The organism is Methanomassiliicoccales archaeon (assembly GCA_035527755.1).
Classification (GTDB): Archaea; Thermoplasmatota; Thermoplasmata; order Methanomassiliicoccales; family UBA472; genus UBA472.
In genome coordinates this window covers 1-56,321 of record DATKZX010000007.1, presented here as the reverse complement: position 1 = coordinate 56,321, position 56,321 = coordinate 1, and the positions used below count along the sequence as shown (strand labels likewise).

General features: G+C 55.1%; 62 protein-coding genes and 1 tRNA gene (1 of these 63 running past the window's edge). 30 read left to right on the top strand and 33 right to left on the bottom strand.

Annotated features, from left to right (window positions below; all coding sequences use genetic code 11):
- Positions 1 to 711, top strand: partial view of a DNA/RNA nuclease SfsA gene (locus VMW85_02890; GenBank protein ID HUT26979.1) — the 3' portion only. The gene continues 48 nt to the left of window position 1, outside the view; the window shows 711 of its 759 coding nt (coding positions 49-759); its start codon lies off the left edge, out of view; it ends in the stop codon at positions 709 to 711.
- A 467-nt stretch (positions 712 to 1,178) separates the two neighbouring features.
- Here the strand turns inward: VMW85_02890 and VMW85_02885 are convergent, their stop codons facing one another.
- From VMW85_02885 to VMW85_02875, 3 genes are read right to left on the bottom strand one after another with little or no spacing between them, the layout of a single operon-like run.
- Positions 1,179 to 2,183 carry an NAD(P)-dependent alcohol dehydrogenase gene (locus VMW85_02885; GenBank protein ID HUT26978.1) on the bottom strand — a complete coding sequence of 335 codons (1,005 nt, stop codon included), beginning with the start codon at positions 2,181 to 2,183 and terminating at the stop codon, positions 1,179 to 1,181.
- A gap of 9 nt (positions 2,184 to 2,192) precedes the next feature.
- A complete protein-coding gene (locus VMW85_02880; protein HUT26977.1) occupies positions 2,193 to 2,576 on the bottom strand; it encodes a hypothetical protein in 384 nt (127 codons plus the stop codon).
- A gap of 13 nt (positions 2,577 to 2,589) precedes the next feature.
- Positions 2,590 to 2,934 carry a hypothetical protein gene (locus tag VMW85_02875; GenBank protein HUT26976.1) on the bottom strand — a complete coding sequence of 115 codons (345 nt, stop codon included), beginning with the start codon at positions 2,932 to 2,934 and terminating at the stop codon, positions 2,590 to 2,592.
- Between the two features lie 81 nt (positions 2,935 to 3,015).
- On the opposite strand from VMW85_02875, the gene VMW85_02870 reads away from it, so the two are divergent.
- Positions 3,016 to 3,195, top strand: a complete 180-nt coding sequence (locus VMW85_02870; protein HUT26975.1) for a hypothetical protein — start codon at positions 3,016 to 3,018, stop codon at positions 3,193 to 3,195.
- Between the two features lie 36 nt (positions 3,196 to 3,231).
- Here the strand turns inward: VMW85_02870 and VMW85_02865 are convergent.
- The 6 genes from VMW85_02865 to VMW85_02840 all read right to left on the bottom strand — a co-directional run bounded on the left by VMW85_02865 (position 3,232) and on the right by VMW85_02840 (position 7,203).
- A tRNA-Val gene (locus tag VMW85_02865) sits at positions 3,232 to 3,307 on the bottom strand.
- A gap of 61 nt (positions 3,308 to 3,368) precedes the next feature.
- Positions 3,369 to 4,088, bottom strand: a complete 720-nt coding sequence (locus VMW85_02860) for an RAD55 family ATPase (protein ID HUT26974.1) — start codon at positions 4,086 to 4,088, stop codon at positions 3,369 to 3,371.
- A 49-nt stretch (positions 4,089 to 4,137) separates the two neighbouring features.
- A complete protein-coding gene (locus VMW85_02855; GenBank protein ID HUT26973.1) occupies positions 4,138 to 5,472 on the bottom strand; it encodes an ATPase domain-containing protein in 1,335 nt (444 codons plus the stop codon).
- A gap of 4 nt (positions 5,473 to 5,476) precedes the next feature.
- Positions 5,477 to 6,193: an ATPase domain-containing protein gene (locus VMW85_02850; protein HUT26972.1), complete on the bottom strand. Its 717-nt coding sequence runs from the start codon at positions 6,191 to 6,193 to the stop codon at positions 5,477 to 5,479.
- Positions 6,194 to 6,268: 75 nt separating this feature from the next.
- The gene (locus VMW85_02845; GenBank protein HUT26971.1) at positions 6,269 to 6,973 is read right to left on the bottom strand and encodes an anaerobic ribonucleoside-triphosphate reductase activating protein; all 705 of its coding nucleotides are present in this window, start codon (positions 6,971 to 6,973) and stop codon (positions 6,269 to 6,271) included.
- Between the two features lie 50 nt (positions 6,974 to 7,023).
- Positions 7,024 to 7,203, bottom strand: a complete 180-nt coding sequence (locus tag VMW85_02840; protein ID HUT26970.1) for a hypothetical protein — start codon at positions 7,201 to 7,203, stop codon at positions 7,024 to 7,026.
- A gap of 82 nt (positions 7,204 to 7,285) precedes the next feature.
- Here VMW85_02840 and VMW85_02835 point away from each other — a divergent pair, with 82 nt between their 5' ends.
- Positions 7,286 to 7,729 carry a hypothetical protein gene (locus tag VMW85_02835; GenBank protein HUT26969.1) on the top strand — a complete coding sequence of 148 codons (444 nt, stop codon included), beginning with the start codon at positions 7,286 to 7,288 and terminating at the stop codon, positions 7,727 to 7,729.
- On the opposite strand, the gene nadC is transcribed toward VMW85_02835, so the two are convergent.
- Genes nadC through VMW85_02820 form a run of 3 tightly spaced genes read right to left on the bottom strand, consistent with a single transcriptional unit; the run spans position 7,730 to position 10,266 of the window.
- Positions 7,730 to 8,545, bottom strand: coding sequence for a carboxylating nicotinate-nucleotide diphosphorylase (gene nadC, locus VMW85_02830; GenBank protein HUT26968.1), 816 nt, complete (start codon positions 8,543 to 8,545; stop codon positions 7,730 to 7,732).
- A 37-nt stretch (positions 8,546 to 8,582) separates the two neighbouring features.
- Positions 8,583 to 9,821: an MBL fold metallo-hydrolase gene (locus VMW85_02825; protein HUT26967.1), complete on the bottom strand. Its 1,239-nt coding sequence runs from the start codon at positions 9,819 to 9,821 to the stop codon at positions 8,583 to 8,585.
- A gap of 25 nt (positions 9,822 to 9,846) precedes the next feature.
- Positions 9,847 to 10,266, bottom strand: a complete 420-nt coding sequence (locus VMW85_02820; GenBank protein ID HUT26966.1) for a secondary thiamine-phosphate synthase enzyme YjbQ — start codon at positions 10,264 to 10,266, stop codon at positions 9,847 to 9,849.
- 194 nt (positions 10,267 to 10,460) lie between these two features.
- Between VMW85_02820 and VMW85_02815 the strand changes: the two genes are divergently transcribed.
- From VMW85_02815 to VMW85_02805, 3 genes are all read left to right on the top strand, one after another.
- Positions 10,461 to 10,739 (top strand): hypothetical protein, encoded by a 279-nt coding sequence (locus tag VMW85_02815; GenBank protein ID HUT26965.1) that lies wholly within the window; start codon positions 10,461 to 10,463, stop codon positions 10,737 to 10,739.
- A gap of 90 nt (positions 10,740 to 10,829) precedes the next feature.
- Entirely contained in the window at positions 10,830 to 11,732 is a 903-nt protein-coding gene (locus VMW85_02810) for a hypothetical protein (protein ID HUT26964.1), read from the top strand.
- 56 nt (positions 11,733 to 11,788) lie between these two features.
- Positions 11,789 to 12,094: a transcription factor S gene (locus VMW85_02805; protein ID HUT26963.1), complete on the top strand. Its 306-nt coding sequence runs from the start codon at positions 11,789 to 11,791 to the stop codon at positions 12,092 to 12,094.
- Positions 12,095 to 12,170: 76 nt separating this feature from the next.
- Here the strand turns inward: VMW85_02805 and VMW85_02800 are convergent, their stop codons facing one another.
- Entirely contained in the window at positions 12,171 to 12,296 is a 126-nt protein-coding gene (locus VMW85_02800) for a hypothetical protein (protein ID HUT26962.1), read from the bottom strand.
- 387 nt (positions 12,297 to 12,683) lie between these two features.
- On the opposite strand from VMW85_02800, the gene VMW85_02795 reads away from it, so the two are divergent.
- Complete coding sequence (locus VMW85_02795; GenBank protein ID HUT26961.1) at positions 12,684 to 12,896, top strand: hypothetical protein; 213 nt, start codon at positions 12,684 to 12,686, stop codon at positions 12,894 to 12,896.
- Between the two features lie 453 nt (positions 12,897 to 13,349).
- Positions 13,350 to 14,087 (top strand): proliferating cell nuclear antigen (pcna), encoded by a 738-nt coding sequence (pcn, locus tag VMW85_02790; protein HUT26960.1) that lies wholly within the window; start codon positions 13,350 to 13,352, stop codon positions 14,085 to 14,087.
- Here pcn and VMW85_02785 read toward each other — a convergent pair.
- Entirely contained in the window at positions 14,084 to 14,854 is a 771-nt protein-coding gene (locus tag VMW85_02785) for an HD domain-containing protein (protein ID HUT26959.1), read from the bottom strand. The two genes, pcn and VMW85_02785, sit on opposite strands and share 4 nt — an antisense overlap.
- Before the next feature lie 144 nt (positions 14,855 to 14,998).
- Here VMW85_02785 and VMW85_02780 point away from each other — a divergent pair, with 144 nt between their 5' ends.
- The 5 genes from VMW85_02780 to VMW85_02760 all read left to right on the top strand — a co-directional run bounded on the left by VMW85_02780 (position 14,999) and on the right by VMW85_02760 (position 19,687).
- Positions 14,999 to 15,835 carry a transketolase gene (locus tag VMW85_02780; GenBank protein ID HUT26958.1) on the top strand — a complete coding sequence of 279 codons (837 nt, stop codon included), beginning with the start codon at positions 14,999 to 15,001 and terminating at the stop codon, positions 15,833 to 15,835.
- Positions 15,832 to 16,776, top strand: coding sequence for a transketolase family protein (locus VMW85_02775; GenBank protein HUT26957.1), 945 nt, complete (start codon positions 15,832 to 15,834; stop codon positions 16,774 to 16,776). Before VMW85_02780 ends, VMW85_02775 begins: the two co-directional genes overlap by 4 nt.
- Positions 16,773 to 17,426, top strand: a complete 654-nt coding sequence (gene fsa / locus VMW85_02770) for a fructose-6-phosphate aldolase (GenBank protein HUT26956.1) — start codon at positions 16,773 to 16,775, stop codon at positions 17,424 to 17,426. Before VMW85_02775 ends, fsa begins: the two co-directional genes overlap by 4 nt.
- Positions 17,427 to 17,520: 94 nt before the next feature.
- Positions 17,521 to 18,678 carry an NAD(P)/FAD-dependent oxidoreductase gene (locus tag VMW85_02765; protein HUT26955.1) on the top strand — a complete coding sequence of 386 codons (1,158 nt, stop codon included), beginning with the start codon at positions 17,521 to 17,523 and terminating at the stop codon, positions 18,676 to 18,678.
- Between the two features lie 4 nt (positions 18,679 to 18,682).
- Positions 18,683 to 19,687, top strand: coding sequence for a class I SAM-dependent methyltransferase family protein (locus VMW85_02760; protein HUT26954.1), 1,005 nt, complete (start codon positions 18,683 to 18,685; stop codon positions 19,685 to 19,687).
- On the opposite strand, the gene VMW85_02755 is transcribed toward VMW85_02760, so the two are convergent.
- A complete protein-coding gene (locus VMW85_02755; GenBank protein HUT26953.1) occupies positions 19,674 to 21,176 on the bottom strand; it encodes a hypothetical protein in 1,503 nt (500 codons plus the stop codon). The genes VMW85_02760 and VMW85_02755 overlap by 14 nt on opposite strands.
- A gap of 93 nt (positions 21,177 to 21,269) precedes the next feature.
- Between VMW85_02755 and VMW85_02750 the strand changes: the two genes are divergently transcribed.
- Entirely contained in the window at positions 21,270 to 21,974 is a 705-nt protein-coding gene (locus VMW85_02750; GenBank protein ID HUT26952.1) for a DUF835 domain-containing protein, read from the top strand.
- Here VMW85_02750 and albA read toward each other — a convergent pair.
- The gene (albA, locus tag VMW85_02745) at positions 21,971 to 22,246 is read right to left on the bottom strand and encodes a DNA-binding protein Alba (GenBank protein HUT26951.1); all 276 of its coding nucleotides are present in this window, start codon (positions 22,244 to 22,246) and stop codon (positions 21,971 to 21,973) included. The two genes, VMW85_02750 and albA, sit on opposite strands and share 4 nt — an antisense overlap.
- A gap of 63 nt (positions 22,247 to 22,309) precedes the next feature.
- The gene (locus VMW85_02740; GenBank protein HUT26950.1) at positions 22,310 to 23,560 is read right to left on the bottom strand and encodes a Glu/Leu/Phe/Val dehydrogenase; all 1,251 of its coding nucleotides are present in this window, start codon (positions 23,558 to 23,560) and stop codon (positions 22,310 to 22,312) included.
- Between the two features lie 125 nt (positions 23,561 to 23,685).
- On the opposite strand from VMW85_02740, the gene VMW85_02735 reads away from it, so the two are divergent.
- The 5 genes from VMW85_02735 to VMW85_02715 are packed head-to-tail and all read left to right on the top strand — an operon-like array spanning position 23,686 to position 29,695.
- Positions 23,686 to 24,231 carry a hypothetical protein gene (locus VMW85_02735; protein HUT26949.1) on the top strand — a complete coding sequence of 182 codons (546 nt, stop codon included), beginning with the start codon at positions 23,686 to 23,688 and terminating at the stop codon, positions 24,229 to 24,231.
- Positions 24,232 to 24,239: 8 nt separating this feature from the next.
- A complete protein-coding gene (gene polX, locus VMW85_02730; protein HUT26948.1) occupies positions 24,240 to 25,955 on the top strand; it encodes a DNA polymerase/3'-5' exonuclease PolX in 1,716 nt (571 codons plus the stop codon).
- A 47-nt stretch (positions 25,956 to 26,002) separates the two neighbouring features.
- Positions 26,003 to 26,929, top strand: coding sequence for a ribose 1,5-bisphosphate isomerase (locus VMW85_02725; GenBank protein HUT26947.1), 927 nt, complete (start codon positions 26,003 to 26,005; stop codon positions 26,927 to 26,929).
- 4 nt (positions 26,930 to 26,933) lie between these two features.
- Entirely contained in the window at positions 26,934 to 28,178 is a 1,245-nt protein-coding gene (locus VMW85_02720; protein HUT26946.1) for a RuBisCO large subunit C-terminal-like domain-containing protein, read from the top strand.
- Positions 28,175 to 29,695 (top strand): AMP phosphorylase, encoded by a 1,521-nt coding sequence (locus tag VMW85_02715; GenBank protein ID HUT26945.1) that lies wholly within the window; start codon positions 28,175 to 28,177, stop codon positions 29,693 to 29,695. Before VMW85_02720 ends, VMW85_02715 begins: the two co-directional genes overlap by 4 nt.
- On the opposite strand, the gene VMW85_02710 is transcribed toward VMW85_02715, so the two are convergent.
- Positions 29,672 to 30,433, bottom strand: a complete 762-nt coding sequence (locus tag VMW85_02710; protein ID HUT26944.1) for a hypothetical protein — start codon at positions 30,431 to 30,433, stop codon at positions 29,672 to 29,674. The genes VMW85_02715 and VMW85_02710 overlap by 24 nt on opposite strands.
- A 154-nt stretch (positions 30,434 to 30,587) precedes the next feature.
- On the opposite strand from VMW85_02710, the gene VMW85_02705 reads away from it, so the two are divergent.
- The gene (locus VMW85_02705; GenBank protein HUT26943.1) at positions 30,588 to 31,112 is read left to right on the top strand and encodes a hypothetical protein; all 525 of its coding nucleotides are present in this window, start codon (positions 30,588 to 30,590) and stop codon (positions 31,110 to 31,112) included.
- A 4-nt stretch (positions 31,113 to 31,116) separates the two neighbouring features.
- On the opposite strand, the gene VMW85_02700 is transcribed toward VMW85_02705, so the two are convergent.
- On the bottom strand, positions 31,117 to 32,355 hold the full coding sequence (locus VMW85_02700; GenBank protein HUT26942.1) for an MFS transporter: 1,239 nt from the start codon (positions 32,353 to 32,355) through the stop codon (positions 31,117 to 31,119).
- Between the two features lie 210 nt (positions 32,356 to 32,565).
- Between VMW85_02700 and VMW85_02695 the strand changes: the two genes are divergently transcribed.
- Positions 32,566 to 32,841 (top strand): DUF1294 domain-containing protein, encoded by a 276-nt coding sequence (locus VMW85_02695; protein HUT26941.1) that lies wholly within the window; start codon positions 32,566 to 32,568, stop codon positions 32,839 to 32,841.
- Positions 32,842 to 32,859: 18 nt separating this feature from the next.
- Here the strand turns inward: VMW85_02695 and dnaJ are convergent, their stop codons facing one another.
- From dnaJ to thsB, 4 genes are all read right to left on the bottom strand, one after another.
- Positions 32,860 to 33,981, bottom strand: a complete 1,122-nt coding sequence (gene dnaJ, locus VMW85_02690) for a molecular chaperone DnaJ (protein HUT26940.1) — start codon at positions 33,979 to 33,981, stop codon at positions 32,860 to 32,862.
- Positions 33,982 to 33,989: 8 nt separating this feature from the next.
- The gene (gene dnaK, locus VMW85_02685) at positions 33,990 to 35,840 is read right to left on the bottom strand and encodes a molecular chaperone DnaK (protein ID HUT26939.1); all 1,851 of its coding nucleotides are present in this window, start codon (positions 35,838 to 35,840) and stop codon (positions 33,990 to 33,992) included.
- The gene (locus VMW85_02680) at positions 35,833 to 36,375 is read right to left on the bottom strand and encodes a nucleotide exchange factor GrpE (GenBank protein HUT26938.1); all 543 of its coding nucleotides are present in this window, start codon (positions 36,373 to 36,375) and stop codon (positions 35,833 to 35,835) included. Before VMW85_02680 ends, dnaK begins: the two co-directional genes overlap by 8 nt.
- A 75-nt stretch (positions 36,376 to 36,450) precedes the next feature.
- Positions 36,451 to 38,085, bottom strand: a complete 1,635-nt coding sequence (gene thsB, locus VMW85_02675; GenBank protein HUT26937.1) for a thermosome subunit beta — start codon at positions 38,083 to 38,085, stop codon at positions 36,451 to 36,453.
- Between the two features lie 230 nt (positions 38,086 to 38,315).
- Between thsB and VMW85_02670 the strand changes: the two genes are divergently transcribed.
- Entirely contained in the window at positions 38,316 to 38,873 is a 558-nt protein-coding gene (locus tag VMW85_02670; protein ID HUT26936.1) for a DUF2240 family protein, read from the top strand.
- A 62-nt stretch (positions 38,874 to 38,935) separates the two neighbouring features.
- On the opposite strand, the gene VMW85_02665 is transcribed toward VMW85_02670, so the two are convergent.
- Together VMW85_02665 and VMW85_02660 are read right to left on the bottom strand one after the other, a co-directional pair.
- The gene (locus VMW85_02665; GenBank protein HUT26935.1) at positions 38,936 to 39,427 is read right to left on the bottom strand and encodes a multiprotein bridging factor aMBF1; all 492 of its coding nucleotides are present in this window, start codon (positions 39,425 to 39,427) and stop codon (positions 38,936 to 38,938) included.
- Positions 39,428 to 39,539: 112 nt separating this feature from the next.
- Positions 39,540 to 40,646 (bottom strand): GTP-binding protein, encoded by a 1,107-nt coding sequence (locus VMW85_02660; protein ID HUT26934.1) that lies wholly within the window; start codon positions 40,644 to 40,646, stop codon positions 39,540 to 39,542.
- An 84-nt stretch (positions 40,647 to 40,730) separates the two neighbouring features.
- Here VMW85_02660 and VMW85_02655 point away from each other — a divergent pair, with 84 nt between their 5' ends.
- Both VMW85_02655 and VMW85_02650 read left to right on the top strand, forming a co-directional pair.
- Positions 40,731 to 41,459 (top strand): MIP/aquaporin family protein, encoded by a 729-nt coding sequence (locus tag VMW85_02655; GenBank protein HUT26933.1) that lies wholly within the window; start codon positions 40,731 to 40,733, stop codon positions 41,457 to 41,459.
- A gap of 120 nt (positions 41,460 to 41,579) precedes the next feature.
- The gene (locus VMW85_02650; protein ID HUT26932.1) at positions 41,580 to 42,788 is read left to right on the top strand and encodes a proteasome-activating nucleotidase; all 1,209 of its coding nucleotides are present in this window, start codon (positions 41,580 to 41,582) and stop codon (positions 42,786 to 42,788) included.
- Here the strand turns inward: VMW85_02650 and VMW85_02645 are convergent.
- From VMW85_02645 to VMW85_02610, 8 genes are all read right to left on the bottom strand, one after another.
- Positions 42,768 to 42,944 (bottom strand): hypothetical protein, encoded by a 177-nt coding sequence (locus tag VMW85_02645; protein ID HUT26931.1) that lies wholly within the window; start codon positions 42,942 to 42,944, stop codon positions 42,768 to 42,770. The genes VMW85_02650 and VMW85_02645 overlap by 21 nt on opposite strands.
- A gap of 30 nt (positions 42,945 to 42,974) precedes the next feature.
- Positions 42,975 to 43,736, bottom strand: coding sequence for an ATP/GTP-binding protein (locus VMW85_02640; GenBank protein HUT26930.1), 762 nt, complete (start codon positions 43,734 to 43,736; stop codon positions 42,975 to 42,977).
- 41 nt (positions 43,737 to 43,777) lie between these two features.
- Positions 43,778 to 44,218 (bottom strand): hypothetical protein, encoded by a 441-nt coding sequence (locus VMW85_02635; GenBank protein ID HUT26929.1) that lies wholly within the window; start codon positions 44,216 to 44,218, stop codon positions 43,778 to 43,780.
- A gap of 138 nt (positions 44,219 to 44,356) precedes the next feature.
- Positions 44,357 to 44,503 (bottom strand): hypothetical protein, encoded by a 147-nt coding sequence (locus VMW85_02630; protein ID HUT26928.1) that lies wholly within the window; start codon positions 44,501 to 44,503, stop codon positions 44,357 to 44,359.
- An 88-nt stretch (positions 44,504 to 44,591) separates the two neighbouring features.
- The gene (locus tag VMW85_02625; protein HUT26927.1) at positions 44,592 to 45,569 is read right to left on the bottom strand and encodes a transglutaminase family protein; all 978 of its coding nucleotides are present in this window, start codon (positions 45,567 to 45,569) and stop codon (positions 44,592 to 44,594) included.
- 4 nt (positions 45,570 to 45,573) lie between these two features.
- The gene (locus VMW85_02620; GenBank protein HUT26926.1) at positions 45,574 to 46,938 is read right to left on the bottom strand and encodes a hypothetical protein; all 1,365 of its coding nucleotides are present in this window, start codon (positions 46,936 to 46,938) and stop codon (positions 45,574 to 45,576) included.
- 132 nt (positions 46,939 to 47,070) lie between these two features.
- Positions 47,071 to 48,042: a transglutaminase family protein gene (locus VMW85_02615; protein ID HUT26925.1), complete on the bottom strand. Its 972-nt coding sequence runs from the start codon at positions 48,040 to 48,042 to the stop codon at positions 47,071 to 47,073.
- Position 48,043: 1 nt separating this feature from the next.
- Positions 48,044 to 49,411, bottom strand: coding sequence for a hypothetical protein (locus VMW85_02610; protein HUT26924.1), 1,368 nt, complete (start codon positions 49,409 to 49,411; stop codon positions 48,044 to 48,046).
- Between the two features lie 16 nt (positions 49,412 to 49,427).
- On the opposite strand from VMW85_02610, the gene VMW85_02605 reads away from it, so the two are divergent.
- The 6 genes from VMW85_02605 (at position 49,428) to VMW85_02580 (ending at position 56,204) form a co-directional block, all read left to right on the top strand.
- Positions 49,428 to 50,051 (top strand): ABC transporter permease, encoded by a 624-nt coding sequence (locus VMW85_02605; protein ID HUT26923.1) that lies wholly within the window; start codon positions 49,428 to 49,430, stop codon positions 50,049 to 50,051.
- Between the two features lie 225 nt (positions 50,052 to 50,276).
- Entirely contained in the window at positions 50,277 to 51,110 is an 834-nt protein-coding gene (locus VMW85_02600; protein ID HUT26922.1) for a hypothetical protein, read from the top strand.
- A 169-nt stretch (positions 51,111 to 51,279) separates the two neighbouring features.
- A complete protein-coding gene (locus VMW85_02595; GenBank protein HUT26921.1) occupies positions 51,280 to 52,176 on the top strand; it encodes an AsnC family transcriptional regulator in 897 nt (298 codons plus the stop codon).
- Between the two features lie 147 nt (positions 52,177 to 52,323).
- Entirely contained in the window at positions 52,324 to 53,256 is a 933-nt protein-coding gene (locus VMW85_02590) for an ABC transporter ATP-binding protein (protein ID HUT26920.1), read from the top strand.
- Positions 53,253 to 53,903: an ABC transporter permease subunit gene (locus tag VMW85_02585; GenBank protein HUT26919.1), complete on the top strand. Its 651-nt coding sequence runs from the start codon at positions 53,253 to 53,255 to the stop codon at positions 53,901 to 53,903. The genes VMW85_02590 and VMW85_02585 overlap by 4 nt, the downstream gene beginning before the upstream one ends.
- A gap of 537 nt (positions 53,904 to 54,440) precedes the next feature.
- The gene (locus tag VMW85_02580) at positions 54,441 to 56,204 is read left to right on the top strand and encodes a hypothetical protein (protein ID HUT26918.1); all 1,764 of its coding nucleotides are present in this window, start codon (positions 54,441 to 54,443) and stop codon (positions 56,202 to 56,204) included.
- The last annotated feature ends 117 nt before the right edge of the window (positions 56,205 to 56,321 follow it).

Genomic DNA, 56,321 nt, shown 5'->3' with positions numbered 1-56,321 from the left:
GTCGTCAAACGACCGAACCGCTTCATTATGGACGTCGTGGTCGATGGTGAGCACCAAAGGTGCCATTGTCCGACCACTGGGCGCATTGGTGATATCCGGTTCAAGAACGTGCCTTGCCTGGTGGAAAGGAGCAGGGACCCGTCCAGATCGACGTGGGGAACCGTAGAGGCGATCTCGCTCGACCCTCCCGACAAGAAGGAAAAGATGTGGATAGGCATCGATCAGAGCAGGGCAAACGACATTGTCGCGTTCTTCATCGGATCTGGTCTGCTGCATATGATGGTGGATGATGTTCGAACACTGAAGCGAGAGGTCAGGATGGGAGGCTCACGCATCGATTTTCTGATCAATGAGGAACTGTTGCTCGAGGTAAAGACCCCGTTGCACATGCTGATCGTCGAGGGTTATCCCGAGCACGTGTCCACGGAGGGTTTCACCTCGTTCGAAAGGACCATGCGTCACTTTACGGAGATATCGGAGCATATCCCCGAGGGAAAGCGAGGCATCGTGCTCCTCTGCCATCTGTACGACGCCCCTCGATTCCAGGTTCCGGTGACCAGAGGGGGACCGTCCGAGATGATGAGGGCGGCGGTGCGCCGGGCCACTGAGAAGGGCGTGGAGAACTGGCAGGCGAACTTCAGGTTGGACCGGACCGGTGTGGAACTTGGTGATTGCTTCGAATTGAAGCTCTTTGAAAATATGTCTCATTAAGGCGAGATCAAGGACGAAGCGATCGGCAGGTTTTGCATTCCATTCGGTGCGGTCGATCTGGAAAAGGTAAGTTCGATTCTGATCACGCTATGGTCGAACCTTTAGATCGGAGAGCTATCATTGACAAGATTGGATACGATCGAATTTAAATGATAGATTTCTAGATAAGAAGAATGGTGGGCTCAGCCGGGACCACCGATCATTTTGACTAGATAATATAAAATGATACCCTGTTCTTACAGTGCCATCTTGGCAAACCAACTGCTTCACATATACTAGTGAAACACCTTTTTTCTCATGATTGGAAGTTGCATTGAATTTCAATTGCGGATTCATCGTGATCAAAACGAGTTCAATTTCCATCCCCCTTAGTAAAGTACGGTGGTGGGTCATAAGAAGATTTGGAAAATTTCATAAATAAAACCACATCTGGTAAGTAATGATCGTGGGATGGTTAAAGCGCTCTTTTAGGTTCTATCTTCATGTTCCAAAGTTATGATCACATTTCCCTTTTTGTGCCCTTCATCGACATAGCGATGAGCCTCGGCGATCTGTTCCAACGGATAGTGCCTATCAATGACCGGTCTTATCTTGCCTGCCTCACACAGCTCTTTGAGGAAGATGAGGTCCTTGGCCTTTTCGCCCAGGGGCCTCAAACCCGTGGCCACAAACTTTGCTTTTTTCTGATTAGATATTGAAGACCATAACATGCTGAGCATAATTGTCAGGGTGGGGACGGTGGTGAGATAGACGCCTCTTTCCTTAAGTGAGCTTTTACAACATGAGAAAGAGCTCTTTCCCACTGCGTCAAAAACGATATCATAGGTCGGACCTGTTTTGGTAAAATCCTCCTTCGTGTAATCAACTACCCTATCTGCCCCTAGAGATCTCACCAATTCCAAATTTCTGGTACTGCATACCCCGGTAACCTCCGCCCCAAAGTGCTTGGCAAGCTGTACTGCGATAGAACCTACCGATCCCGAAGCGCCAATGATGAGGACCTCTTGTCCGCTCTGAATTTTTGCCTTGTCTCTAAGGAACGGCAACGCCGTCAATCCCGAATAAGAGACGGCGACGGCTTCCCCATAGTTCAAATTGGCCGGCATTATTGCCAAGGCTTCGTCTTCAGGCAGACATTTGTATTCAGAGTGCGCACCAAATTTGGAACCGCTGGATCCAAAGACGTGGTCACCTTTTTTGAATGCCTTAACATCTTTGCCTACTGATTCAATTTCCCCGGCAAGGTCGTCTCCAGGGATATATTTGGGTTTGAGGAGACCGGCGAAGAATCTTCCAATGATTGGCTTACCCTTTCGAAAGGCGCAATCCGCCGGCGATACTGTCGTCGCATATACTCTTATTTGCACCTCATTGTCCTTAGGAACCGGTTTCTCCACTTCCGCAAGCTGAAGAACTTCAGGCGGCCCGTATCTTGTGCATATTATCGCTTTCATGTCCTTCCCCCTGGCCATATCGATTGCTCAGTTTTTCGTCTTGACCTCTCCTACTGCAGAGCACTTAGTGAGGACCTGGAACTTAGTGAGGGAGGGGGGGATCAGGACCTTGCCGCTACGCTTGATGGACATAACATTCCGGTCGAAAAGCTCCCAATCGATGTCATCGGCGAATTCCAGCGTCTTGATGTCGTAGAATAGTACCGGTCCGCTGAGCGACTCCAGGTCCTTCCTTGTGACGAGGAGGGCGTTCAGGCTTCCGATGCGATAGTTTGTAGTACCGATTTCCTCCACTAGGGCGCGCATCACGATGGTCGTCAGCTCGCCTATGGAAAGGTCGCGTTTCTTGGCCTCTGCGGTAAATTTGGCATAAACATCATCCTCTATGCCCCGAATGGTAACGTCGGTCATGTTGGCAGCGCTCCTATCTCTTACGAGGTCTGCCGGTCGCAATTGCCGCGGCGATGAAGAACCCACCCACGAACATGGCGATCACCGGGAAGACAGTGGTCCAGGGAAAGGGGTACCCGAGTATGGCCAGGAACCAAAATGCTCCGAAGAGAAAGAGGCCGGCGCCGATCACTGAACCGAACCATCTCGCGGCCCTACCCTCACTCGGTTCCATTTGGACCATCGGGACATAGGTGTCCTCTGGGTCAGGCGTTCCCTTAGCTCCCTTCACCCGCAGCTGGCGGAGCACATTATCACGGAATGTGGTATCATTACCCAAGTCGTTCTGTGATGTTGTTTCGGTTGATTCTGTCACCATATCACCATTGCAACAAATGCACCATGTAATATTTATAGATTATTATCATGTTCAAAGAGGTCGACAAGGACGTTCTGGACCATGATCTGGAAAGGAGATTCGTTTAAGGTCCTGGCTCAATTCAAAACAGGACAAAAGAAAGATTTGAGTGATGCTGTGACCTACGAATGTACCTTAGCCGTACTTGGCCTTATGAGGGTCAATGAAGCATACAAAACGATGTTTCCACCCGAGCCAGCTATAAAGGCTGAAAACGTTTGAATTGAATTCAAAAAATAATTGTCTGGATAAGACAAGTGGTGGGCTCAGCCGGATTCGAACCGGCGACCTTCTGCGTGTGAAGCAGACGTCATAACCGCTAGACCATGAGCCCCTCGGTAGGCCATGCAAATGGGAAGGGGATATAAAAATGTTTATAGATTGGCGCCACCGGCTCACTCGTTGATGACCTGGGTCGCTCTGAACATACCGTCGTTGAACATCAGCGAAAAGTATCCGGTCTTGTGGTTGGTGGAGCGTAGCTTCACCGCCCTGATCCTACGCTGAACATCAGATTCCCCGATGTTCTGCAATTTGAGGGATATGACGCCATCCGCCAGATAGCCTTCCTCGAAACGGCTGCCGAACATCTGGTCCGGGGACGTCTCCGAGATCAGGAAAGAGGTGATCCCCAATTCCCTCAGCCACATGAAGAGGTAGAACAGATCGTTCCGCCGATCGCTGTTCAGCTGGGCCGCCATCTCCAGCACGTCCAGGGAGTCCAATACCAGGATGTCATAACCCATCTCCTTCCGGACGGTCTCGGCGTACATCTTGAATACCTGGAGCCAGGAACCCTTGGCCATCATCTCGGTGACGTTCTTGCGGATCATGGCCAGGTCCAGCACATAGACCTTGGATTGCACCTCTGGGTCGTTCATGCCCATGAGGTTCATCTGCTGCAATAGGTTCTCCTTGCTCTGCTCCAAGGTCATGTACACGCTTCGTGTGCCGTTGTTCTTAGCGTTGTTGTAAAGAATGCTGTAGCAGACCGAGGATTTCATTGTTCCAGGCGTCCCAGAGATAAGAATGACATGTCCCTTCGGAACTCCACCCTGGATATAATCATCGAAATTGTGAATATATGTCTTGACCCGGTCTATTTCGATGCCCATCCCCTCGCGGAAATATAACCTGTTATAGGTATATAATACCGTTTTCAGATTAAAAGGGCTGATTCGCTAGCGGCAGGGAGAGATTGAACTCATTTCCATCGTGGAATATATTGAAGAAACGAGGGTCGGTGTTCATTCCGCGCATCTTCACGCAGCGAATCCAGCGTTGCACTCGTGAATCGTTCATTTCGTGCATCGATAGCTCTATGATGCCGTCCGAAAGGTAGGCTTCACCCTGATTTGACTCGTCCCACTCATCGGAGGTGTTCTCTGAGATCACCAGCACGGTTATGCCCAGTGATTTGAACCAGTCGAACAGGTCCTTGAGGTCCTGCCTATTGAAGCTGTGTTCTGTGATGGCCTTGAACGATTCCAGGGAGTCGAGGACGAATATCTTGAACTCCATCTCCCGTTGCATCTTCTGCACGTAATGTAAAATCATATCCCGCCAGGTGCCCTGTTCCTCGCTCATGCTCTCTCGCATACCATTCAGGTCTGCCACTACCAACCGCCCTTCGGTTGCCGACAACGGCATTCCCATCTTCTCCATCTGACGCATGATCGACCGACTGCTCTGCTCCAGGGATAGGTACAGCCCTTTCGTCCTATCATCAAGGGCGGCCTTGTAAAGGATCGTGTAGGTAAGAATGCTCTTCATGGTACCGGGCGCCCCGTTGAAGAGAATGGTATGTCCATGGGGAATGCCGCCGCCCAGCACCTTGTCGAGCTTCGGGATCTTGGTCATTATCAGACCGGCATCGATCACCTTCGGTGGTGAGTCGACCTGCGATCGCAGCTCCTGAAATATCTCCTCGGTTATCCGGGCCATCTCTTCCTGGTCCACCGGCTGCTCGATCAATTCACCGGCCTCGAGCATCCTAGCCCTTAATTGAGCCTCCTCTAGCTCTGCCTCCTTGACCTCCAGTTGAGACTGCAGTGCCTCGAGTTCCGGCTGAAATTGACGTAACAGGTCCTCTCTGACCTTCTGCCTAAGCTCGTCCATATTCGAACGTTCGGACATCTGCTCGACGGCCTTTTCCTCTTCTAACGATTCGAGCCTCTGAGACCTCTCCTTCAGGCTTTCGGCCAAAGCCTCCAGTTTTCTCTCCTTTTCCACCAGGGCCTTCTCACGTCGCTCCAGACTGTCGCTCCTGAACTGTATTGTCGTGTCAGGTCTAGCCACCGGTATGGCTTCCACGGAGCGGATACGCATGGTGGAACACTCCTCGATCTTCATATTGTTCAAACGCACGGCGGAAAAGGTGACCTCTACAGGTTTGGTGACAGTGGGGTTCATGCTCTCACCGCAGCGACCACACTGCTCGTCCCTTGGACGCACTCCGAAGCCGCAGCGAGGGCATTCGTATCTGCTTCGGGGAAGCATGGGATCACTCACTTATGACCCGCGTCACTTGGAAATGACCGTTGTTGTATAGGAGAGAGTAGTAGGAAGGATCGTGGTTGGTCTCTCTCATTTTCACGCAGCGGATACGTCTTTGCATCTCCACGTCCCGGACGACCTGCATCTTCAATGTGATGATGCCGTCGGATAGGTATCCTTCATCGAACTTACCTTCGATCAGACGATCAGCAGAACTTTCCGATATGAGGAAGACCGTGACCCCTAGGTCGTGCAGCCATTCAAAGAAATAAAAGAGGTCGGTGCGGCGATTGCGTATCTCCGCCATCGTCTCCAGCACTTCCATGGAATCAATGACCAGCATGTCGAAGTCCAGGTTCTGCTTCAGATTGGAGATGTAGGTCTTGAACACATGCAACCACGACGTTCCGCCAGCGATCTCTTTGAGCTTCTTGCGGATGATGCCCAGGTCCAGCACATGCAACTGGTCCTTGACCTTTTCATTGTTCATGCCCATCTTTTCCATCTGTCGCATCAAGCTTTCCCGGCTTTGCTCCAGTGTCACGTAAACGGAGGTCCGTTCCGATTCCATGGCATGATTGTAGAGCATGTAATAGGTTATGGACGATTTCATAGTCCCGGGCGTGCCGGCAACCAGCACTATGTGCCCTTGCGGTATTCCACCTTCAAGGATGCGATCGAACCCTTCTATGTATGTCTTGAGCCTGCTGTCGCCTGCTTCCATCGTGTTTCCCCCGGACCTCGTGGCCGAACGAGGTTCCATGACCTTACCAGATATTAAAATCTCCTTGGACATTTATCAAATTCCGCGCAATACCACCTTGCGGACGTACTTGCGAGCGATCTCACCCATTCCAAGGATCACGCCTTCACCGTACGGATCGACCTTGCTCAAACGGGGGTCCAGGGTCCGTTCGTTCCTGAACTGCTGAAGCGCATACTTCTTGGCTCCGCCGATGAAAGCGGCCATGCGCTCTATGTCCTGGGCGTTCAGGTGATGCGGCACCACAGTGGTGCGGAACTCGTAATCGATGCCTGAGGTCATGATCGTATTGATGGAGCTCTTGATCGCCACCAGGTCCACGGAGGCACCGCACAGCTGGTCATATTTGAGGTCTAACGGTCCCTTGAGGTCCATGGCCACAAAATCGAGAAGGCCGGCCTTGATCAGGTCGTCCAGCATTTCCGGGTTGGTACCATTGGTGTCCAATTTGACCTTGAGACCCAATGCTCTGACCCTGGAGATCAGCTCGGGAAGGTCTTCGTTCAGAGTAGGTTCTCCACCGGTAATGACGACCCCGTCCAGGAAATCGATGTTTTCCAGAAGATATTCCTCGATCGATCCCCATGGAATCTCGTCCACCTCGGCGTTGGTGGACAATAGGTCGACATTGTGGCAGAAGGGGCAACGAAGATTGCATCCCTGAAGATATATCGTGGTGGCCACCATGCCATCCCAGTCAAGCAATGAGGTCTTAGCGAATCCAACTATCCTGGCGAGCATCCGGAAGGATGATGGGAGCAGGGGGCTATTAATCATATTCCCTGAGTATATCAATCGTCCTTGATGTCCACGATGTCGCCATGGACCTTGGCTTTCATATGGCCACCAGGACCGCCTCGTTCCTCCCGGGCCTTATCCACGCATTCCTCGCTCTCACAGACCATGGCGGCGAACACGTACTGCTTGGCCGGTCGACCGCAGAACTGGCATTCATACTTCTCGAAGTCCATGGACCGCCCAGTGATCGACGATGATAAAACACTTTCGAAATGATGATTTACGTGATTGATGTTTTCTCTATAGGGAGGAAGGATGTCTTACTGTTCCAAGTGCGGAAATCAGATCAGGGAGGGGGGATCGTTCTGCGATCGCTGCGGTGCACCGTCTGCCACGGGATACGCCGGACTGCATCAGGAGTCGGCAAACCCTTACGTTAATAACGTGACGTACACCTGGGCGGTGGACCGCAAGGACCCGATAATTGCCGTCATTCTGTCCCTATTGTTACCTGGAGTGGGACAGATATATGTCGGTAGGGTGATGAGGGGCATCGCCATCATAATACTGATGTCCCTGGTCGGCCTTTCCTTCGCTCCAGGATTGTTCTTTATCACGATGGAGAACCCTTTCGATTTCGTGTGGTGGTCCTTGATTGCTATCGTCATCTACCTGGTCTTCTTCGTCATACAGGTGGTCGACGCCTACCGATGTGCTGAAGAACATAACCGCCAGGGGAATGTGCCTAAACGCTACTGATCATTCCACTATGTGCAGCGAGAAGTGAACGGATGCGGCCGAATGGGTAAGCGCTCCTAACGAGATGATGTCGGCGTAATGCGCGTATTCCTTGGCTTTCTGCGGAGTGATACCTCCGCTGACCTCGACCTTGATCCTGCTCTCTATGGCCTTGATGGCGATGTAGCATTCCTTGGCCTGGGAGGGGGTCATGTTGTCCAACATGATGATATCGGCCGAGGCCCGAGCAGCTTCCTGGGCCTGCTCCAGCGACTCAACTTCAATTTCCACCTTCTTGCCGAAGGAATAGGCCTGCGCCTTCCGTACTGCACGGAAGACCCCGCCGACCACCGTCAGGTGGTTGTCCTTGATCAGAAAAGCATCGTCCAGTCTGAAACGGTGCGGGTCCCCTCCACCCAGACGTACCGCCTTTTTCTCATATCGACGGAATCCTGGCGTGGTCTTGCGGGTGGCGGCTATGACCACGTTGGGGTTTGCCTTGTGGCATGATTCCACCACCTGCCGCGTGAGGGTGGCGATGCCGCTCATACGCATGATGATATTGAGAGATAACCGCTCCCCAGCCAGTATCCCCTTCCAGGGACCGAGCACCTCCAGAACCTCTTGGCCTTTAACGACGCGCGCACCGTCGTCCGCCAGTGCATGGCAGGTGCAGCCTGTCCTTCGAAAGACCTCGATGGCCTCCTCGACACCGGCGATGACCCCGTCCTCACCAGAGGTGATGATCGCCCGGCCTGTACGGTCGTCTACCAAGGCCAGGGAGGTTATGTCCCCTTCCCCCAGATCCTCCTGGAGATAAAGGTCGATGAGGTCCATGCTCCTCAATCTCCTTTAACCGATATCAAAGCTCGTCTCAGACCTCGAACCAGTTACCGCTCTGGGGCATGAACACTTCATAATCCCCTTCCAGGTCCTGGGCCAGCTCTTCGCGGTTGTCGGAGTGCATCAGCACCACTTTTTCTGGCTGGCAACCTTTGATGAAGCTCAACAGCTCGTCGTGGTCGGCGTGAGCGGACAGATCGAAGGTCATGACCTCGCACTGGATCTTGGAAATTCCCTTCGGAGTCTCTATCACTCCCTTCTCCAACAGCATTCGGCCATTGGAGTTCTCGGCCTGATACCCGGTCATCATGACCGCGCTCTTGGAATTGTCCTTTTGATCGTCCAGGTAGTGCAGCACCGGACCTCCGTCAAGCATGCCGCTGGTAGTGATGATCACCTGTCCCCTTCGTGCCCTATCTCTGGCGGGGGCGGACCGCACAGGCTGGAACTTGCGCCTGGCCATCTTGAAGTCCTTGACGTTGCGCAGATAGTTCGGATAATCCAAGTACATGCCGTTGACGACCTTTCCCATTCCATCCACCCACATATCATAGTTGAGGTCCTTGAGGATCAACATGACCTCCTGCATTCGTCCGACGGCAAAGCATGGTATGATGGCCGTGCCTCCCCGCTCGACCACCTCGCGTACCTTCTGGATCAAAAGGGCTTCGCTATTCTTTCGAGGTGGATGATTTCGACCGGCGTAGGTGGCCTCGATGACCAGGTTGTCACACTTGACCGGTTTCGCTCCGTGGGTGAGCCAGGTGCTCTGAGTGTGCAGGTCGCCAGTGAACAGGGTGGTCGACTCTCCCTTTATCTCGTACATCTGCGCCCCGGGAATATGCCCTGCGGAGTGCGCCCGCACCTCCATCCCAGCGATGGAATGAGTGTCCCCTGGAGCAATGAACTTGAAGTTCTCCAAAGTACGGCGGACATCGTTTTCGGTGTAACGCAGGATATGACTATAATCCTCAGACTTGGCGATCTTGATGGAGTCCCGGAACAGCAGAGAGGCGACCTCCATGGTCAGATCGTTGCAATAGACGTCGCAATCCTGCTGTTGGACCAGTAATGGCACTGCACCGCTGTGGTCCAGATGGGAATGGGTGATGAACACCCCTTCGACCTTTGGGGCCGGCAACGGGAACTCCGGAGGTTCCTTCTTGACCAGACGGAGACCGTACTCGAACAATATATTGGCGCCCTGGTTTTCGACAAGCATACCTAGCTTGCCAACCATTTCGGCGCCGCCTAAGAATTTCAATTTCATATTATTTCAACCTCTTTGATCGTAATTATTCGCCCAGCAACTGCACTATCAACTCTCGTTGCCGTTCATGGACGTCCAGCTCCAAAAGCGCTACTTGCTGCCATCGTCCCATTTCAAGGCGCCCTTCATCGAAGGGCAGGGATACCGAGGCACCTAGGAACGTTGAGCGCACATGCGAGTGCCCGTTTCCGTCCCCCCAGCGAAGATGGTGCTGATATTCGATGTCAGATGGAAAGTTTCTCTGTAAGGCTCGAGAGAGATCCTCTCTCAGACCTGGCTCGTTCTCTATGGTCACTACAGCGGCGGTAGAATGGGGCGTGAATGCTATGGCCACGCCCTGCCGCATGCCCGATTCCGCGACCGTTTTCTCCACTAGCTCGGTTATGTCTACGACATCACCCTCGCCTTTGGTTCCTATGGTAGCTAACCTACGAAACGTTACCATCTGCTCATTCAGGCTACTCCAAATTCATATATACCATTTTTGGTGGAAGTAGAACTGTCAGGAAAGACGAATGTTCGAACATCATTGTTTAATATCGTGAAGGATGATATTTTGTTATGGGCGAGCTAGCCGTTGCCTTTGGAATGAGACGGCCGGTCCAACGTGAGAAGATTTGGCTTAACTCAGGCTTTAGAGTGCAACTTATAAAGATGGGGATCGAAAAGGCGGGTTCGGTGAACGAACTAGGACGCCGACTGGGTTATCGATCGAGGGTGCATCCCGGATGGGGAGTGGTGCAGATCATGCAGGGAAAGCAGGCCTTCCCCTTGAAACGGCTAACGCTCCTCTCGTCCTTCTTGGAATATCCCATCGAGGACATAATGAAATATGCCACCATGCCAAATCGTATAACCCCGGAGAGCACCAAGAGCGCATTGAGGATGTATGGCATGAGCGGATACATTCCTAGATGACACTGGCCCCCCGTTTTTCCAGAAGAAGTGATTTATAGTATCCCTGCCATAATGTAATTGTCGGACGACTGTCCGACCGAAGGTGATGGGATGGTATTTAGGCGGAGCGCCGATGAGGACGATGAGATCACCAATACTCTCATTGACCGCGGGGTATACCGCCTATCAGAGGTCTATGAGGACGAGGAGATCAAGAAGTTCCAAGATCTCAAGGTACCTTTCAGCTTTTGGAGCGCGGTGAAGTACTCCTTTGTGCTGACGATTTTATTATGGTGGTTGCCGGTTTTCGGGCAGATGGTCGCCGGTTTCGTCGGTGGCCGCCGAGCGGGAAAGCCCTGGAAAGGAGTCCTGGCCGCCCTGGTCCCCCTAACGGTCATCTTCGCCATCTCCAGCCTAGTGGACAGTGGGATCCTGCCCACGGTCATCTTGGGGGTGGATTGGACACCGACCGCCATCCTAAACAACCTAGGGGACCTGGTCCCGCTACTGGCACCGTACATCGTCTTCGCACAGATGTACCTGACATCGTTCATAGATACCATCCAGATCGCCACCGGAGTGCGCATGGACGTTTACATCATAACTGCCGCATTCGCTTATATCGGTGGCATCATGGCGGAGCAGTCCCGCCTGGAGCTGAACTACGTGGCAAGGCACGGCGGCAACTCCATGACGGTGGTCGTAGGCGGCGGAGAGAAAGCCTCTCCTGAGCCGGAAAAACCAGTGAAGGGCGGACGGCCTGTCGCCGCCAGAGCTCCCCGGGCCAGGGCGGAACAGAAGGTCATTCGTTTCTCGGACATGAAGGACGTGAACACTGTCTCCGACAACGGCTTCGCTGAGGAGTATGCCGGAAAGGGAGAACAGTGGTACGATGAGGGCGAGGAACCGGAAGAGGAGCAAATACACCGCAACGTCGCCGGGCTTGCAAAGCGCTCTGGGAAAAATAGCGGAAAAGGTAAAAACATCAAGCCAGGCGATTGGAAGTTCATTTAGGTCCGCAGAATACTTTTTTATAGACCTAGATTTTGTGGGACTTCGGCGAGAATTAAATGTTTTGTCCTAAGTGCAGAAGCATTATGAAGCCCGATAAAGGTGCTTTCATATGCAGAAACCCGATATGTGGTTGTGAGGTCACCAAGACCGGTGAACCGGTATGTTTCACCACCAGTGGAAAGGAAAAGGAGATGACCGTAATCGAAGGCAACGCTCCTACTTTGCCCCGTACTCGGACAGAATGTCCCAAGTGCGGACATCTTGAAGCTTTTTGGGTATTGAGACAGACCCGCGCGGCCGATGAGCCCGAAACCAAAATATTCCGATGCGTCTCCTGCAGCCACTCCTGGCGTGAATACTGAATCATGCTGATGGTGCGGAAAAGGTTTATTTTCCACATACGTTTGCTGGCTAAGACCCGGAGGGTACAAAATCGCGTCATTTTGTTCCTCCGGCGTAATCCGGCCTGAAGGTCATGCCGTGATTGATGTCGTCGTCCCCGATCCCCAGGTAACGGATCGTCATCTCCACGGACGAATGGCCCATTATCCTTTGGAGCTCCACGACTCAGCATTGTTCCGCTGCTTGACGATTACCAGGACGTGCCCGAGGTCTTTCCGGGTCGGGCAGGTGTCCTTGAATTCGCAGTCGAGATTCGCCCTCATGTGATCGTAGAACATTTCGATGAACTTCTCCAGTCTAATATCTTGTATTGTGTTCCCCCACCTCTGCTTATAACCTACAGTTTGCGGTCATCTCCGCTGTCCCACTCTTTCTTCATTATTCTCTATCATACCCGATCTTGGTCAGTATCCGGTTAAGATTTCATAATCGGACGGGGTTTTTCAAGGGGTTTAATATTAAATTTGGGGAGGGCTCCCTTATCCGATTTTCTCTGATATTACAATGGAACACAAAGTTTTATTCTGAGTCCGATTTGTAATCTTCCTCATGAAATGGAAGAAAAAATCTCAGTTCCTCCTGACAGGCGGCATAACCGTAATTATCGGTTTTCTCGTATCTTATAGCGGATTGGGCATGATTAATTATTACGCCTCGAGATATCATGAAACATACTGGCCACTATCTATGCAAATATTGGGCCTGATCCTGATGGTTTTGGGTGCGATCATAATCATCGTCGGGTACCTGAGAGAGGAATGATCGTATCGGGTTCGATCCAACGATCCAAGCTGATAAATTGATTCGTGGTTCGCGGCGATCGATGATCATACACTGCCCATCAAGTTCGTCGCGTTCCCGATCTCATGCCTGTCTTCCAGGGATAGGTGCGAGTACCACTTGATCAACGTCGCTATTGAGTCTCCGGTCTGCTGGGAAATCCAGCCCTGCCTGCCTATAGATTGTCTCGAATTTTTCCATGCTATTCTTCCCTCTTTCCGATTTTGTGTGTGCGGGAGAGGGCGCGTCATGCCCCGGTCGAGTGTCCTATCCTTTCTGAGTGAACTTAGGACCATAAATGAAGAAAACGAGGCCGGCATTACCGCACCTCAACGAAGGAATCCAGATGATCACTGTACCTTTTAATTTCAGCCAGCTTCCCTCCACGCAAAAGGTTTAATTAACACATAACTTTACTGTGTGGAAGGGGACCCAATGTTTCAGGCGAAGTTAAAAGCAGAGACCCTCAAAGGGGTTGTTGACGTCGTATCCACACTTATCGATGAAGCCAAGTTCAAGATCGGGGAGGGCGGCATTGTGTTAAAGGCCGTGGACCCCGCGCATGTGGCCATGATAGATCTTACCTTGAACAAGGACGCGTTCGAGCAATTCTCCGCCACTGAGATCGACCTGGGATTGGACCTGGACAAACTGAAGGAAGTTCTTCGACTCTCCAGATCAGGAGATCTGATCGAGATGCGCCAGGACGAAGAGCGTGGCCGTCTGATCATCATGGTGGGTAACATCACCCGCCGCATGAACCTTGTCAGTACCGAGGGTATGAGCGACCCCAAAGTTCCCAACCTGACCCTTCCGGCACGCATCACGGTCACCGTGGATGAGCTGCAGAGGGGCATCAAGGCCGCCGAGAGCATCTCAGACCACGTGGCACTGATGGCCAACACCGATGGGTTCGAGATGGTGTCAGAGGGAGATACCGATTCGGTCAGTCTAAAACTGCCCAAGGCCCTTCTGGTTGATCTGCAGTGCTCGGAGAGCATCCGCTCCCTTTTCCCAATGGACTACTTCTCCAACATGATCAAGGCCATTCCCAGTGGCACCAACGTCAATATCAACCTGGGCAACGACCTGCCGGTCAAACTGGAGTTCGACATAGCCTCGGGCAATGGTCAAGTGAAATACCTGCTGGCGCCTAGGATCGAGAACGATTAGAGGCGTAACCCCTTAACGATACTGTTCTCCGCCCCCGGCACTCGGACCTCCACGGTGATGAGGTCCCGCAATCCGGAGCGGGCGATCTTCTCTTTCAACAGTTCATCGATCTGAAAGATCCCAGCGGAGTTGTTCATGTCTATATCGATGAGAATAGGGCGCTCCTCTCCTTTGATCACCCTTACCTTATCGATGGCCAGAGCGCTTACGGAGTGGATGTTCACACTTCCACTGGCGAAGGGGATCCTCGCCCTTCCCTTCTCCATGTCCAGGGCGTCGGCCACCCGGACGACCCCCCCTTCCATCGTATAGGGGACAAAACCTTCGTGATGAGATATCATGGCATGTTCTATCTCCGCCACCATGAACGTCAGTGAAGGCTCGGTATACATTCCCTGTAACAGACGGCGCAGTATTGGCCCGGCCAGGACGATCGAGAACTCATCGTGGTTCTCCCGGTGCACCGATAGGCCGATGTCATGCGTCACCGAAGCCAAGACCACCACCAGTTCGGCGTCCTCCACCGTCAGTCCGTAGTTCTGTACCACCCCGGGGGAACGGCCGCTCCCCACCAGCAGCCTGAGCATCTTCAGGGCGTTGCGGGCTACGATGCGCACGTGGGTGGAACCGTGATCACTGAATCCCAGCCGGTCGATGGCGTTGATATTGGATGCTTTCCAAAGCGCTTTGAGCTCTTCGTCCGCGTTGATCCTTTCCAACATCGTGGCCAAGCGGACGTTCCCTTGGACCGGCACTTCGAACACCATGATCTATCCATACTGTCGCCATTAGATTATTTTATTTCTTCGTGTAACCGTAAAAAAAGGAACGTTAAAGAACGGGTGCGGTGGAAAATATTTTTAAGTCATGTTAGGATAATGGGTAACCCCCATCCCTTTAGGTGCTTTACTTTGCATGACCTTAACGAGAAAACCGTCAAAGAGCTTGAGAAGAAGGCCGAATTGTTGCGCCGTCACGTCATCCGTATGATCCACGCTGCTGGATCTGGACATCCCGGAGGTTCGCTCTCCTCTGCCGATATTGTGACCGCCCTGTTCTTCGAGATAATGGATCATTCCCCGGAAAGCGGTTCTTCCCTGGACCGAGACCATTTCATATTGTCCAAGGGGCACGCCGCCCCTATCTACTATGCCGCCCTGGCCGAGTGTGGCTACTTCCCCACGGAAGAGCTGATCACCCTGCGCAAGCTGCATTCCCGGCTGCAAGGCCACCCTTCCCGCGTCAAGACGCCTGGAGTGGAGATGTCCACCGGATCGTTGGGTCAGGGACTGAGCGTGGCCAACGGACTGGCGCTCGCCCTGAGATTGCAGGGACTGGACCGCAAGGTGTTCTGTCTCTGCGGCGACGGTGAGATGGCCGAAGGTCAGATCTGGGAGGCGGCCATGTTCGCCGCCCACAACCACCTGGACAATGTCATTTGCATCATCGATCGCAACGGCCTGCAGATCGATGGCCGGACGGAAGAGGTCATGGCCCTGGAACCTCTTGGTGACAAATGGAAGAGCTTCGGATGGAACGTGCTCTTCATGGACGGCAATGACATGTGGCAGGTGCTGGACACCATAGGGATGGCCATGGAACATAGCGGCTCTCCCACTGTCATCGTGGCCAAGACGGTGAAGGGGAAAGGAGTGTCCTTCATGGAGAACAACGTGGGCTTCCACGGGAAGGCCCCCGATGAAAAGGAGTATGAACAGGCCATGCGCGAACTGGGGGGATCGGCGTGAACTGGTCCTACGATTCTCAGCGCAAGAACTACGGCAAGGCGCTCGTCGAGCTCGGCAAGATCAGGAATGACATCGTGGTCCTGGACGCGGACCTTTCTGGATCCACCCGCACGGCGGAGTTCGGGAAGCTCTTTCCGGAGCGCTTCTTCAATTGCGGCATCGCCGAGCAGAACATGATGGGCACCGCCGCCGGTCTTGCAGTGGGAGGTATGACCGTGTTCGCCTCTTCCTTCGCCGTGTTCGCCACTGGACGGGCCTACGACCAGGTGAGGCAGTCCATTGCCTATCCTAACCTGAACGTGAAGATCGTCGCTTCGCATGCTGGTATTACCGTGGGCGGGGACGGAGCCTCCCACCAGACCATGGAGGACATCGCCTTGATGAACGCCATACCCAACATGACGGTCATAGTTCCGGCCGATGGCCCGGAGACCTACCGGGCGATCAAGGTCATAGCCGACCGCCCCGGACCGTGCTACGTGCGCATGGGGCGCAGCGACGTTCCCATCGTGACCCCCAAGGACGATAATTTCCAGGTGGGAAAGGCTTCAGTTCTTCGCGACGGCAACGATGTGGCGCTGGTCGGGACCGGGCAAATGGTGGCCGCCTGCTTGGAAGCGGCGGAAACATTGGCCGCAAAGGGCATATCGGTAAGGGTGGTCGATCTGAGCACCATTAAACCTTTGGACACTATCACATTGAGCAAGGCCGCCCGCGATTGCGGTGCGGTCGTTACCGCGGAGGAGCACAACATCGTCTCCGGCGTGGGTACACTGGTCGCCGCCGCATTGGCTGAATCATACCCCGTTCCAATGGAGAGGGTGGGCATGCAGGACGTCTTCGGTCAGTCGGGCGAGAGCGACGAACTGATGCGGGAGTACGGCATGAGCGCCAAGGAAGTGGTCGCCGCTGCCATCAAGGTCATGGAGAGAAAGAAATGAAGATATTCATCGACACTGCCAACATCGAACAGATCCGGGAGGTCAACTCCTGGGGCATCTTGGACGGCGTAACTACCAACCCCAGCCTTATCGCCAGGGAGAAAAAGGACTTCGCCACCATCGTCAACGAGATCTGCGAGGTCGTGGACGGACCGATAAGCGTGGAGGTCATCAGTCTGAAGTCCGAGGGGATGTTCTCCGAGGGAATGAAGCTGGCCGCGGTCAACGAAAACATAGTCGTCAAGGTACCTATGACCGAGGAGGGTCTGAAGGCCACCAAGTTGTTGGCCAACGAGGGCGTGAACGTCAACATGACCCTGATATTCTCGGCCAACCAGGCGCTGCTGGCGGCCAAGGCCGGTGCCAGATACGTCTCGCCCTTCGTCGGGCGATTGGACGACGTAGGTCAGGACGGCATGAGCCTCATCTCGGAGATCATGGACATACTGGACAACTACGATTACGACACCGAGGTCATCGTGGCCAGTGTCAGGGACCCCATGCACGTGACCCGATCGGCCCGCATGGGGGCGCATATCGCCACCATACCTTTCGATGTGCTCAAGAAGATGTTCAAGCACCCGCTGACGGACATCGGCATCGAACGCTTCCTGAAGGACTGGGAGAAGGTCTCTGGTGGACTTAAGTGAAGGGACGTTCTGCCCTTCACCCTTTTTCCATTTTTATTTCATCGATTCGACCAATTCGAAAAGATTGATATAGGCCGCTCCTCTTCAAATGGCAATGCGTTGCGACGTACTGGTGATAGGAGGGGGACCGGTCGGCTGCATTGCCGCCACCTCCTTGGCCCAGTCTCTGGACGTGAAGGTGCTGGAAGAGCACCCCCGTGTAGGTGAACCGGTGCAGTGCGCCGGACTGGTCACACCTCGCGTTGTAGAGCTGGCCTCGGCCAATGACACCATCATCAACCACATCAACGGTGCCTGCCTGCATTTTCCTGGGGGAAGGACATTGTCCCTGCAGGGAGAGGAGGTCAAGGCGGTGGTCGTGGACCGGGGAGAGTTCGACCGCAGGTGCTCGGAGAGGGCGATCAAGGCCGGGGCGGAAGTGCTTACCTCCCACCGCTGCCTGTCAGTGAAACGGTCGGCGGACGGCATCACCGCATCGCTATCCGATGGAAATGTGGACTGCCGGGCACTGTTGGCCGCCGACGGTTTCCGCTCCAATGCCGCCTCCCAATTAGGTTTGGGAAGGGCCAAGGAGGTCGTACGAGGCATCGAGGTGGACCTGCGCATGAAAGCTGACGATCAGCATTGCGCTCAGGTGTTCCTAGGCCGAAAGGTCGCTCCAGGGTTCTTCGCCTGGGCCATTCCCTGCGGCGATCTGACACGGGTAGGCCTCTGTATCTCTCCTGAAAATGGAACGCCGCAAAAATTTCTTAACGAACTATTACAGATGAACGAATGGAACGATGCGGAAAGGGTGCGCACCTATTCTGGCGTCATTCCCCTGGGGCATCTTAAGCACACTTATGCTGATAACGTACTGATAGCCGGAGACGCTGCCGGCATGGCCAAACCGCTGAGCGGAGGGGGACTTTTCACTGGTATGACCGCGGGGAGAATGGCCGCCGACGTTCTCAAAGAGGCCTTCCAGAGCAATGACCTCTCCGCGAAGCGTCTTTCCGATTACGAACGACAGTGGAAGTTGGTCTTCGGGAACGAGCTTCGCAGATCGTACAGGGTGCGAAGGGTTTTCGCCAGCATGACCGACCGAGACCTAGACAATGTGGGGGGTAAACTGGACCGGGAAAGTGTCACCCGCATACTTGCTACGGGGGACATCGATTATCCGACGGCGTTGGCGCCCCGGGTGCTGAAGGCATCCCCTTCACTACTGGCATTTTCCCCTTTGCTCCTGCTCCGTTTGCTGAGGCGGTGAGCCGGTGAAAGCCCTGCGGGTCCCCAAGCTGGAGGCCGACCAGGCCAAGGACCTTTTGAACCGATCGCGCCAGCTGGACCTGGAATGGAAACCGGGAAGTACGGGAGATATGGTGCTGCTCCCTCTGAAGGGAGAGAACCCCCTTCCCCGGTACCCGGTGGTCGAAGCCGAGCTGGAAAGGCAGGACCGTCATCGCCCTCCCCAGGAGCGCATCGCCGAACTCCTGGACCTGCCACCGGAGCTGTTGAGACTGCTTCCGGACAAGTATGAACGGCTGGGCCACGTTCTGGTGATCCGCTTGCCCCATGATCTGCTTCCCCACCGGATGGTGGTGGCCGAAGCCTACGCCAGGGTGCTACGGGCCAAGGCTGTGCTGCTGGAAAAGGGGATCATCACCGGAACGGAACGACGACCGGACGTGGAGCTGGTATACGGCACTGATACGGAGACCACCCACCTGGAATCCGGAATCCAATATTGCCTGGACCCGACCAAGGTCATGTTCTCTTCGGGCAACTTCGACGAGAAGCAGCGCATGGCGGCGTTGGACTGCCGTGGTGAGACCGTCGTGGACATGTTCGCGGGGATAGGCTATTTCACCTTGCCCCTGGCCGTCAAGGCGGGGGCAGAGAAGGTCGTGGCCTGCGAGATCAATCCGGTGGCCGTCGGCTTCCTGGAGCGGAACATAAGGTTGAACGGTGTCGAGGATAGGGTGCGGGTGTTTCAGGGCGACAATCGGGACCTGCCGGGGGAGCGCTTCGCCGACCGGGTGGTCATGGGCTATGTGAACGTTACTTGGAAGTTCTTGCCCAAGGCGTTCAACCTGGTGAAGGAAGGAGGCATCATCCACTATCAGGATACCTGTTCCATCGATCGTATCCCACAGGGGTTGATCGATAATCTGCGGAAAGGATCCTGCGGCCGCCCCTTTGATGTGCTACAGGTCAGAGAGGTCAAAGCCTACGCCCCTTCCATATCCCATATGGTAGTGGATATCAAGGTCTTTTGACCGGGGTCTCATCGGATCCGACGTCCCGCAGCAGTCCTACAAGGGCTTGGTGGTAATCCTCGCCGAAGGAGTTTATCATGGAGCTAGCATGAGAGCTGAGGTGCTTTCCGTATTCTCGTTCCTCGTTGGTGAACTGCCATTTGTGAGAATGCGCCTCGCCGGTCGCCTCCAGGAAGGCATAGCACAGCGTCCGACAGCGGTGTTCCTTCTCGGTCCTCTCGATGAGCCTGAGCATGGCCGCCGCCCCTTCCAGCTTGAACGCCCGGGCCAGTGAGTCTGCCAGCTGCCCAAGTGACCCTAATTGTTCGTAGTTCGGCATGGCGGACAGCGTTTCGCGCTCTTGCAGAAGGCGTCGAGCCTCGATCAGCATTTGACCAGGGGTTAGGTCGGCCGATCCTATCACTTTTAAAGCGATCTCCTCGTCCGAGACTGCTTTTAGCATCACCCGCCCTTGCTCCTCCCACACCTCGGCAATGACCTTGCCGGCCTGGTTCTGATCAGAGACCAGGGGGACGTCCTTGGCGATGACCGCCTGCAGAGCCTCTCTTTCGAGGTCGCTACCTTTCAGGGCTTGCAGGAAGGCCTTCCCGTCCCGGCCGAAGCACTCCTGACCTAGAACGTACACCTGTCCCTTGGAAAGGATCCATTTACCCTTTTCAGTGATGTGCGAGGAGATGAGCTCAGCGTCGTCAATGTCACCTTTAACATAACTTTGGATCAAGGTCTTCGGTGTGGCGAACTCCCCTTGACATTCCGGTCGTCCTCCAATATAGGTGTGTTCCACGCTTACCTGGAGGTCATCGAATGGATCAGGAGCGGCTACCCGACCCATGAGATGGTGGGCGGTGTTTACGTCGGAGGCGCATTCCGCGCAGACCCGAACCTCCTTCCCGGCGGAGACCCAGCGAATGCGGACCGCGGGTCGGTCATCGTGTCCGCAGGACCCATCGACCGACCGATAGGGAAGGCTGCCTATCATCTCCTGTACGTACTCCGCTGGGGCCTTGGGGCCCTCGTTCGAGCAGAAAAGACCTTTTTCGGTCGAGTAAATGTGGACCTTCTCCGAGCGGGCGATGTCCCAGTATGCCAATAGCCTGAGGTCCGGATCATCGAAGTGCTGCAAGCCGATGAGCTTCTCCCGATCGACCTTTCCCCGCATGGCGAAGGAGACCTGCCCCATTGGAAGCTCCGTGCTCATCAGGTATGGTAGTTTTCCGGAGGCGGCCAATGAGATGGTGGCAGCGTACGCCCTTATAAACTGATCTCCCGTGCTGGCTAACTTGACCAGCCGGTCCGGGTCGTCCTTGTATCTTAACACCTTCTGCAACTTCTTTTCGATCTTGATGAAGGGGCAGCGACGGCTTTCGTCCATACATTTGGGAATGATGAGCGAGGGGTCATCGGCCAATTTATTTGAAGTTGCCAGTAACTCCTTCTCCAGGTTCTTGGGGGTGGACTTGATCCCCCGGAAGCGAATCCCACCGCGCATGCCCCCCCATTCGGTCGGCGGGATAAAAATTGTTTGTTGATATCACTAGATAATTATTTTATCGCTGCCAATCATATAGAGGTGAGGGATGGGTTGACCAAAGAATATGCTGACGGGTACCTGAAAGGCTATGAGGAAGGCCTCAGGGAATCTCTGGAAGAGTTGCTCAGCCTCACCTGTCGCAAGAATTACAACAGTACTGAGATACAGCTCCTGGCCAAGAACCAGAAGAATGGCATATCCAAGAAGGTCGTCCATCGGCGCAAGCAGATAGAACGGGAACTGGGAGTGAGCTTTACCGAGGAACCGCAGCTCACCATCACCCGACAAGAGGCCGGACCGGGGAAGACCGTTCTGCTCAAGGGTGAGAACAATCGGGAAGGGTTAGAGGCCTTTCGAGACCTGCTTAGGGAGGGATGGCAAGGATTGTGCATCACCCGCATGAGCCCCAAGGACGTGCGACAGATCGTGGACAAGGAATGTTCCGTGCTATGGTTGACCAAGGCCGACCCCAATGCCGGGGACCAGGACCCAGATGAATACCTGCAGCCCACGGAGACGGCCAAGATGCAGACCGCCATCCGCAACTTCTTGGCCAAGAACAAGGGCAATAGCTCGGTCATTTTACTGGACGGCATGACCTTCATAGTCACCAATACCGATTTCCGCTCCTTCCTGAAGATCGCCCAGAAGCTCAAGGATGATGTTTATCAGGCCAACTCAATGCTCCTGCTCCCCTACGAACCGAAGAGCTTTTCCGGGAACGATCTGCACCTGTTCGAAAATGAGATGTCCTAGGATCTGATCAGGGGGATCTCGATGGAGGAGACCTTCGTAGGTTGCCCATCGGAGTTTTCCAGGACCTCGGTGTTGATCGTGATGCTCTGTATCTCACTGTTCTGAACGAATCGGTCCTTGACTATTAACGCCACATCGACCGCTTTGCTGATGGCCCTGCCTCGGGCCTTGACGGTCACATTGGGGATCCCGCTGTTGAGCTGGTACACCACCGCTAGCACGTAGTTCATTGTCGGTTTTTTGCCGATGTATATTATGTGCTCATCGTCCATTGTGATCACGTTCCTTTAATTTTATTTTGTTTTTGATCATATATTATGTTTCGTTATTAATTATCAAGGAAACAATCCTCTGATATCCATGGCCTTGACCACATCGTGCAAGGCTAGCAGGTTGGCCGCGGTTCGCATGTTCACCTTCTCCTTTTCTGCCATGGCGGACACCCGTTCATATGCCACGGTCATTTTTTCCTTCAATTGGGAGCGTACCTCTTCCTTTGTCCAGAACAGCCTCTGCAGGCCCTGGGTCCATTCGAAATAGCTCACGGTTACCCCGCCGGCGTTGGCCAATATATCCGGCAGTAATGGTATGTTCCGCTGGAACAATATTTCGTCCGCTTCCGGGGTGGTCGGTCCATTGGCCCCTTCCACAACCATTCTCGCCTTTACGTTCTCAGCGATCCGGGAGGTGATGGCGTCCTCCAATGCCGCGGGCACCAGCAGCTCGCAGTCCATTTCAAGCAGTTCCTCGTTGCTGATGTCCTGGGCGCCCTCGAACCCTTGGACCGAGCCAGTGCGCCGCTTGTGATCATAAACCTTCAGAGGGTCGAGCCCATCAGGGGAGGATATCCCACCACTGGAATCGCTCAGGGCAATGATCTTGCAGCCCATCTCCTGATATAACAGACGAGCCGCGTTATAACCCACGTTACCGAAGCCCTGGATCGCCACCCTAGCTCCATTGATGTCCATTCTGCGTTCCTGGAACGCGGCGGAGATCACGTCCATGATGCCTCGGGAAGTGGCCTCTTCCCGCACCAGAGAGCCTCCGATCTCCAACGGTTTCCCGGTGACGACAGCCAACGAGCAGTCCCCGGTCAAAGCCCAGTAAGTGTCCATGATCCAGGCCATGACCTGAGCGTTGGTCCCTATGTCCGGGGCCGGAATGTCCACGTCAGGGCCGATGATGGGAACGATCTCTGAGGTGAACCGTCTCGTTAGGCGCTCCAGCTCTCCCAGGCTTAATGCCTTGGGGTCGCAGATCACCCCCCCTTTGGCTCCGCCGAACGGCACCCCGACCACGGCGCATTTCCAGGTCATCCATATGGACAGAGCTTTGACCTCGTCCAGCGTGACCCCGGGATGGTAACGTATCCCCCCTTTGAAAGGACCACGGACCGAGTTGTGCTGTACGCGGTATCCTGTGAAATTGCGTACGCTGCCATCGTCCATCCTGATCGGGAAATTGCATTCCAGTGTCCTCTTGGGTACCTTCAGACGGTCGATCACCTGGGAATCCAACTCCAACATGGCACCCACCTTCTCTACGTGCCTGACAGCGTTATGATAAGGATTATCCTCGCCCATGGACATCAGGGATTATTATGCGTGACATAGCCATTTAAGAACATCGGCCAACGGGGAAAAAATTGTAAGTAGTGAGGATGATAGAGTACCCGGGGCAAGGGTGAGGCCCCGTTGAGGACTCGATCATGACGAACAAGGACGTGATGTTGACCAGGGAGGAGATGGAGAACATGGCCAAGGAAGCCATCACCATCTGGTGGTGCACCGTGATAAAGGCCGTGGTATTGAGCAACAATTCCGAACCAATGAAGAAGATCCTACATCAGTTCCTAGGTTCGGCCGTGAGCGAGATGGTTTCCAGCTATGGTTCGGAGAGGACCCTGGAACTGATGGGGCCGCTAATGCGTCTGGGGGGGAAAAAGGCGGGCGCGAGTGCCTTGGAAGAACATGAGATAGTGGAGAGGGACGGCATCGCCATCTCCTCCCTCATCGACCTTTGGGAAGGAGCCTTGGGCGTGCGCGGTGAGATCGTGGAGAAGACCCCGTCATCGGTCATCAAGGTCGCCAAGGAATGCCCCTTTTCAGACCAATCCCCTGAATTGTGCACCATCTTCGGTCAGTTCGTCGACGGCTTCTGCGAGGTCATCAATCCGGAGTTCGAGTGGTGTCAGACCCACAAGATGACCGCCGGCGACCAGGAGTGCCGCTGGGTATGTCGCCGGGAGGATTGAGGAAGTAAGTGGAGCTCAATGTCAAGGTCGCGGCCATACTGGACGAGGTGGCCGACCTTCTTGAATTGAAGGAGGACTCCTTCTTCCAGGTCCGGGCGTACAGGAGGGCTGCCCGGGAGATAGAATCCCTGACCGCGGATGTGAAAGACCTCTATATACGCGGCCATCTGGCCCAGGTCCCTGGGATAGGCAAGGCCATCCACGACAAGGTCGTGGAGATCGTTCGGACCGGGGAATTACAATATTTGAAGGACCTGAGGAACGAGTTCCCTGCCGGACTGCTGCAGGTGATGCGGGTGCCCGACGTTGGACCGAAGACCGCGGGACGCTTGTACAAGGACCTGAAGGTGACAAACCTGCAAGACCTCAGACTAGCAGCGGAGCAGCACCGGATCAGGCGGCTGAAAGGTTTTGGGGAGAGGACCGAGGAGAACATCTTGAAAGGCATCAGGTTCCTAGAGTCCGGACAAGGACGAACGCTCCTGGGCTACGCCTATCCTCGAGGAAAGGCGTTGGAGGAGCACATACGTTCCCACGGATTCCCACTGGTGAGCCTGGGCGGCAGCCTGCGTCGAATGAAGGAGACCATCGGCGACATCGACATATTGGTGGGGAGCGATGATCCGCAGCGGGCGATGGATACGTTCATCTCCTACCCTCAGACAGAGGAGGTGCTTTTGAGAGGACCCACTAAGACCTCCATACGCCTAGTGGACGGAGTGCAGGTGGACATGAGGGTCGTGGAACCGTCCAGCTATGGGGCGGCCTTACAGTATTTCACCGGTTCCAAGGAGCATAATGTGACGCTGCGCTCTTTGGCCATCGATCTCGGATACAAGATCAACGAGTACGGCGTATATCACAAGGAGAGCGGAGAGAAGGTGGCCGGAGAGACCGAAGAGGGCGTATATTCCGTCCTGGACATGCAGTGGATACCTCCGGAGATGAGGGAGGACCGGGGAGAGATCGACCTATCGCGTAAAGGACGGATACCGCACATACTGGAGCTTTCGGATATCCGGGGCGATCTGCACACTCATACCGAGGCCAGTGATGGAGTGGACAGCATGGAGGCCATGACCGAGGCCGCCCTGGGAAAAGGGTATGAGTACCTGGCGTTCACCGACCATAGTCGATCATTGAAGGTGGGGAACGGGCTCAGCGTGGAGCGGTTGCAGGAGAACATCCGTTTGGTGCGGGAAACAGGGGAAAGGTATCCTGACATTCACCTGATGGCCGGGGCGGAAGTGGAGATCGACGAAAAAGGAGGCTTGGACTATCCACCAGAGGTCCTGGAGGAACTGGACATTGTAGTGGCTGCGGTGCACAGCCGGTTCAAGATGTCCCCGGAAGAGATGACCGAGAGGCTGTTGACGGCCATCTCGAACGAGCACGTGCGCATACTGGCCCATCCAACTGGTCGGATCATAGGAGAGAGGGAAGGGTACCAGTTCGATATGGAGGCGGTGCTCCAGGCGGCCAAGGACAACGGCGTCGCGATGGAGGTCAACTCCTTCCCTGAGAGGCTGGACCTGAACGATATCTATTGCGCCATGGCCACGCAGAGAGGGGTCACCTTGAGCATCGACACCGACGCCCACAATGTGAGACAGCTTGATTACATGCTTTTCGGCGTGGCCACCGCCCGCCGGGGATGGGTACCTAAGGAACTGGTATTGAACGCTCTATCCTGGGACGGTTTGCGAAAACGTCTGGGCCTGTGATGCTGGGCACCGAACTTATATCTGGGAGAATGGTTGATACTTACGTGATGTCGGCCGAGGATATCGCGGAGCGTATCCGCACCATGGAGATTCGCGGGGCGGCGGAGATCGCCCGACGGGCGGCCCAGGCCCTGAAGGAGGATGTTGATTCATATCCAGGTCAGGACCTGCAGGGGATGCGTTCCCGATTGGAGAAGGGAAGGGATGCGCTATTGGCCTCTCGACCGACGGCCATATCCCTTTGGAACGGAGTGCAGTACGTCTTCAAGGACACCTCCAAATTGATCACGGCCGAGGAGTATCGGACCAAGGTGGGGGAGAACGCCGATCGGTTCATACGGCGCTCCAAGAACGCTCTGAAGACCATCGGCAAACTGGGGGCCAACCGCATCAGGGAAGGCGATAAGGTCCTCACACACTGTAACAGCAAAGCGGCCATCGCCGTCATGGCGGAGGCCTGGGCCCAGGGCAAGCGCTTCGAGGTCTACGCCACAGAGTCTCGACCGTGGAGACAGGGGGTGCTCACCGCCAACGACCTGGCGAAGTTAGGTATACCGGTCACCATCATCATCGATTCCGCCGTTCGCTATGTCATGAAGGACATCGACCTGGTGTTGGTCGGGGCAGACACCATCGCCTCCAACGGGGCGGTCATCAACAAGATAGGGACGTCGCAGGTGGCATTGGCGGCCCATGAGGCGCGCGTCCCGTTCACCGTATGCGCGGAGACGTTCAAGTTCTCCCCTAGGACCATTTACGGAGAATTGGTAAAGATCGAGGAGCGGGACGCCACCGAAGTGGTGAAGGAGGGAGAGGTCCCGCCTCAGGTCAGAGTGTTCAACCCGGTCTTCGACGCCACTCCGCCGGAATACATCGACTCGATCGTGACCGAGATCGGGGTCATCCCACCCTATGCTGCCTATCAGGTAATAATCAAGGAACTGGGACAGGAGTTCATCTTCTACGAGGATTGATCATATGGAATACGAAGAAAGATACTTACATTTGAACGAAGCCATCGATTTTGACTCGCACGTGATCTGCAAATACAAGGTCAAGACCGACCTTAAGATGACGACGGCGGCAGCGGCCATCGCCACCGAACAGTCCACCGGTACCTGGACCAAGCTATCGACCCTGAACGAGGATAACTTCCTGAAACGCAGCGGCAAGGTCATCGCCATAGACGGCAACGTCACTTCCATCGCCTTCCCGGTCGAGGATTTCAGCCTGGACATCGGAGGTGTACCGCAGATATTGAGCATCATTGCGGGCAACCTGTTCGGCCTGGATGCCCTGCAGGGAGTACGATTGGAGGATGTCATCTTCCCGAAATGCATGTTAAAAGAGTTCAAAGGGCCGAAGTTCGGAGTGGACGGCCTGCGCTCAATACTCAAACGCCCGACCAAGCCATTGGTGGGTACCATAGTGAAACCGAAGATCGGACTGACACCGAAAGAGACCGCCGATTACGTCTATGAAGCGGGCATGGGCGGCCTCACCAACGGGAAGGACGACGAGACCCTGAGCAACCAGAAGTTCTGTCCCCTGGAGGACCGGGTCGTGGCCATCGCGGAAGCGTTGGACCGGGTGAGGAGCGATAGCGGTCACGTCATGATACACGCCATCAACATCAGCACCAACGGACATCAGATCCTAGAGGTGGCTGAAAGGGCACAGGAACTGGGTGCCAGCCAACTAATGGTGGACGTGCTGACCTGCGGTTTCGGCGCCATACAGGTGCTGGCCGAGGACCCTTCCATCAAATTACCCATACATGTGCACCGCACCATGCACGGGGCCATGACCAGGAATCCGGAGCACGGCATAAACATGAACGTGTTCGCCACCCTGGCCAGGATGGTGGGGGGTGATGCCTTGCATGTCGGGACCTTCGGCGTCGGCAAGATGAAGGGCGGGGCCCAAGAGGACCTGGCCAACAAGGACATCTGCCTGACCAAGGACCTGCCTTACAAGAGAGTGATGCCGGTGGCGTCCGGTGGAGTGCAACCGGGCATGATCAAGAAGCTGGTGGAGATGGCGGGAATGGACCTGCAGATCCAGGCTGGCGGCGGTGTGTCCGGTCACCCCCGAGGAGTGCGTGGAGGCGCCCGAGCCATGGCCCAGGCCGTAGACGCTGCGGCCGTGGACATCCCGTTGGACGTTTACGCCAAGGACCACGTAGAACTGGCCGAGGCACTGAAGAAGTGGGGATTAGCATGAAGCTTAAGGCGAAATACGTGGACGTGGACACCGGGGAGATATCCGTCGTGATGCACGACTTCGATTGTGCCGAGCTGGGATTACGAGAGAGGGACCGGGTCAAGGTGGGTCATGAGGGAAAGACCACCGTGGCCATCGTCACCACCAGCGACACCGTGGTGAAGAAAGGGGAGATCGGACTCCTAGGCTCGACCTTCCATACCATCGGTGCCGAGGACAAGGAGACGGTGGATGTAATTGCTTCCAGTAAGCCCGAGTCCGTGGAATACATACGCAAGAAGATGGACGGTGCGGAACTGAGCACCGAGGAGATAACCACCCTCATCACCGACATTTCCTCCCGGACGCTATCCAACATCGAGCTCTCGGCGTACGTCACCGCCTTGTACATCCGGGGGATGAACCTACGTGAGACGGCCGATCTGACGAAAGCGATGGTGGCCACCGGGGAGACCATCAGCTTCGACGACGGCCCGGTGTACGATTTCCACAGCGTAGGTGGTTGCCCGGGGAACAAGATCACCTTGCTCGTCGTCCCCATAGTCGCCGCCGCAGGCTGCAAGATCCCCAAGACATCCTCACGTGCCATCAGCAGCGCCGCTGGGACATCGGACATCGTCGAGGTGTTCGCCAACGTGGCGCTTACGCCAGTGCAATTGAAGACCATTACCGAGAAGGTCGGCGGGGTGTTCGCATGGGGTGGTTCGTTGAACCTAGCTCCGGCGGACGATCTCATCATCAAGGCCGAGTACCCCTTGGGCATAGATCCGCACGCGCAGCTGCTGGCTTCGGTCATGTCCAAGAAGAAGGCGGTCGGGGCGAACTTCCTGGTAATCGACATTCCCATGGGAGCGGGGACGAAGGTGCCTACCATGGAGGAGGCCAAGATCTACGCCCGGGACTTTATTCAGCTGGGGGAACAACTGGACATCAAGGTGGAGTGCGCCATCACCTACGGCGGACAGCCGGTGGGAAGGGCCATAGGTCCAGCGCTGGAGTCCATCGAGGCCATGTCCATCCTGGAAGGGGCCAAGACGCCCAACAGCGTGGTGGAAAAGACCGTCAGCATCGCCGGCATGCTCTTTGAGATGGGTGGAGATTACCAGGGCGTGGAGAAGGCGCGCCAGCTGCTGGAGAGCGGCAGGGCCTTGAAGAAGTTCCGCGAGATCGTGGAGGCCCAAGGCGGAAACCCTGACATCAAGTCCTCGGACATCAAGGTGGGACAGTTCAACGTGGACGTCATAGCCAAGCAGTCCGGTTACGTCGGGGCCATCCTGAACAAGGCCTTGGTACGCATCGCCCGAACGGCCGGTTCGCCCAAGGACAAGGGCGCAGGACTGGTCATCAGCAAGAAGGTGGGCAATAAGGTGGACAAGGGAGAGACCATCTTCACCATCTATGCCGACAATGAGTGGAAGTTGCAGGAGGCCGTAAAGCTGGCCATCCGTTTGGAGCCGATCGAAATACAGGGAATGGTATTGGCTCGCGTGCCTTCATTCTCCAGAGTTTACCTCTGAAACCCTTTTCCCTTTCTGTTCTTCTATGGCCAGTTCCAGATCGATCGTTCCCAAGGCCACCTTTCGGGCCAGTGCCGTTGAGATGGTGATCGCCCCGTGGCTCTTGATGCGGCTCTGCCGCTGGATCTCCCGAAGCTCGCCCGGCGTAGGCCTGACCAATGGACGGAAAGGAAGCAGCTGCCCCCTGCTCCGGGCGATGGTGATGGCCGCGTCCGCGTCCGACCGGTCCGTACTTTTAGTGGTCGATGTTTCGTCCACCATCTCGATGTTGCAGGTGATGCCCCAGAGGGAGTTCACCACCCGGTCCCGGTTGGTATGATCACCGTGGCCGACCTTCAGCACCAGCTCGTTCGTGCTGACCAGAGAGAGATAGTCCTCCACCAATGGACAGACCTCCTCCGGAGAAAGGACCGTCTCCGCTAGCAGCACTTTCCCATCTCCCAGTATGGCCACTCCCGGTCTGGGTCCAGGGTCCACGCCCACTACCAGTCGGTTGAAGGTACCACCCTGCAAGACCGCCAAGGCGGTCTTCACCGCCCGCTTCGGATCATCATTGGCAATGACCAGTCGGCCGTGAAACCGGTTCCTCTCCCCTTCGGTGGTAAGCACCAGCTCTACGTTCAACGGCAGTGGATCTCCGAATCCCTGGGAGATGAACGGCTGTCCCTTCTCCTTGAGGGAGCGCACCGCCCCATAGAAGAATCGGAAGTCCTCCGTGACCACGGCCACCATCTTCATTCACCTATTACTCAACGCACGGAGATTTAATCATTGGTCCTTGAGGACCGGCCGAACCATGCCCCGATCGACGACCGCGTAGTGGGCAGACGCTTCGTTCATCGGTGTGCTAGGAGGCGCAACGGTGAAATAAGCAGGGTTTGCATGGAAATACGTGGACGGAAAGGTTCTGAAAGAAACGGTCAATGACAAGTGCGTCCTGACCTGCCGGGATTTCCTGAACGAGGAACTTCCTGACCTGGCGAACCAGTATTTGGCTCGGTATTTGGCATTGCAGATCGACGGCGACCTGCCGGAGATCGCCCGGACAATAAAAGGAGAATTCAGAGTGCAGGAGGAGTCCGACAGCCACCAATGCGTCAGGGTGCTGACCTCCGAGGGAAAGGAACATTCCATCATCATTCTGGGATTGAACCTCACCCGCGAACAGGTGGCCGTTGCCTTGGACCGGCTCATGAAGAGCGACGCTAAAGAACGAATGCTGATCTATTTATTCAGTTTCGAGAGCATTGGCGACGAAGAGCTCATCTCCGAGGCCGTGATGGAAGGCGATCTGATGAGCATGGTACGGGACACCGGGATAACCGTTTTCTTTGCCATGCTGGACGCCCGGGCGGGTATGGGCATGCTGGCTCGCATCGATGGAGAGAGACGGACGATCGAGTACCTTCCGCACTGATCCTTCATTCGTCGCAGTCCACCCGATCGGTCATCACTGGAAGCCATCGACCCAGCATCAGGAAACCGATAGCGGCCATGAGACCGAAGGACCCTATCCCGGCCCACAGCAACACTGGTTGGTTCACGAGCGAATCGTACAGCATGCCACCGAAGAACGGCCCGGCAGAAAAACCGAAGTTGCTGACCAGCCCGAACATCCCCTGGTACCGCCCTCTTTCCTTCTCCGGAGACATTTTGGCCACCAGTGTCATCGCTGACGGGGAGACGATTATCTCACCCATGGTGACCACGATCATACACATGGCCAGGTAGCCGAGGCCGGGAGCGAAGCCTACGATGCCGTAACCGACGGCATAAAGCAGCGCGCCGAAGGCTATCACCCTGGTCATGCGGTAATGGTTGATGGCCCGGGCTATGGGGAACTGTATCAGCACCACCAGGATCCCGTTCAATGCGTAAAGATAACCGAGCTCGGCGCTGCTGATGCCCACCTGGGACGTGGAGAAGACGGCGAAGGTGGAAGCCATCTGGCCGAACATGATGAACAGGAACACAGAGATGAAGGCGAAGCCTATGAACCGATGGTCGTTCCTTATCCGACCCATGTCCTTGATGGAGAAGTGGTCCCTTTTACTGCTGGGACTGATGCTCTCCGCTACGAGGAACAGCACTATGAAGGACACTGTCCCGGTGGCCAGGGCGCTTATGAGGAACAGGAAGGGGAACGATATCATGGCCAGCAGACCACCCAGCAGGGGGCCTAAGGTCCAACCTAGATTCCCGCCTACCCTTAGTAGCCCGTAGGCTTCCAGCCTTTTCTTGGATGGCACCACGTCGGCTATCATGGCGCTGGTGGCCGGTTCGAAGAGCGAACCGAACAGGCTGCTCATCGAGACCATGATAGCGATGACCATCAGGTCCGCGCCGCCGGAGATTATGTAGGCCAATAACAGGAAGGTAAGGGACCGGGCGGCCATGGCTATGACCATGATCTTTTTACGGCCGAATATGTCAGCTAGTTCTCCGCCGATGATCTGCCCTACGGATCCGACTATGGCCGATATGAGAAGGACGATCCCGACCATGGTCATGGAGATCTTCAGATCATCGTGGAGGTAGATGGCCAGGAATGGCATCACGATTGAGTAACCTAACGCGGAAATGATTCGCCCATAGAACAGCGTCCAGACCCTGTGGTCGAAACCCTGGGTGGATTTGAATGAGGGCAACCTTACCGTCATCTTACCAATCTCTAGGCAAGTGAATTATGAAGATAATGATTTCCAATGTCATATATTAGCACGGAACATTGGGTCTGAAAACGTGCTGCCCGACCGGGTCCAGGAAATGGACCGCTTCGGGGTGATGAGATGAACTGAGGGTGTTCATTGACCGCGGGGATCGAGAGATGAGGCAATAACCATATACTGCCCCGGGCCAATGGCCCGGTCATGGAAATTTCCTCGGTCCTGCTCCTGGGGTTCATCAGCGCCTACCTGCTGATCAACCTGGTGGTGTTCGCCATGTATGGCTGGGACAAGAGGAACGCCGTGAAAGGAGAGCATCGCATCTCCGAGACGCGGTTACTGACGGCCGCGTTGCTAGGTCCCTTCGGAGCCTGGACCGCCATGAGGCTGTTCCATCACAAGACCCGCAAGACCCTGTTCAAGCTGGTGCCGCTGTTCGTCATACTGCACCTGCTGTTGCTCATACTGTACTATTTTTAAAAAAAAAAGGTTCATAGGTCAGCTCTTGCCCCGTCCGAACACGCTCTTTTTCCCCGGCCCGATCTCACCGAACCGGCGCAGCAGGTCCTTCTGCTCGCCGGTCAGCTTCTTGGGCACGGACATCTTGACCTTGATATATTGGTCTCCTTTACCGTGGCCGTCCACGCGCGGCAATCCCTCACCCTTGAGCTTGAAGACCGTATCTGGTTGCGTGCCTGAGGGAATGTTCAGCTTGGCCTTCGCTTTGAGCGTTGGCACTTCCATCTCCGCACCCAATGCCGCCTCAGGGAAGCTGATCTCCTGTTCGATCAACAGGTCGGCCCCATCCCTCTCGAACAGTTTGTGCTTCTTGACGTGGATGACCACGAACAGGTCACCAGGCGGACCTCTGTCCGGGCTGGGCTCTCCCGCCCCTCCGACCCTCAACCTCATGCCGGTGTCCACTCCCTTGGGGATATCGATAGCTATCTTCTGTCGCTTACGCGTCCAACCATCGTCGCATTCCGGGCATGGGTCCTTGATGTCCTTGCCGCTGCCATGGCATTTTGGACAAGCGCCTATGGACACGAACTGTGAGTAGCCGCGGCGTTCCACCCTCTGTACCTGGCCTTTGCCGCCGCAATGGGTGCACACCTCTTCCTTCTTGCTCTTTGAACCGGTACCGGCGCAGACGTCACATTTGACCGTCAGCGGCAGGGTGAGCTCCTTCTTGATGCCGTCCGCCGCCTCCTCCAGGGTGATCTCCAGGTCGTAACGCAGGGATTGCCCCTGATGGGGACCACGGGAGCGTCCGCCGCCAAAGAACATATCGAAGATATTGCCGTAACCGCCCTGGTCACCGAAAATGTCGCGTACGTCGCCCTGATGGGTGAAATCGTTCCAGTTGAAGCCTCCGCCCTGGAACTGGCTGTTGACGCCGGCGTGCCCGTATTTGTCGAAGAGCTCACGCTTCTCCTTGTCCATCAGGACCTCGTACGCCTCCGATATCTCCTTGAAGCGCTCCTCGGCCACCTTGGGGTCCTCCTTGGTGACGTCGGGATGGTACTGGCGTGCCAACTGTCGATAGGCTTTCTTGATGTCCTCTTCGCTCGCCTTGCGGTCTACGCTCAGGACCTCGTAGTAGTCGCGCTTCTCGGCCATGGGGTCGCCTACTGGTCGTCCACGATCTTGTAGTCAGCGTCGACCACATTATCGTCCTTGGGGGCGGCGCCCTGCTGACCGTCATCTTGGCCGGCCTCCTGCTGCTTCTGCGCCACGTTCTGGTATATGCGGGCCGAGATAGCGTAGAACTCCTTCTGCAGGATCTCCATCTTCGCTTTGATGGAGGCGGTCTCACCCTTCTTGATCTCCTCTTTGAGATCATTGGATACGGTTTCGATATTGGTGCGCTCCTCGTTCGACGCTTGATCGCCCAGTTCGGCCAATGCCTTCTCGGTGGCATAGACCAGCTGATCGGCCTGGTTGATGGTCTCGACCTTTTCCTTGTTCTTCAGGTCGTCCTCGGCGAAGCGTTCGGCCTCTTTAACCATGCGATCGATGTCCTCGGAACCCAACTTCGTGGAGGCGGTGATGGTTATCTTCGCTTCCTTTCCGGTCCCCAGGTCCTTGGCGCTGACGTTGACGATACCGTTGGCGTCTATGTCGAACGTCACCTCGATCTGGGGTACACCACGGGGAGCGGGCGGGATGCCCATGAGCATGAACCGGCCCAACGACGTATTGTCCTTGGCCATCGGCCTCTCTCCCTGACTGACATGGATCTCCACGCTGGTCTGCCCCTCAGCAGCGGTGGAGAATATTTGGCTCTTACGCGTGGGGATCGTCGTATTGCGTTCGATCAGCTTGGTGGCTATTCCGCCCAGCGTCTCAATGCCCAAGGATAATGGCGTCACGTCCAGCAGAAGGACGTCCTTTACCTCACCGGAGAGAACGGCCGCCTGTACCGCGGCGCCCATGGCCACACATTCCATTGGGTCCACGCCCCGCTGGATCTTCTTGCCCACGATGGTCTCCATGAATTTCTGGATGACCGGCATGCGCGTCGGTCCTCCGACCAAAATGACGGAGTTGATCTTGTCAGCGCTGAGCCCGGAGTCCTTCATGGCATGATCGACAGGGTTGCGCAAACGGTTGATCACCGGCTCGACCAACTCTTCCAGTTTCGCCCTGGTCAGATTGAACGCCAGGTGCTTCGGTCCGTCGTCCCCGGCGGCCAGGAAGGGCAGGTTGATCTCAGTGGACATGGTTGTGGAAAGTTCGATCTTGGCCTTTTCGCAGGCCTCGCGGACCCTCCATATGGCCATCTTATCGGCCGTGAGATCGATGCCGCTCTCCTTTTTGAATATGTTCAACGCGTACTTGATGAGCAGCTCATCCATGTCCGTGCCGCCCAATTGCGTATCGCCACTGGTAGACACGACCTCGAAGACCCCTTCGGAGAAGTCCATTATAGTCACGTCGAGGGTACCGCCGCCCAGGTCGAACACCATGACCTTCTGGGAGGTTCCGACTTTGTCCAGGCCGAAAGCGAGCGCCGCCGATGTCGGCTCGTTGATGATCCTGATGACCTCCAGCCCGGCAATGGCCCCGGCGTCCTTGGTGGCCTGCCTCTGGTTATCGTTGAAGTAAGCGGGCACGGTGATCACCGCTTTGACGACCTCTTCGCCAAGGTATGCTTCCGCGTCCCTCTTGATCTTCTGCAATATGAAGGCGGAGATCTGCTGGGGCGAGTACTCCTTCCCCATGACCTTTACCATATAGTCCGTGCCCATCTTCCGCTTGATAGCGGCGATGGTACCTTCCGGGTTCGTTACCGCCTGGCGCCGAGCCGGCTCTCCGACCAGGAGCTGATTGTCCTTTGTGAAAGCGACGTAGGACGGGAACGCCTTCCCGCCGATGCTCGTTCCTTCTGCGCTCGGTATTATCGTCGGCCTGCCGCCTTCCATGACCGCCGCGGCCGAGTTGCTGGTACCTAAATCGATCCCTATGATCTTAGCCATCTGATTCACCTCTGTCTGAACATTTGCCTACTTTTACCTTGGCATAACGAATTACCCTAGGTCCCAGGTAATAACCTTTCTGGTAGACCTCTAGGACCTTGCCCTCTTCCCCTTCCCCGACGCACAAAGCCTCGTGCACCACAGGGTCGAAGGTCTCGCAGGGCGTCTCTACCAGTCCCTTGGACTGGAGCAATGATCGTAAGTTTGTATATACCGATTCCACACCGCACCTGAACTCTTCGGGAGTGCCCTTGGATGCCAAGGCCCTCTCGAAATCATCCAGGAAACCCAGCAGGTCGTAGAGCAGCTTATCGTTGGCCGCCTTCACCCGCTCGTCCTTCTCGCGCTGGGTACGTTTCATGTAATTGTCGAACTCGGCCTGTATCCTCTTTGCTAGGTCCAGGTTCCTTTCCGCTAAGGCCTTGGCCTCCCCCACTTCGGCCTGGAGGCGTTCCTTCTCCTCGCTCGACATGAGCGGCTCGTCCTGAGCCTTCCCCGGCTTCGGGGGTCGCGTGTCCTTGAAGCTTTTTTCCATCGAGGGACCACCCGTTAGCTAGTCGTAAGAATTGAAAAAGTTATTGGTGGAGGGGGGTGTCCCCTCCATTAGCGTTTAATCGGTGTCGCCCAAGCCTTCCTTGCCGACCATGTCCCTGGAGCTCATGCCAGGGGTGCCCTTGGATGCGATGACATCATCGATCCTCAGGATCATGACCGCTGCGTCGGTGGCAGAGGTGATTGCCTGCTTACCCACGCGGAAAGGCTCCAAGATATCGTTCGCCAGCATGTCCTCCACCTGTCCGGTGAAGACATTGACACCGGCGTGCTTCTTGCCCGCCTTGTGGGACTTCCTCATCTCGATGAGTATGTCGATGGGGTCCAGCCCAGCGTTCTCGGACAGTGCGGTAGGCACGACCTCCATTGCAGATGCATAGGCGTCAATGGCGATCTGCTCGCGGCCTCCGACGGAGGAAGAGTACTCCCTCAGTCTGAGAGCGACCTCGACAGCGGTGGATCCTCCACCGGTCAGCATGCGGCCGTCCTCTATGGTTATGGCGACCACGCTCATGGCGTCATCCAGAGAGCGCTCGATCTCGGCCACAACGTGGTCGGTACCGCCGCGGATCAGGATGGACATCGCCTTCGGGTTCTTGCAACCGGTAACGAAGGTCATCTCCTCGTCCTGGATCTTCTTCATCTCCACCAGATCGGCCTTGCCCAGATCAGAAGCTTCCAGCTCGTTGATCTTGGATACGATGATCGCTCCAGTGGCCTTGGACAGCTTCTCCATGTCGCCCTTCTTGACGCGGCGTCCGGCGTATATCTTTTCCTTGGCCAGGAAGTGTTGCACCAGATCGTCGATCCCCTTCTGACAGAAGATCACGTTTGCGCCGACCTTCTTGATCGTGTCGACCATCTGCCTCAGCATGCGCTCTTCCTCATCCAGGAAGGCGTGCATCTGGGTAGGGTCGGTGATCTCGATCTTGGCGTCGATCTCGGTCTTCTTGATCTCGAGTGCGACGTCCAACAAGAGGATCTTGGCCTTCTCTATCCTCTTAGGCATACCGGGGTGTACCGGTTCCTTGTCCACGATGATACCCTGGATCAACTGGGTGTCGTCCATGGAACCGCCGTGCTTCTTGGTGATCTGGATGTTGTCCATGTCCACGGACCATTTGCCGTTGACCTTCTCGGCCACGGCGCTCACGGAATCAACAGCGACCTTGGCCATTAGCTCCTTTGAGCCGGAGATGGATTTACTCATCATAGCGGTCTTGGCGATCTTGATCAAAGTGGCGCGGTCCTTGGGCTCGATACTTATGGCCACGGTGTCCAGGACCTCGAGGGCCTTCTTGGCAGCCAGGCGGTAGCCGGCGGTGATGATTGTCGGATGAACGTTCGCGTCGATCAGGTCCACGGACTTCTTCAACAGTTCGCCGGCCAAAATCACAGCGGTTGTTGTGCCGTCGCCGCATTCCTCGTCCTGGGTCTTGGCGACCTCCACCAGCATCTTGGCGGCAGGGTGCTCGACGTCTATCTCCTTGAGAATTGTGACACCATCGTTGGTGATGACGACATCTCCCATGGAGTCGACCAGCATCTTGTCCATTCCCCGGGGACCGAGGGTGCTCCTGACAGCGTCAGCAATAGCCCTGGCGGCCATTATGTTGTTAAATTGGGCGTCCTTGCCCTTCTCACGCTTGGAACCCTCTTTGAGGATCAGTATAGGTGTGTTTCCCATTGCCATACTTCTAACCTCCCTTGGTATCAAATCAAATCTGACACCTAGCTCTGAGCTAGCGGGCTTGGAATGTTTGTTCTTCTATATAAAATTATAGATGTACTCCATCATACCCATATTAAAAAAGAGCCCGTTCAGAGGGAACTGATGATACGGCCAAAGGGCCGAGGCATATTATATCTTATCGTGCTTGGAGCAAGGTTATATTGGGGCACGCCTTTCGTGAAAATGATAGGATGAGCGAGCTCCAGAGGACCGTGGCCGTGGTTTTCAACCGCAAGGGTAAGAAGATGCTGTCCGAACGGGAGTTCATAAACGCTCTGTTCTTTGAATTGAAATGGTCCGATCCCACAGGCACTGGAAGGATCGAGGCCAAGGAGGCCCAGCGTATCATGGAAGCGGCCATACGCAAAGGACTTCTGGAGATCGTGGAGGGATACGTCAAGCCCACCTTTGATCACAAGTCGATAGAAGTGCCGCTCAACTACAGGCCGACCAAGGATCTGATCAAGGAGCTGGGCGACCCGGATTCTCCTCCTCCTTCGGTCGAATCACCAAAAACGGACAAGACCGCCCCGGTAAGGACAGAGGCGAAACCGGTCTTCTCAGTTATCATCGACGACATCGCCGCAAAGTCCGGATGGAACAAAAGGGAAGTGGTATCCCGTATCAATCGGGTGATGGAGAACTTGTCCATAGACGCAGAGGTGGCGGCGCTCCTGATCGGTCGGGACGCCGGCGTGGACGCCGGGAAATATCTTTTAGAGGTGAAGGAAGAGGTTTTACGGAAGTGAACCGAGGGGGACCGACCGTGCTCCTCAGGGCGTCACCCTATCGTTGACCTCCGATCGACGATTTACTTCTTCTTCTTTATGAAATCCTCTAAGGTCAAAGCCTTGCCGCTGGGAGCCTTCTCCGTCTTGGTAAGTAGAACCTTTTCCTTGAGCTTGATGTCGAGGGTTCTTTCCACCTTCTTGATGAGCGTGTCGTCGGGATGCATCCCTCCGCTCTCTAACTTATGAATGATGCTTTCCCTCTCGTTCATCTTGGCCGCCAGTTCCTCCTGCTTCCAGCCGAGCTTCTCCCTCGCTTCCTTGATGCGCTTGGAGTAATCCTCGGCCAGTTCTATGGACTCCTCCACACCTTCGTACACGTCCCGGGTCTTCATCCTCCGCTCCCGGTTCTGCAGCCGTGCCTGGATCACCGACGGTTCGGTCGTCGATTGCTTATTCCCAGCCTTTACATTGTCACCGAAGCGGGCGCAGTCCCGGCATACGTTCAGGATCGTTCCCTCGATCCTCACGGGCAGCAGGCTCGCCATCTCCTTCCCGCACATTTCGCAAATCATCACAATCACTCGAGCTAATACCGGAAGAATAATTTAAACATGAGCCGAAGGTGTTCCGTCAGGGTCGCAGGGAAAATATGCCTGGAGCATTTTCTCCGTACTATCTGGAAGTTCAATCGACCATCCTGTGGAACGGCTTGGGGGGCGATGGTGCGAAACTGTCCTCGCTCTCGAAGGACAGAACGTCAACACCCAGCACCTCCTTGAGCATGGTCCTGATATTGTTCCTGAGCAGCTCGGGGTTGGAGACCACCCTGGCGTTTATGGTCAGCTTTCCCTTCCCTTCGGATAACCGGGAGCCATTGGCGGCGTCTATGGATACCATTCCCCTTACCGAGGACATCTTCAGTGCGTTGCTCTCCGAAGAGAGCATGATCTTGGCGTGTGCGATGTTCCCCTTGGGATATCTTGCCGAGAAACCCTCCAGTATTTTTTTACCTAGGTCGTAGGAGTCGATCCCCTGTCCGAAGTCCAAGACCATCGTTCCATTGTACCATCCCAGCTCGGCCTCCGCCTGAGCGTAGAGATCGTAATCGATGTCCTTTGGTCTCCTGGTGCTCACCACATTGGATGTGACCGCTTCCACGACATCGGCGAACCCTTGCCCGTTGACCGAGGAATGAATGACGATCTCCGCTTCGGGGTTGATCTTCCTCACCATCTCGACCGCCCTTTGCATATCCTCGAGAGAGACCAGGTCGGCTTTGGAAAGTACCACCAGCTCGGCCTCCTCCAGCTGATGCGCCCTAAGGTATCCACTGACCGAATGACGGTCGAACCCTTCCTCCAATATCCGGATGGCGTCCACCATGATGGTCAACGGGGCGACCTCGAACATGTCGGAATATAGTACCTGCAGAGGGGCCACGACCGTGGCCAGGAGGTCTGTGCAGCTCCCCACCGGCTCGGCGATCAACATCTGGGATTTGGAAGTGTCTATAAGTTCTTCCGCCTTGTTTAAGAAAACAGGGAACTGGCAGCAGAAGCACCCTCCGGCCACTTCGCCGGACGTCAGTCCCAACGCCTCTGCGTATTGGGTGTCTACAAGGGAGTCGGCCTGGTCGTTCATTATGATCCCGACGTTCACACCTGACATTTTCAATTCCTTTGCCAGCTTCGTAATGAGGGTCGTTTTTCCGGCCCCCAGGAAGCCCCCTATAATGATCATTCTGACCTTCATCTCGATCCCCTTGACCAATAGCGTCGTTCCCAATAACAATTGTAAGTTATTTAATACTTAATTATTTGATGTTAAAATCAAATATAAATATTTAAAATCCTTAACCTTCCCAAGGCCTTTCTAATGAAGTCGCTGAAGCAGAAGTTCACTGCTGAACTGATCGGCACAATGTTCCTGGTCATCGCTGCGATATCCTCCACCATCCTACCCATTGAGATGTTCGGAGGCGAAATAGCCCTCACGGTATTCATCAACGCCCTGGCGGTTGCGATGGTGCTTTTCGCCCTCATCGAATGCCTGGCCCCGGTCTCCGGCGCCCATTTCAATCCTGCGGTGACCTTGGTGCTCTCCCGAACCGGGGAGATGACCAGGAAGGAGGCCCCATATTACATCATAGCCCAGCTCACGGGTGGGTTGATGGGAGTGGTCATAACCCACATGATGTTCTATGACACCAATTCTGTGGTCCTCACGTTCTCTGAGAACACAATGACCGCTGGACAATACTTCGCTGAGTTCGTGGGAACCTTCATCCTGATAGGGGTCATCTACGGATGCGTGAGGGGCAAGAGCTCCCATACCGGATTGTCCATTGCGTTCGTGGTGGGTGGCATGTTGCTGTCCACCGCCAGCACCATGTTCGCCAATCCAGCCGTGACCTTGGCAAGGATGTTCACCTATGCCATCTGCGGCATCGCTCCATTGAGCGGGCTGGTCTTCATGGCCATGGAGGTTGCCGGCGCGCTATTGGCAATGGTGATCTTCGCTCGTGTGCTATACCCTAAGCGCATGACCGATGAGATCTGTGAACCTGGATATTGTCCGCCGTCCTTGATAAAAATAGAACAATAGTCCATGCTGGGTCCCTCCAGTTCTGAGAGAACCGGATACATCTTTTATCATTTCCACTGAACGGGTGGCAAATGCTAATATAGAGGACGGTTTAATCAATGCTCGAAGGTGCCACTGTTGTTGGACGAAGAGCTGGACCAATCCATCTCCAACGAGATCGTGGAGAAATTGGAATTATTGGAGCGCCAGAACACCGAGCTCTTGGAAGAGGTCAGGAGGGTGGAGGGCGAGAAACGGTATGTGGAGAGCGAGCTCTTTCGACTACAGAAGGAGATCAAGCGCATGCGCTCAGAACTGGAGCGCCTGAAGTCCCCGCCGCTCATCATCGGTTCGATAAAGGACATGCTGATCGACGGTCGCGTCATTGTCAAGAGCTCCACCGGACCGGATTTCATAGTGACCACATCGGAGTACGTTCCGCAAGAGGACATGATAGTGGGAGCACGGGTAGCCCTTAACAAGCAGACCCTAGCAGTGATGTCCGTACTGCCGCAATCCTTGGACCCCATCGTGACCGGCGCCGAGATCATTGATAAGCCGATCATCACATACGAGATGATCGGAGGCCTGGACGACCAGATATTAGAGGTTCGAGAGGCCGTTGAGGATCCGTTACTGCGGCCCGAACTTTACAAACGTGTGGGTATCGAACCGCCCAAGGGCGTGCTGCTGGTAGGACCGCCTGGAACCGGAAAGACCCTCATAGCAAAGGCGGTGGCCAATCACACCAACGCAACTTTCATCCGTTTCGTCGGTTCGGAACTGGTGCAGAAGTATATCGGAGAGGGTGCTAGGCTGGTACGCGAGCTGTTCGAGCTAGCCCGTGAGAAGGCTCCGAGCATCATCTTCATCGACGAACTTGATTCTGTCGGCGCCAAACGTTTGGATGTTGCGACCTCCGGGGACCGAGAGGTACAACGCACCTTGATGCAACTGCTGGCCGAGCTGGATGGCTTCAATCCGTTGGACAATATAAAGATCATCGGGGCGACGAACCGTCCGGACATACTGGACGATGCGCTGCTTCGGCCTGGTCGTTTCGACCGCATCATTGAGATCCCCCTTCCGAACTACGAAGCCAGGCTGGAGATCTTCCGCATCCACACCGGCCGCATGAGCGTTGAGGATGACATCCGCCTAGAAACAATGGCGAGCAAGACCGATCTGGCCACGGGCGCGGACATCAAGTCCATATGCACTGAGGCGGGTATGTTCGCCATCCGTGACAGCCGGGACGTGGTGACCATGTCTGATTTCGAAAGGGCCATAATCAAGGTGCTTGACAACGATTCCCTGAAGTGCACCGAGTCAGGGGTCATGTTCGCCTGAGAAACCATTTTCCCTAACTTCTATTTCCTTTTCCACGGCGAACGAGCCCATATAACCGCATTTGAGGCATCGGTATTTCTGACCAGTGACCATGCCAGCCTCGTAGATCAGATCACCTGAACCGCATTGCGGACAGGTTAGTATCCAGGTCTTCACGGGGTAATCAGGGACCGGAGCGATGATAAATCAATCGCTCGAAAGGTCCTCTCCGCCTTCGAAGGACTGCTGGAGCATGGCGTATATATCCTCCAGTCCGCTCGGCTCTAGGGCGGACGCTGGTACTACCTTCTTGTAAGCACCAATGGTCTCCAGCGCCTTGAACATCTCGATACTGAGCACCACCTTGGAATCGATGGTCCCGGAAAGGGCATCATATAGCGATTCCGGGGATTCTGACCATCCCAGGATGGCCTCGAGTTCCTCCTCCTTCAAAAGATCGCTCTTGGAAAGCACGGTGAAGAAGGGGATGGAGAAGCGGAAGTGCACGGTGGCGGCCAGCATCACCGATGATACGAACCCGGACGGAGACTTGCAGAGGTTGGGATCGGCCAGGAATATGAGGCCGGCGTCCTCCTTGCCCAGCTCCTCCATGATGACCTCGCTGCTCTGCCGGAAAGCGAAGAGCTCGATCTGCCCGGGAGTGTCGACGAGAACGTAATTGGTACGGAACTTTTCCAGGCTCTCGGCCAGGTCCTTGGCGTTTATGGCCATGAGATCAGCGGCAACGATCTGCGCCCCGTTCGGCCCTAGTCCATAGGACTCCATGACATCGTCCACCCTCACCCAATCACGAATGTCCACGTCGGGCTGGTAAGGTATGTTCTCAACACCAGGGTCCAGGTTCACGGTGATGGAATCCAAGCCCTGCAATGTAAGCCATTCCTGAAAAGCGTAGACAAGGGAGCTCTTGCCGCTGCCGGCGGTGCCCACGAAGTAGATGAAGCGCATAAGTAAACCTCAAGACGAGCCGCCTTATCATGCTTCCCCTTTCACCGGGTAAACCGGTCCAAGGCTTTTACCAGTGCCTTGACCTTTTCTGATTGTTCCTTGGCCGTTTCTTTCACCAGGCGTCGGTCCTGGCGCCCTTCTGGAAGGTGTTTCACCCCCCGATAGCTGGTCCGCAGGTGATCGTCCAGTTTCATCATCTCGTCCTTAAGTGCGGTGATCTCCTGCTTGGAAACACCACTGAGCTTTCCAGCCCCCAATTTTCTCTGCAGCTTGGTCAATCGGCGCAGGCTGTCGTCCATATTCTCCCCCACATTGTTGACGTAAGCCCTTTGGGCCGCCTCCCTTATCGGAGATGGAAAGCCCCCCATGGCCACCTGGAGCTGCACGATGACACTTTGCACCTGGCAAATGTGGAGGTCCAGCTCTTCGATGACGCCCGACCCCTCGTCCCTTCCGCCATGATCATCCTTAAACGAACCCAAGAGCCCCATGTGCATCCAGCTATCATCATGCGGATAGATGAAAATTGAGGTCCGTCATGCCCTGTCGATGTATGAAAGACTTAGGGAATCCCCTAAGCCTGGAAAAACGTGTCAATGTTCTTCGTATACGACGTCGGATCAAGCGTTCGAGCCGTAACGGGTGCGTTGAAGGGTGGCCTCGCCGATTATATCGTGGTTGCAATGCTTCTTCAACTGCTTCGCGGCCTCTTGTCTGGTCGACCCAGAGAAGGTCTTTCCACAGGTTTTGCAGGTTACATCTACCATAGGAGTTACCCCATGTAATAGTTCCTTTTACAAGCCTTTTATATTTTGGTATTTAACAACCAGGATGTTCTAAGGTTCTGTCAGATCGTCATCCGTCGAAGGTTATCTGATCTCTGGATTCCAACTTTAACTTGGGCATCCTCGGACCCTGCCGCGCCCTGGCCAAACGATCGTAGGCTTCCAGCCCTCCGGCCTCGATGAGGATCTTCCGACCTCTTTCCTTTTGAGCCGCCATGCTGATGTTCACGCGCTCCATGGAACCGGGGGCGATGGTGTGTAGAAGGTCCAATGAGGCCTTGAGGCCGTAAGGAAGCGATTCCATTCTCATCATCGTTCCCGGGACCGCGTTGAACCAGTTCCCGATGGAATCCTCACCGAGCTTGGTGATGGTCGTACCGGTGGCCGCCTGCCACTCTGCCTCGGGACCGACATTGGCCACCAGCCATTCTCCGTCCACGAGAACCTCGCCTTCCCCCTCCAGGACGAAGTACCCCAATGAATCGTACCATTTCTTTATGAACGGGTCCGGCTGGATCACCACATCGTACCAGCTCCGGATCATGTTCATGGCGAAGATCTTGTACCGTGCCTTTATTCCAGCGCATCGGCATAATGCGATGAAGGCGGTTATGAGGTGGAAGCAGGTCCCGCTGCCGCGCATTAAGGTCTCCCGCACATCGTTGATCTGGCGCTCCTCCAGCAGCATCCTCTCTTTGACGAAATGATAGGCATTCTCGGTGAACTGGCGGTCCGAGACCTGGAACGCCCCGAGCTCGTGAGCGATGGCCACCACGACAGGGTCGTGCGGATCGCAGAACAGTGTGGGCCGCAGGTATTTCTCCCTGGAACTGCAGGACCTCATTCCTTCCTTGAAAACGGGAACTTCATACTGTCTGGCCGGACGGTTGTATCTCTCACCGTCCGCCGGAACCACCCTCAACCTTCGCAGCTCCCGCATGTTCAGCAGGATGACCTTGGAAAGGGAGAGGCCACCATTTACCATGAGCCGGAGGTAGGCTCGCTGCGGCATGTACCCGTTGGACTTGATCTCAGCTAGCGTCGTCACTCCGTCACCTCTTCATGTCCACGGAGATGATCTTCCGTACCTCTTCCGCGCAACCGCGCGATTCTTTCCCCGGTACCCTGGTCACTCCCGGTTCCAGCACCGGCCCCGGTCGCCCGCAGACCGGGCATCTCTCCAGTAAGCGCACCCTATCGTTGGTGATTATGAACCCAGGATAGCTGTACATGGTACCGTCCAAGAAGGCGAACCGTCCCAGCTTGCCGTATCCCAATGGTCGATAGGAATCGTCAAGCACCATGGGGTATACGTAGCAATTGGGGATGTGCAGGTAATGCCCCTCGGGGCATTGCGTCAACCAGACGTTCCCCTCCACCATGCCATAGAGATCAATGACGTTCTTCGGCTTGATGCCCAGCACCGATTCCACATCCTTACGGAATTCGCTTTCGGGCATCCGCTGGTCCTCGTGCAACTTCCAGCCGCCCCCGGTGAGCACCGCACCGCGGTCCCCAAGGTCAAAGGAACGACCCTGCTCCTTTAGCTTCTTGATGGTGGAAAATAGGAGGAAAGGCGCGCCGACGAAGGCCATCCCCTTGCCTTCCTTATCGTTCTGTTCTATCCAGGAGATGATGTCGTCGATGGTCTTACGGCTCCGCTTCTTGGAGATGTACTTGATCATCCTCCCCTTCACCCCCTTCCCATCGCCCATGGTGAGCCGGATGAGCTCGGTGTCGATCTTGCGGTCGACCGCCGATTCCACCTCGTTCATAATGTCATAGAATATGGTGGCCAGCTTTCCGGCGAACAGATTGGTCTTGAAAGGGTTCGGGAGCAGCAGATAACCGTTCATCCGGGGGTTCCAGGTGGGGCAGAACATGGCGGCCACGCCCTTGGCCATGGCGTACTCGTTCATATCGAAGCTGCGCTTGTCCCGGGGCGTGAAGGTATGACGTCCACCGGTCCCGCTGCTGAAGAGCACGAACAAGCCCGCGTCGTTGAAGGCGCTGACCACCTGATCGGCACTGGGGTTCGTTCCCTTGATCCGGATCTGCGGCAGTTCACCGGTGTACAGATTGCCCAGCCAAAGGGCGAAATCCTTGCCGGTCGGACAGTCCTTGAAGAACTCGTTGGGGATGAGCGGGATCTTGCTCAGGTCCTCGTAAGCTTTTATGTCCTCCGGCCCGACCCCGGCCTCCTGGCAGAAGTCGTGGTACATCCGGTTATGATGGTAATGACGATCGAACTGGAACTTGACCGCTTTGAAACATAGGTCGTTGGCCTCTTCCGTCGGCACCCGATAAGGGTCGGTAGGACCGTATAATGCCTGTTCCGGTGGTCCCCAGGAAGAGCGTTCCGGGACATACCTCGATACCAGTGTCTCGAACTCGCTTATGTATTCGGCATATCCCATCGCAGTTCCCATACCGAACCAATAATTAAAGTTTACAGGTTGGTTCGAATTCCTGCGAAGCACTCAGTTCGTTTGCTCAGGAATAATTCGTTCCCTTGGCATGAAAGGCGCTGAACGATCCATAAGATGCTGTCAATCGAAGGTGATCTCTCCCTTGTTCTCCAACTCCATCTTGGGCATCTTGACCGTTTTGGCCCGCGTCAAGGCGTCGTAGGCCTCCGGGCCTCCGATGTCGGCGATGATCCTGTCGCCATCGGTGCTCAGCTTGACCACGTTGAGATTGACCCTCTCCACTGAACCCGGTGCTATGGATATCATGAGCTGCCCCATGATGGCCAGTCCGTAAGGCAGGGATTCGGTGACCATCACCGTACCCGGGACCGCCTCGAACCAGTCGCCCAGGGAGGTCTCTCCCAACTTGCTGATGCCGTTGCCCACGGAGGCCTGCCAGCCGGCGTCAGGACCGACCACCGCCATCACCCATTCCCCGTCCAGCATGATCTCCACCTCCGCTTCCAGCAGGAAATAGCCGAGCGAATCGTACCACCTCTGCATGAAGGAGTCCGCCCCCAGCATCCTATGGTACCAGGAGGCGATCATGCTCATGGCGAAGATCTTGTACCTCGCCCTTATTCCAGCGCAGCGGCATAGCGCGATCAGCACGCCGGCCAGATGGAAACAGGTACCGGTCCCCCGCTCCAGGGTCTCCCCGACCCCGCAGAGCGGGACGTATTCGACGCGCATGAGCTCTTTAACCAGATGGTGCGCCCTTTCCACGAAGATGCGGTCCGGAACCTGGAAGGCACCGATCTCATGGGCCATGGCCACGATCCGCGGGTCGTTGGGGTCGCATTGCAAGGTGGGACGCAGGTACTTCTCATCGGAACGAACGCTCTTCATCCCCTCCTCATACCTAGGAAGCTGGTACATCCTGGTGGGACGTACGTATCGCTCCTGATCCTCATGAACGACGCGCATGCGCATCACCTCGGGCAGATGGAAGGCGCTGACCTTGAGCACCGAGAGCACGCCCTTGACCATCAAGCGCACGAACGGGGTGTGCGGAATGTATTCCCGTTCCTTCATCTCTCTGAACGATACCATTTTACACCCCTCCCACGTCGGCGGCCATCATCCTGCGCACTTCCTCACCGCAGCCTCTCATCTCCTGTCCGGCCATGCGGGTGATCCCCGGCTCCAGCACCGGCCCGGGACGGTCACAGTGGGGGCAATGTTCCAGCATTCGAACCTTGTCGTTGGTCACGATGAACCCGGGGTAGCTTCCCATGGAACCGTCTAAAAAGGCGAAGCGCCCGTGCTTCCCGTAACCCACGTTCTGGTTCGAACCGTCCAGCACCATCGGGTGCAGGTACGATGTAGGAATGTGGAGATGGTGACCTTCAGGGCATTGCATCATCCAGCCGTTGCCCTCTACCATGCCGTAGAGGTCCAGACAGGCCTCGGGGGGGATGCCCAACATCTCCTCGACATCCTTGCGGAACTCGCTTTCGGGAATGCGCTGGTCCTCGTGCATCTTCCATCCGCCCCCGGTGAGAACCGCGCCCCGATCACCCAGCTTGTAGGTCTTTCCTCGTTCCTTCAGCTCGTTAAGCACCGAATGCAGCAGGAACGGGACACCGACCAGGGCGATCCTCTCCTTTTCCTTGGAGCGTCGGTCGATCCATGCCATGATCTTTTCCACCGATCGCTGATGGCTCTTGCTTAAGACATATTTCGTCAAACGGTCCTTGATGCCATCACCCTGGGCCATGGTCATGCGCACCGTCTCGGTGTTCACCTCGCGGTCGATGGCCACCTCCACGTCCTTCATGATGTCGTAGAAGATCGTCCCCAGCCTTCCAGCGAAGAGATTGGTCTTGAACGGATTGGGCATCAGAAGGAATCCACGCATCTTAGGGTCCCATCGGGGGAAGAACATGGAGACCGCCCCCTTGGCCAGGGAGTACTCGTTGGAGAAGAAGCTCTTCATGTCCCGCGGTATGAACGTGTGCCGGCCGCTGGTGCCACTGCTGTAAGCGACGGCCATGCCTGCGGAGTTGAAGGAATCGATGACCTCGTCGTGGGTGGGGTTCTTTGGCTTGATATGCACCCGGGGAAGCTCCCCGGTGTACATATTGGCCAGCCAGAGAGCGAAGTCCCTGCCGGATGGATACGTTTTAAAGAAATCACTGGAGACTACGGGCAACTGGTCCAGGTCCTCGACGGTACGCAGAGATTCTGGGGTGAACTTCGTCTCCAGGCAATAGTTGCGATAGGTCTTGTTGGAGGCGTAGTGCCTGGTGAACTGGTATTTTACCGCCTTGAAACGCATATCGTCCGCTTCCTTCTTTTCCAGGCGGAAGTAGTCGGATGGCCCGTAGACCGCATGTTCCGAAGGGGTCCAGCCTTCAGGTCTTGGAATATAACGAGCTGTTGATGACTCAAAATTGCGGATGTAATCGGTATATTCCATTTAGAGACCGGACGGAGTGCCTATTATAAAGATATCGTCAACATCGCATGAGGTCCGACGATGGACGCTGACACAGACCATTTCTTTGAGCGGCGTGACCTTCATGCTGTCCATTATCTCCTTCATTCATGAGCGCACCACCGGAACCCTCGCCAGGCTACTTTCCACGCCAGTGACGGAGGGGGAGGTGGTGATGGGGTACGTCGTCGCGTTCGGCTTCATCGGGCTGATCCAGTCCATGATGGTGATGGCGACCGCCCTTCTGCTCTTCAACGTGCAGGTGGAGAGATCGCTCCTGCTGGTGTTGCTGACCATATTCCTGCTGGGGGTGGGGATGCAGGGGCTCGGTTTCCTCCTGTCCGCCAACGCCAGAACGGAGTTCCAGGCCATACAGTTCATCCCGCTGATACTGTTCCCTTCGATGCTGCTGTCCGGGGTCTTCTGGCCCGTTCAAGCGGTGCCGGAGGTGCTGAGGCCCATCTCCTACTTCCTGCCGCTAACCTACGCCGTGGATGGCGCGCGTTCGGTCATGGTAAGGGGCTGGGGCCTGGAACATATCTGGCCGGACCTAGCGTTACTGACGCTGTTCGCCGTGGCCATGCTCCTATTGAGCGTTCTGTTGATGAAACGCAGGAGATAGATCGGAAAATTGATAGACCAGGAAATGGAACGCCTCTGAAGTAATTTTATGATTAATAATAATTAACCAGTGTTAACTAACGGATCAAATTAATTTTATTAAATTGAGCCAGTCATGGCATTTTGTAATTATTATATTTGATTGATATTAATAATATTTATTACATATTTTTACAATTGTATTATATAATTAATACGTAAATAATAAATAAATGGTGTAATGACCATGGTTGATTTAGTAGCAGAACTGGAAAATGTGCTGGAATCGATAATCGATGCCATTCCAGCCGTTATAGCTGCGATAATCGTACTGATAATTGGCTATTTTATCGGTACGCTTGTTGGTAAGGCAGTGAACAAGATCGTTCAACGGATGGGTGTTGAGAGGACCTTTGATCAAACCACGACAGGCAGGGCATTCAGATCGGCGGGTTTGGACCTATCGAATTTTATAGGCGGTGTCGTGAGGGCATTCATTGTTATCCTTGCCGTGGTCCTGGCGATAGAAATACTGGCCTTGGGAGGCGCACTTGGTAACTATTTGACTGATGTGGCGGCATATCTCCCTAGATTACTGGCTGGCATACTGATAATTATATTGGGCACGGTGTTCGTCGAGGTCCTTACCAGCTTCATCGGTAAGATAATAAGTCCCATGTTTCCGGAGGCGAAGGTCGAGATCGCCGACATGCTCAAGAACCTACTGTTCATCGGCTTGATCGCCTTCATACTCCTGCTGGCCCTGGACACGATGCTCTTGTCTGGAGAAACCGTCTACCCGTTGATACTGGGCTTCGTGATAATCGGTGCGGGCATATTATTGACCGATGCGCTGATCAAATCTGTGACCGACGATCACGTCGAGTTCAAAGAGGTCGCGGGATATGCGAAGTTCGTGCTGTACTCCATCTTCCTGATAATCGGTGCGGGCGCGATCTTTGCAATGTTCCCTGGCGTCACCAACATCATCGCCAACATCTCCTGGGCCTTTGCGATAGCGCTTGGTATAATGTTGATACCGGTCGCTTTCGCCTTGACGAAGAAGATGACGAAACTATGAGCAAACCTTTTATCCCTTTTTTTCTTTTTTTAGAAATTTTGTTTACCCAGATGGCGTTCCAAACTATGCGAAATAACCTCCATTGAGCGGGATTGAAATTCGGCTGCGTAATAACGAGCAAGAAGAGAGAAATACCTTTAATTTGGAGACATGTCGATAGGGGTTGGACATGGACGAGATGGACTTGCTCATCATCAAGGAGCTGGCCGTAGATCCGCGGTTACCGTATAGTGACCTTGCCGATCGCCTATCGTTGTCCATCAATGGCACGCACAAACGCACCCAGCAATTGATCGCCAAAGGGATCATCGCGGGATTCAGGACCCGCCTGAGCCCCCTCCTTACCGGTGGGAGCACCATGGAGCTTTATGGCCGGTCGCTCTCCACGGACCTGTCAGCGACGATGGACCAGATAGGCGCGCATGACTGCACTGCTCGCATAATCGCCACGGGAGGTCAGTTCCTATACGTGGTTGGCCAGGTGCGCTCCAATGAGGATATCCCAACATATCAATCGTTCGTGAGGGATGTCGGCAAGATCGATGACCTGAAGACCCTGGGGATGTTCACTGCCGGGGAGCCTCCGACCAAGGACCCACTTAGCAAGCTAGATTATCGGATCATCCGAGCTCTTTCATTGGACTGCCGGCGCCCCCTGCAAGACGTGGCGGCCGAGTTAGGTTCTACCGCCAAGACCGTGAAGCGACGACTGGAGAGCATGGTATCTAACAGGATGGTGTACTACACTATCGACCTGGTCCTCTGCTCGTCGGGTGACCTTATTTCTATAGTGCATGCCAAGCTGCGTCCCGATCGGCAATTGAAGGACGTTATACCGTCCATGATCAATCGGAAGGACCCTCACCTTCTCGGTATCTCTGCCTCGAACTTGGAACCTAACCTCATGTTCTTCTCCATCTGGGCCAGCGACCTCAAGGAGCTGAGGGAGGTGGAAAAAGGTCTGAACGAAAACGGCGATTTTGATTCGTTATACTCGAACCTGTATTATGATATGAGGCTCTACCAGACCTGGAGCGAAAAATTGATCGCCAAGCGGTCCGCGTGACTGGCATCCACCCGACGAACTTTTCATCCGCCGGAAAGGGGACGAACGGGTCATTTTTCGGTTAAAAAACGACAGAATGCTCCGGGTAAAGGGAACGTGGCCTTAAGATGACCGGACCGGTTCGACGGCCGATAATTCGGTGAGAACATGGATTCGATCATAATCGAGAACTTGGTAAAGAAGTACGGACCGACCATGGCGGTGGACCACGTCAACCTTACGGTGGAGGAGGGAACGGTGTTCGGGCTGATCGGTCCTAACGGAGCAGGCAAATCGACCATAATACGATCCATTCTGGGGTTGATACCTTATGAGAGCGGCAATGTCCTGGTATCTGGAACGGACATGCGTAACGCAAATGCGCAAAGGAAGCTCAAGGTGGGTTACCTGCCTCAGAAGGCCGCGTTCCAGGAATGGAGAACGACCGAACAGGCCCTCCAGATACTAGGACGCTTGTCGGGCCTTAAGGGGGACCGACTTAAAAGCAGGATAGAAGAGGTGCTCGAACAACTGGGCATCGAGGAGTATCGGGACAGAAAGGTCAGCAAGCTCTCCGGGGGGACCATCCAGAAGCTTGGCTTCGCCCAGGCCATCCTCCATGAGCCTTCGGTCCTGGTGCTCGACGAGCCCATGGCCTCGTTGGACCCGGCCAGCCGCTTCCAGTTCAAGAAGATGATCAAGGAACTGAGCGATTCTGGAACCACGGTCCTGTTCTCATCTCATATCCTCTCCGACATCGAGGACCTTGTCGATTCGGTCGGGCTCCTGCAGAGCGGCAAGGTCCGCTACTCGGGACCGATCAGCGGTCTGGAAAAGAAGGCCGCTCTCCGCTCCGAACTAGTGGTGGAACTAGCGGACGAGCGCGGCGAATGGAGGTCAGTGAACCTGCCGGGAGTGGACATCAGTCAGCCCTCTCCCGGTTACCTGCTCATGCACATCGACGACCCCGAGCGGTGGGACGCGACCGTGCCGAAGATCGTGGAAGCACTGGTGCGAGCGGGGTGCAACATACGATCGTTCAACCGCCACAACCCTAAGCTGGAGGACATCTACATGGCTTACGTGGGGGGATCGAATTGAGCCTTGCCTTGCTCATCAAGGACGAGATGAACGGCTTCTACCGTTCCAAGGCGATGCTGGCCCTCTTCATCGGCATGCCATTGGTCGCAATGCTACTGTACTTCCTCACCCCCGACCTTGAGGGCATGCCAATTGGGGCGTTCACCGCGTTGATGATATCATCGATGGCTGGTCTCCTCGCCTCGACCACGCTTGCGGTGAGCTTGATCAACGAGCGTTCCAACGGTGTATACGACCTCTTCCTGGTCAGGCCGGTCAGGCGGTCCCACATACTGCTGGCGAAATACGTTGCGGTGGTCGCATGCGTGATGATCGCCGCGGCCTTGGCACTATTACTGGCCAACGGTTACGATTGGTTCAATCAAGGGGCGGTGGAATTGACGGCGCTCGGAGAACCGATGTTGGTGACCATTACCATGGCATGTGTGTCATGCGCAGTTGCAGTGCTGGTCGGAAGCCTCCTAAAATCGGTCCTGGCAGGAGTGATCTTGACAATTTACGGAGGAAACCAGGTGTCTGCTGTCATCGTCCTGACGTCACTGCAGAACATCATGTCCATCGAAGCGGCGGCGATCATCGGGTTAACGATCTCAGCGATCGTTCTTTGCGTGGCATTGGTGGTGTTCAACCGTAAGTTGAACAGTTGAACGCACCCCAATAAACTTCTTAGGATATCGAGGAGGCCCGGGACCTGACACGGGTCGGTACCTGCCTCCTCCCCCTATTGAATAATCAATGAGGGGGAGAGAACTCCTCATTCGATCGAACCGCGTAGAAAAATGTCTCGATGAAATTTGTGGTGCTCCCGTCAGGATTCGAATCCGAGTCGAAGTCCCCGAGAAGACCCCCCCCCTCAACCGGTCCTTCATCATCCTTGCGACAGAATAGGCGAAGATACTAGGTGATACAATGATGAGGGATCTGATCAGTGCGTTTGACGATATCAGTGAACGTTCCTCTAACTTAATTATCAATATATAAATATATAAATTATATTCGATCATATCGATCGTACCAGTTCCGTGCCGTTGATCGAAGAGGGCACTTTGGATATGAGTGATCGTGTCAGATTGAAAAATGGCAATCGTTCTATATGCACACCAGCATAATTATTCGGGAATCGTTCCCTAGAAGGTACTCTTATGAAGGTGAAATTTAGGATTTTTTCAGTTGTATTCATTACCTTGTTTCTGTTGCTCGGCGCGTTGTCATCGGTCGGTGTTCACGCCGAGCCAACAACAGGAACATGGGACGATGGTCTGGCGGTCCAAAAGGATGTGAACAACGGTGACTACCCGTTCGTGGCCCAATCGTCGAACGGGAACAAGATCATGGTGTGGATTGAGACCGATTCCATGTCTGATCATTACCTAAGCTTCTCAATGTATTCGTCGATGACCGGCTGGAGCTGGCCTGGAGTTCTGGCCAGTGGTGGCACGTTGGCCTACCCCCAGGTTGGCATGAACGATAACGGCAGTGCGATAGTCTGCTGGGTCGGAAACTCCGGGGAGGACCACGTCTACTCCCGTGCATACGTCCCTGGGATCGGATGGGGGGACACTTTCGATCATGGCGAGACCGATTCGACTGATTGGAGACAGTTTCGATTATCGATGAACGGAGATGGGGATGCCATACTTGCCCATGCGTCTCTATCGAACAGTACGCGCAGCGTGGAGGTGTGGACATACAACGCTGGAGAAGGATGGGAGACCGGTCCAGAGGTACTGGAGACCGTTCCAATCACTGAGGGCATTAATGCAATCTATGTAACGCTCAGCGATTCCGGTCGCGCCGCGGCGATCTGGCAGCAAATCGATGCCGATTATCATGTGATGGTCTCTACCAGGACCATCGCCGGGGCGTGGGGATTACCGACAGAGATCGACATCAACGATCTGATGACCCTATGGCTCCGTGTTGGGATCGATGATTCGTCGGGAGAGTTCATGACCACATACCTGAAGAGCGTGGGGTCGGACGATATCGTCTATTACAGTATCACCGAGGACGGTAACTGGTCTACACCATCGCCGGTGCCCGGTATGAACAACACCGATAGTTGGAACCAGAACATGGTCATGAACCAGGATGGCACGGCCATGGTTGTGACCACGGATTACAACAACCCCAACTTTTCCGTCAACGCCACCATGTACGTCAATGGTGAATGGACCCCGGTGACCTCCATTGCAACCAATCTCACTGGACTTTTCTATCCAGAGATAGCTATTGATGAAATTGGCAGGGCGGTAGCGACGTTCAACATCGAGAACGACCGGGTCGCAGCCGTTTATACACCGGAAGATGGATGGACGGAGGCCATACCGGTCGAAATGAACGCTGCGGGAAGCTCATATTCGGTCGGAACGGTCAGCCTAGAATCCGGCTCCATCCTGATCGGTTATCCGGTATATTCCACCAACAATGTGATCTGGGCCAGTTCATATGAGTTCCCGGACATGACACCGCCGTCGCTAAATGTCGATCAGGCCAGTGGAAGCGAGACAGATAGACCTCTCTTCGAGATCACTGGGACGACCGATCCGGGCGCCCAGGTCGATGTGAACGGTAAACTTGCGTTGGTCTCCAGCTCCGGTGAGTTCTCAATACTGGTCGAGCTTTCGGCCGGTCCGAACTCCTGGGTCGTTACCGCCACCGATGACGCCGGCAATAACGCCACCCAGACCATAATGGTCACCTACAACGACCCATTACCGGGATTGGAGGAGCAGATAGGCGATGCAGAGGACCAGATAGTAGACCTGCAGGACCAGATCGATTCTCAGCAGGGCACGGTCGATCAGTTGCAGACAGATCTGGATGCGGCGAACGACAAGATTGCCAGCGTGGAATCGACATCCTTGATGTTAGGCATCCTGGGCATCGTTGGCCTGGTCATAGCGATCGTGGCACTGGTGATGGTGTTCTTGCGCAGGAAGGCTTGAGCGTCGCCCATAAACCCCTTCCCCCAATTTTTTATTTCATCCATAGAAGGATGCCAGCATCGATGCGAACGATTCTGGTAGGCAGTTATCTGAGGCGAGGGGGCAGAGATCGACCGA

Excerpts from the sequence above, each read along its gene's own strand:
- VMW85_02765 (HUT26955.1), top strand. The coding sequence starts at position 17,521 with ATGCGTTGCGACGTACTGGTGATAGGAGGGGGACCGGTCGGCTGCATT.
- VMW85_02590 (HUT26920.1), top strand. The coding sequence starts at position 52,324 with ATGGATTCGATCATAATCGAGAACTTGGTAAAGAAGTACGGACCGACC.
- VMW85_02640 (HUT26930.1), bottom strand. The coding sequence starts at position 43,736 with ATGCGCTTCATCTACTTCGTGGGCACCGCCGGCAGCGGCAAGAGCTCC.
- pcn (HUT26960.1), top strand. The coding sequence starts at position 13,350 with ATGTTTCAGGCGAAGTTAAAAGCAGAGACCCTCAAAGGGGTTGTTGAC.
- VMW85_02680 (HUT26938.1), bottom strand. The coding sequence starts at position 36,375 with ATGGAAAAAAGCTTCAAGGACACGCGACCCCCGAAGCCGGGGAAGGCT.
- VMW85_02610 (HUT26924.1), bottom strand. The coding sequence starts at position 49,411 with ATGGAATATACCGATTACATCCGCAATTTTGAGTCATCAACAGCTCGT.
- VMW85_02615 (HUT26925.1), bottom strand. The coding sequence starts at position 48,042 with ATGGTATCGTTCAGAGAGATGAAGGAACGGGAATACATTCCGCACACC.
- dnaJ (HUT26940.1), bottom strand. The coding sequence starts at position 33,981 with ATGGCCGAGAAGCGCGACTACTACGAGGTCCTGAGCGTAGACCGCAAG.
- VMW85_02805 (HUT26963.1), top strand. The coding sequence starts at position 11,789 with ATGTTTTGTCCTAAGTGCAGAAGCATTATGAAGCCCGATAAAGGTGCT.
- VMW85_02665 (HUT26935.1), bottom strand. The coding sequence starts at position 39,427 with ATGATTTGCGAAATGTGCGGGAAGGAGATGGCGAGCCTGCTGCCCGTG.
- VMW85_02740 (HUT26950.1), bottom strand. The coding sequence starts at position 23,560 with ATGGGCGAGGATAATCCTTATCATAACGCTGTCAGGCACGTAGAGAAG.
- VMW85_02630 (HUT26928.1), bottom strand. The coding sequence starts at position 44,503 with ATGGTAGATGTAACCTGCAAAACCTGTGGAAAGACCTTCTCTGGGTCG.
- fsa (HUT26956.1), top strand. The coding sequence starts at position 16,773 with ATGAAGATATTCATCGACACTGCCAACATCGAACAGATCCGGGAGGTC.
- VMW85_02845 (HUT26971.1), bottom strand. The coding sequence starts at position 6,973 with ATGCTCGCCAGGATAGTTGGATTCGCTAAGACCTCATTGCTTGACTGG.
- VMW85_02875 (HUT26976.1), bottom strand. The coding sequence starts at position 2,934 with ATGGTGACAGAATCAACCGAAACAACATCACAGAACGACTTGGGTAAT.
- VMW85_02720 (HUT26946.1), top strand. The coding sequence starts at position 26,934 with ATGGAATACGAAGAAAGATACTTACATTTGAACGAAGCCATCGATTTT.
- nadC (HUT26968.1), bottom strand. The coding sequence starts at position 8,545 with ATGGACCTCATCGACCTTTATCTCCAGGAGGATCTGGGGGAAGGGGAC.
- VMW85_02820 (HUT26966.1), bottom strand. The coding sequence starts at position 10,266 with ATGGTAACGTTTCGTAGGTTAGCTACCATAGGAACCAAAGGCGAGGGT.
- VMW85_02810 (HUT26964.1), top strand. The coding sequence starts at position 10,830 with ATGGTATTTAGGCGGAGCGCCGATGAGGACGATGAGATCACCAATACT.
- VMW85_02735 (HUT26949.1), top strand. The coding sequence starts at position 23,686 with ATGACGAACAAGGACGTGATGTTGACCAGGGAGGAGATGGAGAACATG.
- VMW85_02870 (HUT26975.1), top strand. The coding sequence starts at position 3,016 with ATGATCTGGAAAGGAGATTCGTTTAAGGTCCTGGCTCAATTCAAAACA.
- dnaK (HUT26939.1), bottom strand. The coding sequence starts at position 35,840 with ATGGCTAAGATCATAGGGATCGATTTAGGTACCAGCAACTCGGCCGCG.
- VMW85_02670 (HUT26936.1), top strand. The coding sequence starts at position 38,316 with ATGAGCGAGCTCCAGAGGACCGTGGCCGTGGTTTTCAACCGCAAGGGT.
- VMW85_02840 (HUT26970.1), bottom strand. The coding sequence starts at position 7,203 with ATGGACTTCGAGAAGTATGAATGCCAGTTCTGCGGTCGACCGGCCAAG.
- VMW85_02825 (HUT26967.1), bottom strand. The coding sequence starts at position 9,821 with ATGAAATTGAAATTCTTAGGCGGCGCCGAAATGGTTGGCAAGCTAGGT.
- VMW85_02835 (HUT26969.1), top strand. The coding sequence starts at position 7,286 with ATGTCTTACTGTTCCAAGTGCGGAAATCAGATCAGGGAGGGGGGATCG.
- VMW85_02600 (HUT26922.1), top strand. The coding sequence starts at position 50,277 with ATGGTTGATTTAGTAGCAGAACTGGAAAATGTGCTGGAATCGATAATC.
- VMW85_02620 (HUT26926.1), bottom strand. The coding sequence starts at position 46,938 with ATGGGATATGCCGAATACATAAGCGAGTTCGAGACACTGGTATCGAGG.
- VMW85_02885 (HUT26978.1), bottom strand. The coding sequence starts at position 2,183 with ATGGCCAGGGGGAAGGACATGAAAGCGATAATATGCACAAGATACGGG.
- VMW85_02855 (HUT26973.1), bottom strand. The coding sequence starts at position 5,472 with ATGCTTCCCCGAAGCAGATACGAATGCCCTCGCTGCGGCTTCGGAGTG.
- VMW85_02655 (HUT26933.1), top strand. The coding sequence starts at position 40,731 with ATGAAGTCGCTGAAGCAGAAGTTCACTGCTGAACTGATCGGCACAATG.
- VMW85_02700 (HUT26942.1), bottom strand. The coding sequence starts at position 32,355 with ATGACGGTAAGGTTGCCCTCATTCAAATCCACCCAGGGTTTCGACCAC.
- VMW85_02595 (HUT26921.1), top strand. The coding sequence starts at position 51,280 with ATGGACGAGATGGACTTGCTCATCATCAAGGAGCTGGCCGTAGATCCG.
- VMW85_02695 (HUT26941.1), top strand. The coding sequence starts at position 32,566 with ATGGAAATTTCCTCGGTCCTGCTCCTGGGGTTCATCAGCGCCTACCTG.
- VMW85_02710 (HUT26944.1), bottom strand. The coding sequence starts at position 30,433 with ATGAAGATGGTGGCCGTGGTCACGGAGGACTTCCGATTCTTCTATGGG.
- VMW85_02880 (HUT26977.1), bottom strand. The coding sequence starts at position 2,576 with ATGACCGACGTTACCATTCGGGGCATAGAGGATGATGTTTATGCCAAA.
- VMW85_02850 (HUT26972.1), bottom strand. The coding sequence starts at position 6,193 with ATGGAAGCAGGCGACAGCAGGCTCAAGACATACATAGAAGGGTTCGAT.
- albA (HUT26951.1), bottom strand. The coding sequence starts at position 22,246 with ATGGACGATGAGCACATAATATACATCGGCAAAAAACCGACAATGAAC.
- VMW85_02715 (HUT26945.1), top strand. The coding sequence starts at position 28,175 with ATGAAGCTTAAGGCGAAATACGTGGACGTGGACACCGGGGAGATATCC.
- VMW85_02795 (HUT26961.1), top strand. The coding sequence starts at position 12,684 with ATGAAATGGAAGAAAAAATCTCAGTTCCTCCTGACAGGCGGCATAACC.
- VMW85_02860 (HUT26974.1), bottom strand. The coding sequence starts at position 4,088 with ATGGGCATCGAAATAGACCGGGTCAAGACATATATTCACAATTTCGAT.
- VMW85_02785 (HUT26959.1), bottom strand. The coding sequence starts at position 14,854 with ATGGTGTTCGAAGTGCCGGTCCAAGGGAACGTCCGCTTGGCCACGATG.
- VMW85_02725 (HUT26947.1), top strand. The coding sequence starts at position 26,003 with ATGTCGGCCGAGGATATCGCGGAGCGTATCCGCACCATGGAGATTCGC.
- VMW85_02755 (HUT26953.1), bottom strand. The coding sequence starts at position 21,176 with ATGCGCGGTGGGATTCGCTTCCGGGGGATCAAGTCCACCCCCAAGAAC.
- thsB (HUT26937.1), bottom strand. The coding sequence starts at position 38,085 with ATGGCAATGGGAAACACACCTATACTGATCCTCAAAGAGGGTTCCAAG.